The organism is Nocardia sp. NPDC056000, assembly GCF_042269265.1.
Taxonomy (GTDB): domain Bacteria; phylum Actinomycetota; class Actinomycetes; order Mycobacteriales; family Mycobacteriaceae; genus Nocardia.
The window spans coordinates 1-57,671 of record NZ_JBHJXS010000010.1; the positions used below are offsets into that span (position 1 = coordinate 1).

51 protein-coding genes (1 of these 51 running past the window's edge) are annotated in these 57,671 nt (G+C 67.5%); 25 read left to right on the forward strand and 26 right to left on the reverse strand.

Annotated elements, in window-relative coordinates; all coding sequences use genetic code 11:
* Nucleotides 1–46: 46 nt before the first annotated feature.
* Both ACFC4D_RS27495 and ACFC4D_RS27500 read right to left on the reverse strand, forming a co-directional pair.
* The gene (locus ACFC4D_RS27495) at nt 47–1,174 is read right to left on the reverse strand and encodes an acyl-CoA dehydrogenase family protein (RefSeq protein WP_376067841.1); all 1,128 of its coding nucleotides are present in this window, start codon (nt 1,172–1,174) and stop codon (nt 47–49) included.
* 9 nt (nt 1,175–1,183) lie between these two features.
* Nucleotides 1,184–2,353, reverse strand: coding sequence for an acyl-CoA dehydrogenase family protein (locus ACFC4D_RS27500; protein ID WP_376067843.1), 1,170 nt, complete (start codon nt 2,351–2,353; stop codon nt 1,184–1,186).
* A gap of 220 nt (nt 2,354–2,573) precedes the next feature.
* Here ACFC4D_RS27500 and ACFC4D_RS27505 point away from each other — a divergent pair, with 220 nt between their 5' ends.
* On the forward strand, nt 2,574–3,317 hold the full coding sequence (locus ACFC4D_RS27505; RefSeq protein WP_375965718.1) for a hypothetical protein: 744 nt from the start codon (nt 2,574–2,576) through the stop codon (nt 3,315–3,317).
* Nucleotides 3,318–3,449: 132 nt separating this feature from the next.
* Here ACFC4D_RS27505 and ACFC4D_RS27510 read toward each other — a convergent pair whose 3' ends face one another.
* Entirely contained in the window at nt 3,450–5,261 is a 1,812-nt protein-coding gene (locus ACFC4D_RS27510) for a DEAD/DEAH box helicase (RefSeq protein ID WP_375965716.1), read from the reverse strand.
* Nucleotides 5,262–5,533: 272 nt separating this feature from the next.
* Here ACFC4D_RS27510 and ACFC4D_RS27515 point away from each other — a divergent pair, with 272 nt between their 5' ends.
* Both ACFC4D_RS27515 and ACFC4D_RS27520 read left to right on the forward strand, forming a co-directional pair.
* Complete coding sequence (locus ACFC4D_RS27515; RefSeq protein ID WP_375966436.1) at nt 5,534–6,337, forward strand: carbon-nitrogen hydrolase family protein; 804 nt, start codon at nt 5,534–5,536, stop codon at nt 6,335–6,337.
* A gap of 88 nt (nt 6,338–6,425) precedes the next feature.
* Entirely contained in the window at nt 6,426–7,049 is a 624-nt protein-coding gene (locus tag ACFC4D_RS27520; RefSeq protein ID WP_376067844.1) for a phosphoribosyltransferase, read from the forward strand.
* A gap of 39 nt (nt 7,050–7,088) precedes the next feature.
* Here the strand turns inward: ACFC4D_RS27520 and ACFC4D_RS27525 are convergent, their stop codons facing one another.
* Together ACFC4D_RS27525 and ACFC4D_RS27530 are read right to left on the reverse strand one after the other, a co-directional pair.
* The gene (locus ACFC4D_RS27525) at nt 7,089–7,616 is read right to left on the reverse strand and encodes a gamma carbonic anhydrase family protein (protein ID WP_364639819.1); all 528 of its coding nucleotides are present in this window, start codon (nt 7,614–7,616) and stop codon (nt 7,089–7,091) included.
* An 84-nt stretch (nt 7,617–7,700) separates the two neighbouring features.
* Nucleotides 7,701–8,402: an alpha/beta hydrolase gene (locus tag ACFC4D_RS27530; RefSeq protein WP_376067846.1), complete on the reverse strand. Its 702-nt coding sequence runs from the start codon at nt 8,400–8,402 to the stop codon at nt 7,701–7,703.
* Between the two features lie 359 nt (nt 8,403–8,761).
* On the opposite strand from ACFC4D_RS27530, the gene ACFC4D_RS27535 reads away from it, so the two are divergent.
* Complete coding sequence (locus tag ACFC4D_RS27535) at nt 8,762–12,109, forward strand: AAA domain-containing protein (RefSeq protein ID WP_376067847.1); 3,348 nt, start codon at nt 8,762–8,764, stop codon at nt 12,107–12,109.
* Between the two features lie 13 nt (nt 12,110–12,122).
* On the opposite strand, the gene ACFC4D_RS27540 is transcribed toward ACFC4D_RS27535, so the two are convergent.
* Nucleotides 12,123–13,298 (reverse strand): amino acid deaminase/aldolase, encoded by a 1,176-nt coding sequence (locus ACFC4D_RS27540; RefSeq protein ID WP_375965706.1) that lies wholly within the window; start codon nt 13,296–13,298, stop codon nt 12,123–12,125.
* Between the two features lie 93 nt (nt 13,299–13,391).
* The gene (locus tag ACFC4D_RS27545; RefSeq protein WP_364639832.1) at nt 13,392–13,874 is read right to left on the reverse strand and encodes a TetR family transcriptional regulator; all 483 of its coding nucleotides are present in this window, start codon (nt 13,872–13,874) and stop codon (nt 13,392–13,394) included.
* Nucleotides 13,875–14,306: 432 nt separating this feature from the next.
* Between ACFC4D_RS27545 and ACFC4D_RS27550 the strand changes: the two genes are divergently transcribed.
* Entirely contained in the window at nt 14,307–15,041 is a 735-nt protein-coding gene (locus tag ACFC4D_RS27550; protein ID WP_375965703.1) for a tyrosine-protein phosphatase, read from the forward strand.
* Nucleotides 15,042–15,095: 54 nt separating this feature from the next.
* Here the strand turns inward: ACFC4D_RS27550 and ACFC4D_RS27555 are convergent, their stop codons facing one another.
* Complete coding sequence (locus ACFC4D_RS27555; RefSeq protein ID WP_375965700.1) at nt 15,096–16,334, reverse strand: class I adenylate-forming enzyme family protein; 1,239 nt, start codon at nt 16,332–16,334, stop codon at nt 15,096–15,098.
* A gap of 111 nt (nt 16,335–16,445) precedes the next feature.
* Complete coding sequence (locus tag ACFC4D_RS27560; RefSeq protein ID WP_376067849.1) at nt 16,446–17,240, reverse strand: enoyl-CoA hydratase/isomerase family protein; 795 nt, start codon at nt 17,238–17,240, stop codon at nt 16,446–16,448.
* Between the two features lie 99 nt (nt 17,241–17,339).
* Here ACFC4D_RS27560 and ACFC4D_RS27565 point away from each other — a divergent pair, with 99 nt between their 5' ends.
* Nucleotides 17,340–18,365 carry a glutathione S-transferase family protein gene (locus ACFC4D_RS27565; protein WP_376067850.1) on the forward strand — a complete coding sequence of 342 codons (1,026 nt, stop codon included), beginning with the start codon at nt 17,340–17,342 and terminating at the stop codon, nt 18,363–18,365.
* Between the two features lie 45 nt (nt 18,366–18,410).
* Here the strand turns inward: ACFC4D_RS27565 and ACFC4D_RS27570 are convergent, their stop codons facing one another.
* Nucleotides 18,411–18,848: a VOC family protein gene (locus ACFC4D_RS27570; protein ID WP_376067852.1), complete on the reverse strand. Its 438-nt coding sequence runs from the start codon at nt 18,846–18,848 to the stop codon at nt 18,411–18,413.
* 4 nt (nt 18,849–18,852) lie between these two features.
* Nucleotides 18,853–19,692, reverse strand: a complete 840-nt coding sequence (locus ACFC4D_RS27575) for a helix-turn-helix domain-containing protein (protein ID WP_376067854.1) — start codon at nt 19,690–19,692, stop codon at nt 18,853–18,855.
* A 246-nt stretch (nt 19,693–19,938) separates the two neighbouring features.
* Between ACFC4D_RS27575 and ACFC4D_RS27580 the strand changes: the two genes are divergently transcribed.
* From ACFC4D_RS27580 to ACFC4D_RS27590, 3 genes are all read left to right on the forward strand, one after another.
* A complete protein-coding gene (locus tag ACFC4D_RS27580; protein WP_376068232.1) occupies nt 19,939–20,655 on the forward strand; it encodes a hypothetical protein in 717 nt (238 codons plus the stop codon).
* Nucleotides 20,652–21,599 (forward strand): ATP-binding cassette domain-containing protein, encoded by a 948-nt coding sequence (locus tag ACFC4D_RS27585; RefSeq protein WP_375965687.1) that lies wholly within the window; start codon nt 20,652–20,654, stop codon nt 21,597–21,599. The genes ACFC4D_RS27580 and ACFC4D_RS27585 overlap by 4 nt, the downstream gene beginning before the upstream one ends.
* Before the next feature lie 142 nt (nt 21,600–21,741).
* A complete protein-coding gene (locus ACFC4D_RS27590; RefSeq protein ID WP_376067855.1) occupies nt 21,742–22,533 on the forward strand; it encodes an ABC transporter permease in 792 nt (263 codons plus the stop codon).
* A gap of 22 nt (nt 22,534–22,555) precedes the next feature.
* Here the strand turns inward: ACFC4D_RS27590 and ACFC4D_RS27595 are convergent, their stop codons facing one another.
* On the reverse strand, nt 22,556–23,095 hold the full coding sequence (locus ACFC4D_RS27595; protein ID WP_364639858.1) for a VOC family protein: 540 nt from the start codon (nt 23,093–23,095) through the stop codon (nt 22,556–22,558).
* A gap of 140 nt (nt 23,096–23,235) precedes the next feature.
* Between ACFC4D_RS27595 and ACFC4D_RS27600 the strand changes: the two genes are divergently transcribed.
* From ACFC4D_RS27600 to ACFC4D_RS27615, 4 genes are all read left to right on the forward strand, one after another.
* Nucleotides 23,236–27,039, forward strand: a complete 3,804-nt coding sequence (locus ACFC4D_RS27600; RefSeq protein WP_376067857.1) for an ABC transporter ATP-binding protein — start codon at nt 23,236–23,238, stop codon at nt 27,037–27,039.
* Between the two features lie 113 nt (nt 27,040–27,152).
* Nucleotides 27,153–30,986 carry a multifunctional oxoglutarate decarboxylase/oxoglutarate dehydrogenase thiamine pyrophosphate-binding subunit/dihydrolipoyllysine-residue succinyltransferase subunit gene (locus ACFC4D_RS27605; RefSeq protein WP_376067859.1) on the forward strand — a complete coding sequence of 1,278 codons (3,834 nt, stop codon included), beginning with the start codon at nt 27,153–27,155 and terminating at the stop codon, nt 30,984–30,986.
* A 120-nt stretch (nt 30,987–31,106) separates the two neighbouring features.
* The gene (locus tag ACFC4D_RS27610) at nt 31,107–31,532 is read left to right on the forward strand and encodes an SRPBCC family protein (protein ID WP_375965675.1); all 426 of its coding nucleotides are present in this window, start codon (nt 31,107–31,109) and stop codon (nt 31,530–31,532) included.
* Nucleotides 31,529–31,747 carry a hypothetical protein gene (locus tag ACFC4D_RS27615; RefSeq protein ID WP_376067861.1) on the forward strand — a complete coding sequence of 73 codons (219 nt, stop codon included), beginning with the start codon at nt 31,529–31,531 and terminating at the stop codon, nt 31,745–31,747. Before ACFC4D_RS27610 ends, ACFC4D_RS27615 begins: the two co-directional genes overlap by 4 nt.
* Nucleotides 31,748–31,754: 7 nt before the next feature.
* Here ACFC4D_RS27615 and ACFC4D_RS27620 read toward each other — a convergent pair whose 3' ends face one another.
* Nucleotides 31,755–32,771 (reverse strand): helix-turn-helix domain-containing protein, encoded by a 1,017-nt coding sequence (locus ACFC4D_RS27620; RefSeq protein ID WP_376067863.1) that lies wholly within the window; start codon nt 32,769–32,771, stop codon nt 31,755–31,757.
* Nucleotides 32,772–32,954: 183 nt separating this feature from the next.
* Here ACFC4D_RS27620 and ACFC4D_RS27625 point away from each other — a divergent pair, with 183 nt between their 5' ends.
* Both ACFC4D_RS27625 and ACFC4D_RS27630 read left to right on the forward strand, forming a co-directional pair.
* Nucleotides 32,955–33,659 (forward strand): PadR family transcriptional regulator, encoded by a 705-nt coding sequence (locus ACFC4D_RS27625; RefSeq protein WP_375965668.1) that lies wholly within the window; start codon nt 32,955–32,957, stop codon nt 33,657–33,659.
* A gap of 54 nt (nt 33,660–33,713) precedes the next feature.
* Nucleotides 33,714–35,192 (forward strand): DHA2 family efflux MFS transporter permease subunit, encoded by a 1,479-nt coding sequence (locus tag ACFC4D_RS27630; RefSeq protein WP_376067864.1) that lies wholly within the window; start codon nt 33,714–33,716, stop codon nt 35,190–35,192.
* Between the two features lie 27 nt (nt 35,193–35,219).
* Here the strand turns inward: ACFC4D_RS27630 and ACFC4D_RS27635 are convergent, their stop codons facing one another.
* The 6 genes from ACFC4D_RS27635 to ACFC4D_RS27660 all read right to left on the reverse strand — a co-directional run bounded on the left by ACFC4D_RS27635 (nt 35,220) and on the right by ACFC4D_RS27660 (nt 42,905).
* On the reverse strand, nt 35,220–35,840 hold the full coding sequence (locus tag ACFC4D_RS27635; RefSeq protein WP_375965662.1) for a Uma2 family endonuclease: 621 nt from the start codon (nt 35,838–35,840) through the stop codon (nt 35,220–35,222).
* Nucleotides 35,841–35,961: 121 nt separating this feature from the next.
* The gene (locus ACFC4D_RS27640) at nt 35,962–37,533 is read right to left on the reverse strand and encodes a molybdopterin-dependent oxidoreductase (RefSeq protein WP_376067866.1); all 1,572 of its coding nucleotides are present in this window, start codon (nt 37,531–37,533) and stop codon (nt 35,962–35,964) included.
* A gap of 143 nt (nt 37,534–37,676) precedes the next feature.
* The gene (locus ACFC4D_RS27645; protein ID WP_375965657.1) at nt 37,677–39,470 is read right to left on the reverse strand and encodes an AMP-dependent synthetase/ligase; all 1,794 of its coding nucleotides are present in this window, start codon (nt 39,468–39,470) and stop codon (nt 37,677–37,679) included.
* 124 nt (nt 39,471–39,594) lie between these two features.
* Nucleotides 39,595–40,509 carry an alpha/beta hydrolase gene (locus ACFC4D_RS27650; protein WP_375965654.1) on the reverse strand — a complete coding sequence of 305 codons (915 nt, stop codon included), beginning with the start codon at nt 40,507–40,509 and terminating at the stop codon, nt 39,595–39,597.
* Between the two features lie 10 nt (nt 40,510–40,519).
* Nucleotides 40,520–41,350 carry an SDR family NAD(P)-dependent oxidoreductase gene (locus ACFC4D_RS27655; protein ID WP_375965651.1) on the reverse strand — a complete coding sequence of 277 codons (831 nt, stop codon included), beginning with the start codon at nt 41,348–41,350 and terminating at the stop codon, nt 40,520–40,522.
* A 37-nt stretch (nt 41,351–41,387) separates the two neighbouring features.
* Entirely contained in the window at nt 41,388–42,905 is a 1,518-nt protein-coding gene (locus ACFC4D_RS27660) for a flavin-containing monooxygenase (RefSeq protein WP_376067868.1), read from the reverse strand.
* Between the two features lie 68 nt (nt 42,906–42,973).
* Between ACFC4D_RS27660 and ACFC4D_RS27665 the strand changes: the two genes are divergently transcribed.
* Nucleotides 42,974–43,615 carry a TetR/AcrR family transcriptional regulator gene (locus tag ACFC4D_RS27665; protein WP_364639897.1) on the forward strand — a complete coding sequence of 214 codons (642 nt, stop codon included), beginning with the start codon at nt 42,974–42,976 and terminating at the stop codon, nt 43,613–43,615.
* On the opposite strand, the gene ACFC4D_RS27670 is transcribed toward ACFC4D_RS27665, so the two are convergent.
* The 3 genes from ACFC4D_RS27670 to ACFC4D_RS27680 all read right to left on the reverse strand — a co-directional run bounded on the left by ACFC4D_RS27670 (nt 43,581) and on the right by ACFC4D_RS27680 (nt 45,663).
* Complete coding sequence (locus ACFC4D_RS27670) at nt 43,581–43,796, reverse strand: hypothetical protein (protein ID WP_364639900.1); 216 nt, start codon at nt 43,794–43,796, stop codon at nt 43,581–43,583. The genes ACFC4D_RS27665 and ACFC4D_RS27670 overlap by 35 nt on opposite strands.
* A gap of 105 nt (nt 43,797–43,901) precedes the next feature.
* Nucleotides 43,902–44,603: a Crp/Fnr family transcriptional regulator gene (locus tag ACFC4D_RS27675; RefSeq protein WP_376067870.1), complete on the reverse strand. Its 702-nt coding sequence runs from the start codon at nt 44,601–44,603 to the stop codon at nt 43,902–43,904.
* A gap of 127 nt (nt 44,604–44,730) precedes the next feature.
* Nucleotides 44,731–45,663 carry a glycine betaine ABC transporter substrate-binding protein gene (locus tag ACFC4D_RS27680; RefSeq protein WP_376067872.1) on the reverse strand — a complete coding sequence of 311 codons (933 nt, stop codon included), beginning with the start codon at nt 45,661–45,663 and terminating at the stop codon, nt 44,731–44,733.
* A gap of 310 nt (nt 45,664–45,973) precedes the next feature.
* On the opposite strand from ACFC4D_RS27680, the gene ACFC4D_RS27685 reads away from it, so the two are divergent.
* The 8 genes from ACFC4D_RS27685 to ACFC4D_RS27720 all read left to right on the forward strand — a co-directional run bounded on the left by ACFC4D_RS27685 (nt 45,974) and on the right by ACFC4D_RS27720 (nt 52,519).
* Nucleotides 45,974–46,867, forward strand: a complete 894-nt coding sequence (locus ACFC4D_RS27685) for an ABC transporter substrate-binding protein (RefSeq protein ID WP_375966433.1) — start codon at nt 45,974–45,976, stop codon at nt 46,865–46,867.
* 13 nt (nt 46,868–46,880) lie between these two features.
* Nucleotides 46,881–48,032: an ABC transporter ATP-binding protein gene (locus tag ACFC4D_RS27690; protein ID WP_376067874.1), complete on the forward strand. Its 1,152-nt coding sequence runs from the start codon at nt 46,881–46,883 to the stop codon at nt 48,030–48,032.
* Nucleotides 48,029–48,697 (forward strand): ABC transporter permease, encoded by a 669-nt coding sequence (locus ACFC4D_RS27695; RefSeq protein WP_375965633.1) that lies wholly within the window; start codon nt 48,029–48,031, stop codon nt 48,695–48,697. Before ACFC4D_RS27690 ends, ACFC4D_RS27695 begins: the two co-directional genes overlap by 4 nt.
* The gene (locus ACFC4D_RS27700) at nt 48,694–49,401 is read left to right on the forward strand and encodes an ABC transporter permease (RefSeq protein WP_376067876.1); all 708 of its coding nucleotides are present in this window, start codon (nt 48,694–48,696) and stop codon (nt 49,399–49,401) included. Before ACFC4D_RS27695 ends, ACFC4D_RS27700 begins: the two co-directional genes overlap by 4 nt.
* Nucleotides 49,402–49,492: 91 nt before the next feature.
* Nucleotides 49,493–49,915 (forward strand): CBS domain-containing protein, encoded by a 423-nt coding sequence (locus ACFC4D_RS27705; protein ID WP_364640497.1) that lies wholly within the window; start codon nt 49,493–49,495, stop codon nt 49,913–49,915.
* Between the two features lie 109 nt (nt 49,916–50,024).
* Nucleotides 50,025–50,696, forward strand: coding sequence for a response regulator transcription factor (locus ACFC4D_RS27710; RefSeq protein ID WP_376067877.1), 672 nt, complete (start codon nt 50,025–50,027; stop codon nt 50,694–50,696).
* Nucleotides 50,697–52,064, forward strand: a complete 1,368-nt coding sequence (locus ACFC4D_RS27715; protein WP_376067879.1) for an ATP-binding protein — start codon at nt 50,697–50,699, stop codon at nt 52,062–52,064.
* Nucleotides 52,065–52,192: 128 nt separating this feature from the next.
* Nucleotides 52,193–52,519 (forward strand): hemophore-related protein, encoded by a 327-nt coding sequence (locus ACFC4D_RS27720; RefSeq protein WP_376067881.1) that lies wholly within the window; start codon nt 52,193–52,195, stop codon nt 52,517–52,519.
* Between the two features lie 134 nt (nt 52,520–52,653).
* Here ACFC4D_RS27720 and ACFC4D_RS27725 read toward each other — a convergent pair whose 3' ends face one another.
* Both ACFC4D_RS27725 and ACFC4D_RS27730 read right to left on the reverse strand, forming a co-directional pair.
* Complete coding sequence (locus ACFC4D_RS27725) at nt 52,654–53,301, reverse strand: response regulator (protein WP_376067883.1); 648 nt, start codon at nt 53,299–53,301, stop codon at nt 52,654–52,656.
* Entirely contained in the window at nt 53,298–54,458 is a 1,161-nt protein-coding gene (locus tag ACFC4D_RS27730; protein WP_375965619.1) for a sensor histidine kinase, read from the reverse strand. Before ACFC4D_RS27730 ends, ACFC4D_RS27725 begins: the two co-directional genes overlap by 4 nt.
* Nucleotides 54,459–54,630: 172 nt before the next feature.
* Here ACFC4D_RS27730 and ACFC4D_RS27735 point away from each other — a divergent pair, with 172 nt between their 5' ends.
* Nucleotides 54,631–55,509, forward strand: coding sequence for a sterol desaturase family protein (locus ACFC4D_RS27735; RefSeq protein WP_376067884.1), 879 nt, complete (start codon nt 54,631–54,633; stop codon nt 55,507–55,509).
* A 55-nt stretch (nt 55,510–55,564) separates the two neighbouring features.
* Here the strand turns inward: ACFC4D_RS27735 and ACFC4D_RS27740 are convergent, their stop codons facing one another.
* Both ACFC4D_RS27740 and ACFC4D_RS27745 read right to left on the reverse strand, forming a co-directional pair.
* Nucleotides 55,565–56,785, reverse strand: coding sequence for an NADP-dependent malic enzyme (locus ACFC4D_RS27740; RefSeq protein ID WP_375965614.1), 1,221 nt, complete (start codon nt 56,783–56,785; stop codon nt 55,565–55,567).
* A 563-nt stretch (nt 56,786–57,348) separates the two neighbouring features.
* Nucleotides 57,349–57,671: the 3' portion of an FAD-binding protein gene (locus ACFC4D_RS27745; RefSeq protein ID WP_376067886.1), read on the reverse strand. The gene runs 1,330 nt beyond the window's last position; 323 of the gene's 1,653 nt are visible here — the last part of the coding sequence; its start codon lies off the right edge, out of view — the gene reads right to left on this strand; its stop codon occupies nt 57,349–57,351.

Sequence of the window (57,671 nt, forward strand, 5' to 3'; positions counted from 1 at the left end):
CAGCCGCATCAGTGCTGATGCGGGGCGCGAATTCGTTTGCGGTGAGCTAGAACTCGACCAGGGTGTAGTCGCCGACGCGGTCGGTGAGGACGCGCAGGTGTTCCAGATCGCCGCCCAGCGTGCGGGCGATGGCGGTCAGGCGAGCCACGTAGTGGCTGACCGGGTATTCGGTGGTGATGCCGATACCGCCGTGCATCTGGATCGCCTCCTGGCCGATGTGGCGAGCCGAACGGCCGACCTGGAGGCGGGCGCGGGAGGCGACCACCGGATCGGTGACATCGTCGGCCACGGCGGCGGTGGCGTACAGGCTCATACTGCGGGCCAGCTCCAGCGAGACGTACATATTGGCGGCACGCTGGCTCAGGGTCTGGAACTTGGAGAGCGTGACGCCGAATTGCTTACGGGTCTTGAGGTATTCGGTGGTCAGGCGCAGCGCCTCCTCCATCGCCCCGAGGGATTCGGCGCACAGTGCCGCCTGCGCCTGGGCGGTGGCCACCGCCACCGCCGCCTGGGCATCGGCATTGTCACCGAGCAGTTCGGCCCGGGCCGAGGAGAATTCCACCTGTGCGCCGCGACGGCCGTCGAAAGTGCGGAAGGGCTTGCGGGACACGCCTTCCGCATCGGCCGCCACCAGGAACAGGCCCAGGCCGCCGCCGGGGAGTTCGGCGCTGACCACCAGCTCGTCGGCGCAATCACCGTGCGGGACCGGGTTTTTGACACCCGTCAGCGCGTAGCCGTCACCTGACGGAACGGCGGCGGTGCCGAGTTCGGTTGCGGGCCAGCGGGTACCGGGCTCATCGTGCGCGAACGCCAGCAGCCTGGTGCCGCCGACCAGCTCGGGTAGCACCCGCTGCCGCTGCGCCTCGGTGCCCGCGGCGGCGATCAGCGTGCCGGGGATCAGCACCGCGTCGAGGATGGGCTCGGGCGCGAGACGGCGGCCGACCTCCTCGAGCACCACCATGACCTCGACCGGTCCCGCGCCGACGCCGCCGTCCTCCTCGCTGAAGGGCAGACCCAGCACGCCGAGTTCGGCGAGCTGACGCCAGACATCGCGATTCCAGCCGAGTTCGGTATCGGTGACCTTCAGGCGGGTTTCCGGATCGTAGGCCCGCGCGAGCAGATCGCGGACCGTATCGCGCAGCATGACCTGTTCATCGGTGAGTTCGAAATCCATGGCGGCAGCTCACAATCCGAGGATGGTGGAGGCGATGATGGTGCGCTGCACCTCGCTGGAACCTCCGTAGATGGTTGTCTTGCGGTAGTTCAGATAGCTCGGACCGGTGCGCTGCGCCCAATCCGGCGACGCGATGCCCTCGGTCTCGACCGGAAGCGCGTCCGGCCCGGCGATATCGAGCAGCAATTCCGTCGCGGCCTGCTGCAATTCGGAACCGCGCAGCTTGAGCACCGAGGAGGCCGGATTCGGCTTGCCGTCGGAAGGCTGGGAGACCACACGGGCCAGGGTGAGCTCCAGGGCCAGCAGCTCGTTCTCCAGTTCGGCGATGCGCGCCGCGAACACCGGATCCTCGAGCAGTGTGCCGCGACCCGATTTGATCTGCGCCGCATACTCTTTCGCGACACCCAGCTTGACCTTGGTGCGGCCGACGCCGGTGATGCCGGTGCGCTCGTTGCCGAGCAGGAACTTGGCGTAGGTCCAGCCCATGTTCTCCTCGCCGACCAGCTGATCGGCGGGCACCCGGACATTCTCGAAGAAGACCTCGTTCACCTCGTGATGCCCGTCGATCAATTTGATCGGGCGGATGGTCACGCCGGGGGTCTTCACATCGAAGAGCAGCATCGAGATGCCGGCCTGCTTCTTCACCGTCGGATCGGTGCGCACCAGGCAGAAGATCCAATCGGCGTACTGCGCGAGGGTGGTCCAGATCTTCTGGCCGTTGACGATGTAGGAATCACCGTCGCGCACCGCGGTGGTGCGCAGCGAGGCCAGGTCCGATCCGGCGTCCGGCTCGGAAAAGCCCTGGCACCACCAGATGTCGAGGTTCGCGGTCGGCGGGAGGAAGCGCTGCTTGAGCTCCTCGGAGCCGAACTGCGCGATCACGGGGCCGATCATCTGGGCATTGAAGGTGAGCGGTTCCACCACCGACGCGAGCTGCATCTCGTCTTCCCAGATGTGCAGCTGCATGGGGGTCCAGTCGCGGCCGCCCCAGGCGACCGGCCACTTGGGGACGGCGTAACCGTGCTGGTTGAGAATCCGGTGCGTGGTGACGATGTCATCGCGGGAGAGTTCGCGGCCGTACTTGACGCGGTCGCGGATCTCCGCCGGGATCTCGGTCCGGTAGAACTCGCGCAGTTCGTCCCGGAATTTCACCTCGTCGGGTGACAGGGCAAGTTTCATCGCATCTCCCAGCGTCGCTGTCGTATCGAGTTCGAACTTACCCCCCGGTAATAGCGGGCTTGTCGCCTGGATCACAACCGCGGGCCACTCGGCCCGGCGGTTCACAGCCGGAGCTGGTACGTTGCCGAGAAGATCAGGCACGTTCCCGCCCGCGTCACGCGGCGAAAGACGCTCGCCTGCCACCACATCCGGTATCCGAGAGTTCGCAGGAGCAGCACGAGTGAACGGCAGGACCCTTCCCCGGCGCGCCGCAGCGGTCGCCGCCATCGCCGCCACGGCGGTCCTCGGTGCGACCAGCACCGCCACCGCCGAGCCGAAAGTTCCGGGCGACACTCCGGTCGGCATCGCGGTCGCCCAGCTCACCCAGGCCGCGGGCACCGATCAGGACGCGCTGAACGCGGTCGCGTCCACCGCCAAGACCGCACAGCTGGTTGCCGCCGCCGGACTGAAGAACATCGGCTTCACACCGTTCGGATATCAGGCCCCGACCCTGGGCTGCGGCTTCAACCTGCCGTTCACCATGACCGCCGCGTCCGCGGTCTCCGGCCAGCCCGGTCCGGACAACGGCCTCTCGGGTCCTCCCGGAACCCTGCGCTTCCAGGCCGCGCCCGCCACCGTCGGCATGCCGCTCGCCTCCGGCCTGAACGTGGCCTGGCTCAATGTCGGCAACGGCCGCAGCGGTATCACGCCCCTGGACGAGCAGACCGAATACAACCTCCCGGCCCTGGCCAAGACCGTCGACACCGGCCCCGGCACCGTCGTCGCCTCGCTCTGGGGCAGCATCGACTACCCGGGCTCGCGCTGCCTGGTCCTGCCCACCGTCGGCCTCTTCACCGTCGCCGACTTCCCGGTCACCCCGCCCCCGGCGACCACGGATCCGGCCGCCCCCGCGACCACCCCGGCCGCACCCGCGGGCCCGGCCGACACCGGCAGCAGCGGCACCGGCTCCAGCGACGCCAACTGAAACACCCCGCAGAACAACAAATGCGCCCCGGCTCACAGCCTGGGCGCATTTTTGTCGGCGTCGTAACGCGCTCGCGCCCGGGCTCTTTCGCCGCGCCGGGCAGGCGGGCGAAAACAGCTGGGCGGGTGCGGTTTACGAGCGGGGCTTGCGGCGGGTGTCGGCCCGCTTGAACTCACGATCACTGGGACCGCGACGGGGCGCGCGGCTCATGGAGCGCTGACCCGGCGCACCGGAATCGAGCTGGAGCTGAATGAGCTGACCGCTGATCCTGGTGCGGCTCAACGCGTTCAGGGTCTCCTGCGACAGATCGGCGGGCAGTTCCACCAGGCTGTGATCCGGGCGGATCGAGATATGCCCGAAGTCGCTGCGGCGCAGGCCGCCCTCGTTGGCGATGGCGCCGACGATCGCGCCCGGTGCGACCTTGTGCCGCTTGCCGACCTCGATGCGGTAGGTGACCAGATCCGCACCGGTCTGGCGGTGCTGGCTCGGGCCGCCCTCGCGGGAACGACGCTCGCGGCGATCACCCTCGAAGGACGAACGCTCACCGCGATCGCCGCGCTCACGCCGGGGCGCGGGCTCGGGATCGGGCTCCATGAAGAAGTTGTTGCCGTCGTACGAGCCGATCGCCAGCGCGGCCGCGATATCCACCAGCGGGATATTGTGCTCGCGCTCGTAATCCTCGATCAGCTTGCGGAACAGCGGCAGATTCGCCGAGGAGAGATTCTCGGTGATGGTGTCGCCGAACTTCGCGACACGCTGCGCGTTCACGTCATCGACGCTGGGCAGCTGCATCTCGGTCAGCGGCTGGCGGGTGGCGCGCTCGATGGCATCGAGCAGGCGGCGCTCGCGCGGAGCCACGAACAGCAGCGCCTCACCCGAGCGGCCCGCGCGACCGGTACGGCCGATGCGGTGCACGTACGACTCGGTGTCGTGCGGAATGTCGTAGTTCACGACGTGCGAGATGCGATCCACGTCCAGACCGCGCGCGGCCACATCGGTGGCGACCAGAATATCGAGCTGGCCGTTCTTGAGCTGACCGATGGTGCGCTCACGCTGCGCCTGCGCGATATCGCCGTTGATGGCGGCGGCGGAATACCCACGCGCGCGCAGCTTTTCGGCCAATTCCTCGGTCGCCTGCTTGGTGCGCACGAAGATGATCATGGCCTCGAAGGATTCGACCTCGAGGATGCGGGTCAGCGCGTCCAGCTTGCGCTGGTACGACACCATCACATAGCGCTGACCGATATTGGTGTTGGTGGAGGTCTTGGTCTTGACCGTGATCTCCACCGGATCGTGCAGGTACTGCTTGGCGATCTTGCGGATCACCGGCGGCATGGTCGCCGAGAACAGCGCCACCTGCTTGGTGTCCGGGGTATCGCGCAGAATGCGCTCCACATCGTCCTGGAAGCCCATCTTCAGCATCTCGTCGGCCTCGTCGAGGACCAGATACTGCAACTGGGTCAGATCGAGCGTGCCGCGCTCCAGATGGTCGATGACACGACCCGGCGTGCCGACCACCACGTGCGCGCCCCGGCGCAGGCCGGACAGCTGCACGGCGTAGTTCTGACCGCCGTAGATGGGCAGCACGTTCAGACCCGGGATATGCGTGGCGTACCGGCCGAACGCCTCGGCAACCTGGATCGCGAGCTCACGCGTCGGCGCCAGCACCAGTGCCTTGGGCGACTTGCCGGTTACTTCCAACCCCATGAGGATCGGGATGGCGAACGCGGCGGTCTTACCGGTGCCGGTCTGCGCGAGACCCACCACGTCCGAACCGCTCAGCAGCGGGGGAATCGTCGCAGCCTGGATGGGCGACGGCGATTCGTAGCCGACATCGGCGATGGCCCGCAAAACGCGGTCATCGATACCGAGATCAGCGAAGGACGGGCCGTTCGCGTCCCTCTCGTCGTCAGTGGGAACGCTGTCGGCCGGTGAGGTACTCATTGACCAGGAGTTTACTGCCTTACCCTGGTCGGTCCGACCATAGGGTGAATAGGCTGGACCGTGTGCAACCGGACAACCCGCCCTCGGCCGTCGCCGCAGCCCCCCTCCCGTCGGCCTCCGGACTGGGTCACGCCGAACCAGCTCCGGTGCGCAACTACGTAACCGGCACGGTCACAACGCCGGAACCGAGCAGTTCGGGGGCGACGACCGTCGTCGTTCACGAACCCGAGCTCCAACCGCAACCGAGCGTCGGCGCGGCGGATGCCAGAGCCATTGACATAGCCGTGGTGCAGTTCGCACCCGGCACCGACACCGTGGCCAATCTCACCGCGTTGCGTGCCGAGGTACAGGCCGCCGCCGAGCTCGGAGCCCAGCTCGTGATCGCGCCCGAGTACTCGATGTACTCGGTGCTGCGGCTCGATGCGGGCGCGGTCGCGGCGGCGGAACCGCTCACCGGGCCGTTCGTGAACGGATTGCGCGGTATCGCAGCCGAATTCGGGGTGCACCTGGTCGCGGGCGTGCTGGAAGCGCCGGGTGGGGACCAGCCCGAAGGGCTCATCTACAACACGCTCGTGGCCGCCACGCCCAATGCGGAATTCGCGGCGGTGTACCGCAAGGTGCATCTGTATGACGCGTTCAAATCGCGGGAATCCGATGTGATCCTGCCCGGGCCGCTGGACCAGGATCCGACATTCACCATCGACGGCATCGTGTTCGGTATGCAGACCTGCTTCGACCTGCGGTTCCCCGAAGGGATTCGGCGCATCGCGGCGGCGGGGGCGCACGTGCTGGTGCTGCCCGCGCAGTGGATTCCCGGGCCGGGCAAGGTCGATCAGTGGACGACGCTGCTGCGGGCGCGGGCCATCGAGAACACCATCTACGTGGCCGCGTGTGATCAGGCCGCGCCCAATGGGTCGGGGGCGTCCATGATCATCGCGCCGACCGGTGCCGTGCTCGCCGAACTCGGCGATCAGCCCGGTATCGCGACCGCGCGGGTGGATCTGGATCACCTCGCCGAGGTCCGCACCACCAATCCGAGTCTGGCGCTGCGCCGCTTCACCATTCGCGGGGAGTAGTTCGGATTTCTTGCGGCGACAGCCCGGTTACTGACCGGATGTGCCAGAAAACCGGGGCGTCCCGGGGCGGCAACTAGACTGAACAGCAATGATGTATCCGGATCGGGGGACCGCCGGGCGAGCGCTGGGTGGGGTGCTCGGACACCTCCGCGCGGCGGATCCACTGATTCTGGGACTGCCCCGGGGCGGGGTACCGATCGCGGTCGGCATTCGCGCGGTGATCGGCGGGGATCTCGATGTGCTGCTGGTGCGCAAACTCGGCGTGCCCTGGCAGCCCGAACTCGCCATGGGGGCGATCGGCGAGGACGGGGTGCGGGTGCTCAATGCCGACGTCGTTCTGAACACCGGCGTCACACCCCGGCAGTTCGCCGAGGTCGAGGACCGGGAACGCGTCGAACTGGAACGGCGACGGCAGGTACTGCGCGCCGACCCTCCGATCCCGTTGAAGGACCGCACCGTGATCATCGCCGACGACGGCATGGCCACCGGCGCGACCGTCGCCGCCGCCTGCGAGATCGCCCGCCTGCACGAACCGCGCCGCGTCATCGTGGCGGTACCGGTGTCCTCCGCCGAAGCGCTGCACCGCATTCGGGCGCTCGCCGACGAAGTCATCTGCCCGCTGGTACCGCGCGAACTCGGCGGCGTCGGCGGCGTCTACCTCGACTTCCACCAGCTCGCCGACGACGAGGTCGTTCAGCTGCTCGCCGAATAACGTTGACGCCGTGGGAGATTCGGCGGGAGATCCGGTGGGTCAGTGAATCTCGGTGATGCCCTTGCGGTGTCGCTGCGCGAGTTCGGCGTAGTAGGACGGATTCACCTTCACCCAGAGTTCGGCGGGCGTGCCCGTGATCGGCTTGCGCACCTGCGCGGGCGATCCGGCGGCCAGCACCCCGTCCGGAATCTCCGCACCCGGCGGCACCAGCGAGTGCGCCGCGATCATGGTGCCGCTGCCGATCTTCGCCATATCCAGCACTGTGCTGCCATTGCCCACAATCGATTCCGCGCCCAGCGTGGCACCGTGGAACACCACCGCGTGCGCGATCGTGGACCCCGGACCGATCTCCACCGGCACATCCTCCGGCACGTGAATCACGGCGTTGTCCTGCACATTCGCCCGCTCGCGAATAATGATCGGCGCGAGATCGGCGCGCAGCACGGCCCCGTACCAAACCGACGCCCCCGCCTCGACCCGCACATCCCCGATCAATGTCGCGGTCGGCGCGATGAACGCCGTCGGATCAACCGTCGGCCGCTTACCCTCGAATTCATAAAGTGGCACCCCCGCACCGTAATCCCCCACCCTGCCCAACGGTTCGACATCACCGGCCACCCACCCGAACCACCACCGCGACGCCAGGTCGACTCAGCGAGCCGCGATCCTGCCGACCCAGTCCGCGATATCAGCGCTGACCTGCGCGTGCACGGGTTCGTGCAGCAGATCGTGCCCGGCGTCGGCGTATTCCCGGAACTCCGCTGCCACGGTCGCGGCCCATACTCGCACCGGTTCGATCGGCGTGCGCCGATCATCGACCCCGTGCACGAACAACACCGGAAGCCCTTCCGGCACAACCGGTCCCGGCGCGGCCCCTGATCGCGAGCCGCCACCGTCGGTCGTGGCGTTGCCGCGCGCGGTGGGAGTGTCCTTGCCCCGGGCGGACTTCGGGGGTTTGCCCTCCAGTACCGCGCGCGGCGTGCCGCAGAGAATCAGTCCGGCGAGCGCGGGCGCGGGTGGGCCGAGCACGGCCATAGCGGTGGCTGCCCCCAGGGAATGCCCCATGAGGAACAGCGGGAGGGAATCGGCCGGGGCTTGATCGAGGAATGCCCGTGCGTCAGCAGACAATTCGGGCAAAGTACCCGGCCATTCGGCATCGCCCTCGCTGAGTCCGTGGCCGGAGGTGTCCAGGGTCCACAGTTCGATGCGGGCGGGCTCCAGGGCGCGGGCGAAGCGGTGGTAATGGCCGCTGTGCTGTCCGGTGCCGGGCAACAGCACGATCCTTGCCGCGGGATCGGCGACCGGCCAGCGGCGGTAGTGCAGCCGACCGCGGCCACCCTCGAAATACGGCATCCGGCGATTCTCGCAAACGCTCGAAAGGTGGTCCGATTCGACCGGATCGGCGGGTCAGGGGCGTACATCGGGGGTCGGAGCGGGGCGGCGACACGCCGGAATGCCGGGTCAGGTTTCCAGGGGGCTGACGGGATGGGCGGGGGTGGGGTGACGACGGGCGGGTGTGAGTCGTGTTGTCCCGCAACGTGGCCCGGCAATCCGGTGAAATCGGCCGGGGGTCGGGCCGGGGAGCAGGGGTGCGCGGGGGCCACCTGGCGACGTGGGATCGGCTGTGGAGTCACTACGCTATGGCGCGACTCGGCACGTAATGGCGTGCGCGGGTCGCGGGTGTCGGGCGGAGAGACACAGGAGGGCCGCGATTGATTCTGTTCGGTGATCGTGTCGTGTGCAGCACCGGTGACCTGGTGTCGGCGGCGCGTTGTGAGTTCGCGCTGCTGCGCGGGCTCGACGCCGAACTGGGGCTGGTGACGTCGATCGGATATCCGGCGCCCGGTGTGCTGACGCATGCCTGGGATCGGGCGGTCGAACATCGGCTCGCGGATCTGCGGGACCGGTACGGGAACAGGGTGGTGCGCGTGCGCGTCCCCGGGGTCGAGCAGTGCGCGGACGGATCCGTCGACGCGGAGGCGGCGGTCGCGGCGCTGCGGGACGCGCATGAGCAGACGCTGGCGGCGCTGCGGGGGCAGGCCGAGGCGGTCGCCGGGGCGGTCGTGTTCGACGGGGAGTTCGCCACGCGCTGCGATTTCCTGGTGCACGACAGCGATCCGGAGACCTATGACTATCTGCCCGCGGCGGTGGTCGGGCGGAGCGGGCGGATTCCGGCGCTGCTGAGCCTGGCCGCCATGGCGGATGCGTTGCGGCGGTGCGGATTCCGGCCCGCCGCACGAGCCCGGCTATGGGTGGACGGTGTGGCCGGTACGCATTCGCTGGCCGATATCGCCGTCGTGCATCAGGCGCGCCGGGATCGGCTGCACCGGATTGTCGAGGCCAAGCTCGGGGAGCTACTGCCCGTGCAGTGGGGCGATCGCCGTTTCCTGGCCTGCGGCAACTGCCCGACCTGTACCGCCGAACTCGAATCCCGCCGCGATCTCCTGCTCGTGGCGGGTATGCGGCCCGCCACCCGGGCGCAACTCCGCGATGCCGGAATCACCACCGTGCAGCGGCTCGCCGCCGCCGATGCCACCGTCACCGGTGTACCCGGCCCGACCTTCAGCACCCTGCGCAGGCAGGCCGAACTGCAATTGGAGCGGGCGAGCACCGGCCATCCCGCGCACTCCCTCATCGATGCCGGGGCCCTGGCCGCACTGCCGAAACCCAGCCTCGGCGATCTGTTCGTCAGCCGCACCGCACCGGATCGGATCGAGGTGTGGTCGAACTGGTCCGCGGATCGCGTGCACACCTTCGTCATTCACACCGGCGACGATGTCTCGGCCACCGATACCGCTGCGGCACAGGATATTTCCCCCTGGCCCGATGACGCCGACGCCCTGCTGGACTTCCTCACCGAACGCCAGTGGGAGCATCCGGATCTGCGCATCCACCACTACCGCGGTGATCTGCGCCCACTGCTGAGCACGATCGGCGAACGCTATCCGGACGGCGAAGACGTTGTCGCCGAACTGCTTCCGGCCCTGGTCGACCTCTACCCGATCGTCCGCGCCGCCATGATCGTCGGCGAACGCTGCTACGACCTGCGCCAGCTCCCCCCGAATCAGGTCGGCGCCAGCGCTCCCCCGGCTCCCGGCGGGCTGGCCGGCAGTGGCCCCGAAGATGTTCGGCGACTGCGGGATTGGCTACTCGAGGTGGCGCGCGAGCACACTGTGACACCGGCCCGGCGGATGTCCTACGACTATTGGGAAACCGGTCCGGACGAGGTCGAGGCGGCGCTGCGTGAATTCGCCGAGACCGGCTATCGCGATGGCCGCGAACGCAGTTCGGCGCAGATCGCGGCCGCGTTCACCGCGGCGGCGGCGGGCTACTTCCGGCGTGAACGGCAACCGCTGCGCTGGGCGCATGACGATCGGCTGGATCATCCCGTGGAGGAGTGGGCCGAGACGCCCGGCGTCCTGGTCGCCGACTGGGGCACCGTGGACACCAAGTGGCACAGCACCGATCACCGGCCCATGCGCCGCTATCTGACCCTGACCGGCAGGCTCGGCACCGGCGACGCGCCGAAGCCGGGCACCCGGGTGCTGACCCTGTACGACCGCTCCGCACCCGGTCTGACCGCCCTGCCCGGTCAGCGCGCGGCCGCGCACGCGACCGTGCTGGGCTGTGCCCTGGACACCAATTTCGAGGATGTGGTGCGCGTCGTCGAACTGCTGCCGGACGGCTGCGAACCCTATGACGAACTGCCCACCGCCATCGCGCCCTGCCCGCCGGGCCGCAGCGAATACCTGGAGGAATCGCTCGAGGACATCGCACACCAGCTGCTGGTGACCCTGCCGGAGGTGCCGGACAACGCGGTGTTCGATCTGCTGTGCGGCCGCCCGCCCCGGCTGCGCGAGGGCAAACCGCTGCCCGAGGTCTTCGGCGATCACGCCGCCGCCGTCACCGCCGCCATCCTCGACCTGGAGGACTCCTATATCGCGGTGCAGGGCCCACCCGGCACCGGTAAGACCGCCACCACCGCGCGCGTGGTGGAAAGGCTTGTGACACGGTACAAATGGCGCGTCGGTGTGGTCGGCCGCACGCACGCCGTGGTCGAACACGTGCTGGACGCGGTGGTGCAGGTGGGCGTGCTGCCCGAACTGGTCGCCAAGGCCGAAGCGCAGTCGGTGGCCCCGGAATGGCTGCCCATCGACGCCGCCAAATATGAGCGCTTCCTCGACAATGCCGTCAATGGCGGTGTGGTGGGCGGACTTTCGACGGATTTCGCCGATCCGAGCCGTATCGCGCGGGATGGCCTGGACCTGCTGGTGATCGCCGACGCCGGGAAGTACCCGCTCGCCGATGCCGTCGCGGTGGCACTGTGCGCGCGAAATCTGCTGCTGGTGGGCGATCCCGCGCCCACCAGCGGGCACGGCATTCATCCGGAGCCGGTGCATGATTCGGTGCTGGGCCGCCTGGTCGGCGCGCATCGCACCCTGCCTTCGGCCTTCGGCTACTTCCTGGATCGCACCTGGCGCATGCATCCGCGCGTCTGCGGCCCGGTGTCGCGACTGCGCTACGACAATCGGCTGCGATCGAACGAAACCGTCACCCTGGCAAGGGAACTCGAGGGCATCGAGCCCGGCGTGCGAACCATCACCATCGAACATCACGGCAACAGCACCGAATCCGCCGAGGAGGCCCGCGAGATCGTGCGCCAGGTGCGCAATCTGCTCGGCCTGCCGTGGCAGACCGGCGCGGTCACCCGCCGCCTGCATCCGCACGACATCGTGGTGGTCGCGCCGTATCACGCCCAGGTGGCGCGCATTCGAACCCAGTTGTCCCGCGCCAGGATCGAGGATGTGCTGGTCGGCACGGCGGACCATTTCCAGGGCCGCGAGGCCGCGGTCGTGCTGGTCTCCATGGCCACCTCCGCACCCAAGGACGCCCCGCACGGCATCGGCGCGCTGGTGTCCAGACACTGGCTGACCAGCGCCATCTCCAGAGCCATGTGGGCGGCGATCATCGTCCGCTCACCGCTGCTCACCGAATACCTGCCGACCACGGCGGCCGAACTGTCCGATCTCGCCGCGGTCCTGCAACTCGACCGCGTCTGAACCGGATTCGGCGTCAGCCGAAGTTCTGGCCTTCGCCGCGGTAGCTCGGCACCTGGGTGCGCTCGCCGTCGGCGACGAGCTGCACCTGGTTGAAGCGTTCGAGGAGTTCGCCCGCCTTGGCGTGCCGGAACCAGACGCGATCACCGATGGCGAGGTGGTCCGCACCGGTGAGCGGGGTCTGCACCTCGCCCGCGCCTTCGGTGCCGATCAGGCTCAAACCCTTGGGCCACACCGGCTTCGGGACGCGAGTGGCCCCCGCCGGACCGGAGGCGATGTAGCCGCCGGAGAAGACGGTGGCGATGCCCTCGGCCGGATGCCGCAGCACCGGCATGGCGAAGTACATCGCCGGGCGCGGAGCCAGATTGCGGTAACCGTCGAAAAGCGTTGGCAGATACAGCCCAGAGCCCGCCGTCACCTCGGTGACATCGGGATCGGAGATGCTCACCTCGATCGAGCCGGTACCGCCGCTGTTGACGATCTCGAGCTCGCCGATCTCGGTGCGCACCGCCTCGACGACCTGCCGCCGGCGTCGCCCGATCTCGAAGGCCGACGCCTTCTTCACCAGTCGCACAGCGGGATTGGTGTCCGGCAGCCCGGCGATCTGCGCCTCGTAGGTCATCACGCCGACCACCCGGAACCCGCGCCGCCGCGCCGCACCGGCGACCCGGGCGGCGTGTTCGGGGGAATGAATGGGTGAGCGCCGCACGCCCAGGTGCAGCGGCCCGATGCGCAGCGAGGCATCCACATCGATGCACACCCGGGGCGCGACCTTATCGCTGCCGACTGCGGCGCGAATGAAGTCCAGCTGGTCGAGATCGTCGACCATGAGCGTGATCGCGTCCAGCAGCACCGGATCGGTGGCGAGTTTGGCCAGCGAGCCGCGATCGACGGTGGGATAGCCGAGCAGAATGTCCCGCGCGCCCAGTCCGGCCAGCCAAATGGCCTCGGCGAGCGAATAACCCATGATTCCGGCGAATCCGCCGGATGCGGTGAGGTCGCTGCCGAGCACCTCTTCGAGGACGGCGCGGCAGCGCACGGATTTACTCGCCACCCGGATCGGCACTCCGCGGGCGCGGCGTACCAGATCGGCGGCGTTGGCGCGCAGGGCGGCCAGGTCGACGGCGGCCAGGGGCGGGTCGAGCTCGGCGGTGGCCGCGTGCAGCCCCGCGATCGGCGACGGTTCGCTCACAGGTTCATTCGACCACGAAACTGGTCATGCGTCCAGCAATTCGGAAAGTCCGCGGGCGACGCCGCAGCGGCTCCTCAGGAAATACGCAGCGGATCAGAGGTCGAGCGCCTTGGTGGACAGGTACGACACCAGGTCATCGAGCACGACCAGCGATATCTCGTCATCGCAGTCGGCCAGCCAGCGCAACACCATGCCCTGGATCACCGCCACCAGATACGCGGAGATCGCGTCCACCGGCTCCAGCCACTGCGTACCGGACCGCTGCGCACACAGCTCCAGGAACGCGGTCACCTCCTGATCCAGGTCCCGGAACATGGCCGACGCCACCGGATCCGGCACACAGACCGATTGACCGCCCTCCCAGCGTCGGCGCAGTACCGCCAGCGTGCCCTCGTAGGCGCGTAACTGCCGGTCCGGCGAGGACTTCAGAATCGGCCAGAGGGTGCTCACCCCCGCGTGCAGCAGCACTCGCAGGGCACGGCTACCGGTGATGTCGAGCGAATCGGCGGCCTTTTCGATCGCCTCGGACATGGCCGATCGCAATCCGACCTGGACGATTTCTCCACTAGCGCTCAACGACGACTCCCTTTGGCGAAAAAGATTCGCGCATCTTGCTTGCGCGGCTCGCTCAACGGGTTTGCAGATCAGCACTGATCCCCGAGCAGGACCCCGGCGTACCCGTTCAACGGGTCTCAACGATACGTCGTTTTCTGGGTCGATGACCAGCTTTGATAGCCGGTTTCGTACCGGAAGATTGTTTCGTTACCTAATCGCTACTCGTCCGCGATCGAATGGGAATCGTCGAAATTCATCGATCGCCCGGTAAACCAGGCATTAGAACCGCTTGGTATTTTATGAAAGCTAGTACCGCTAAAGATAGCGAGTGTGCGCGAACCCACACGTCCGAACCCGCCACGCCCTCGCAACGCGCCGGTAGCGACACGAAATTCACGTCCACTAGCCGGATTCGACATCCTCCGTTCGGACGCCCACGGATAGCCTGGCCGAGTGACTTCAGCGCGCCACGACCCCCTCCTGATCAACGGCACCTTCAACTTCCGCGATGTGGGCGGCGCCCGCACCACCGCGGGCGCATCCGTGCGCGATGGAGTGCTGTTGCGTTCCGCCCAGCTCAGCCGCCTCGACGACCAGGGCCGCGACCGGCTGCTGGAACTCGGCGTCACCGATGTGCACGATCTGCGCGGCTTCGCCGAGATCGACCTGATCGGCCACGACGCCCTGCCCGAACAGGTCCGGCTGCACGTCACCCCCTTCGACCCGCGCATGGGTGAGACCCCGCCGCACGAGGCGCGCCGCAATGTCACCGCGGCCAATCACATGCTCGAGGTCTACCGGCTCTTCCCGGCCATGCCCGAGGCGCACAGCGCGATCAAGGCGCTGGCCGATTCGGTGCTCACCGGCACCGCCCTGGTGCACTGCGCCGCGGGCAAGGACCGCACCGGCTGGGCCGTGGCCACGCTGCTGCGCGCGGTCGAGGTCACCGAGGAGGACGTCTACGCCGACTACCTGCTCAGCAATGACGCGGTCCCGGTGCTGCGCGCCTACATGGCGGGCGATACCGATGAGGAACTCTCCGACGATCTGCTCGGCGTACGCCCCGAATACCTCGAATCGGGCACCAACACCATGAACGAGATGTACGGCGGCATCGACGGCTACCTCACCGAGGTCGGCATCGATACCGCGCAGCGCGACGCGCTGCGCACCCGCCTGGTCGGGTAAGCACCGCACACGACGCAGGGCCGCGACCGGCGAGGTCGCGGTCGACGCTGTCCGTTATTCGGCGAGGGAGCGGCGGACCAGGCCGTCCGGGTCGATGCTCACGTGGTTGCCGGTGTGGAACCACGCGCCGGTGAAACGGGATTCGGTGGTCTGCGGATCGTTCCAGTAGCGGGGGGCGACATTCGGGCCGCGGCAGAGGAGTTCGCCGTGGCCCGCTTCCGCGCGCGGACCCCAGAGCGCGAGTTCGGTTCCGCCGAAAGGGAATCCGAGGACATCGCGGGCGGCCGCGCCGTCATCGCGGGCCAGGCCGATACCGCTGGTTTCGGTGGCGCCCCAGACCGACCACTGGCGGGCCTCGGGGAAGATCTCACGTAGATCGGCCGCCACCGAATCCGAGGTGGAGTGGTCGGCGGCGGCGAGTTCGGCGCGGTGACCCGCGCTGCAGACCTGGCGCACCCGATCCAGGCGCAGGCCCGCAAGTTCGGGCAGTAGGCCCGCAAAGATTCTGGGGGTCGCGGAGACCATGTCTATTCGTTCCGCGACAAGCGTTTTCGCGATCACCGCCGGATCCGGGGCGAGCACCACGGTGCCGCCGACCGCGAAGGTGGGCAGCAACTGATCCACACAGCCGCTGGCGTGCGCGAGCGGCAGCAGCACCAGATTGCGCAGTCCTTCGCTCGGCAGATCGAGGGTGCCGACCACGGAACGGATTGCGGACAAAAGGTTTTCGTTGGTCAACTCCACACCGCGCGGTCCGATCTCGGCACCGGGACTGGTGTAGCAGAGCAGTGCCAGCTCACCGAGGGACGCACCGTCATCGATGAACGCCGCGCCGTCCGGCAGCGCCTCGCGGTAATTCGCCGCGCTGCCACCGCCGTCCAGAATGTAATCGGCATCGGCATCGCGAATCACGCGGTCCGCCAACGCATCCGGCAAACCGTCATGCACCAGCACCGGCACCGCGCCGGACAGCAACGCGCCCAGGAACGCCTGCACCCAGCGCGCGCCCACCGGCATTCGCACTGCGACCCGGTCCCCGTAACCGATTCCGTGCTCCTGCAATCCTCCTGCGATCCGGGAGGCGGAGTACCAGAGCTCCCGGTAGGTGAGGCGGGGGCCGCCGATCTCGACCACCGCCTCCCGCGCGGAGAAGTTGTGTACCTGCACATCCAGCAATTCCGTGAGCGCCGGGGTCAGGTTCCCGTAGCGCAGGATGCCATCGGCACCGCGCGCAACCGGGTTGTCGCACCAGGCATTTCGCGAGTGCGGGTATTCGACCAGTAACTGCGACATCCGTCCCTCCGAGCGCCTCGAGCCTGCAGGCACCAGTGACTATATGATGCACATCACATCCGTGGGCGGATTGTCGGCAAACGTAGTCGAGACGTCACGGCACGGAAACGACTAGCGCCCGGTGTACGTGGCCTTCCCCGGGCCGACGTCGAGGAAACTCTTGACCGCACCGCGCAGATCATCGGTGGCGAAGAGCTGGCCCGAGACCTGCGGCGTCACCGAATCCGCATGCGCCACACCGCCGGAACGCCAGGCGCCGATGATCTCCTTGGTCGCCGCGTGCGCGCGCGTCGGGCCGTCGGCGAGCCGCGCCAGCAGTGCGCGGGCGGCGGTGTCGACATCCTCGTGCACCGCGTTGACCACACCCCAGTCCGCCATCGTCGGCGCGTCGTAGAGATCGCCGGTCATCACGAATTCGCGGGCGCGACCCGAACCGGCGCGCTCGGCCAGCCGCTGCGGGCCACCCATCGACGGGGTCAGGCCGACCACCGTCTCCACCAGACCGAACTTGGCCTTGGGCGCGGCCAGAATGATGTCGCAGGCCAGCGCGATCTCGAAGGCCGCGGTCAGGGTCAGGCCGTGCGCGGAGAAGATCACCGGGCACGGCAGCGCCTCCAGCGGATGGATGATGCGCGCGAACAGCGTCTGCCACAGCTGCGCGCCCTCGGCCATCGAAAGTCCGTCGAACACATGCACGTCCACACCGCCGGACACCAGCTTGCCCTCGGCGCGCAACAGCACCGCGCGCGGAGTATCGGTGGCGAGTTCCCCGATATCGTCGGCGAGCGAGTCCAGCAGGGCCTGGTCGAAAAGATTCAGCGGCGGATGCGCGATGGTGATGATCGCGGCCTGCGCGCCGCCCTCGGTGACGATGCGTTCCAGACGGGTGGGCTTCGAGTCGGTCATGAACTGAATGTATGCGCAGTCACATCCCCGGGATAGATCGGATCCGCAGCGCGTCGCGGAGCACCGCCGCCCGCACCGCCGATCTGGAAGACTGATCCGGTGACCACCTCGGAAGCCGAAAACGGCGCGTACGTCGAGCCGGGCGAGTTCAAACGCGATACCAACTACATCACCACGCGGATCACCGCGGACGGACGCGACGGCTACCCCGTCGAACCCGGACGGTATCGGCTGGTCGCGGCGCGGGCCTGCCCGTGGGCCAATCGCACGCTCATCGTGCGACGGCTGCTCGGACTGGAATCCGTACTGTCCCTCGGCCTTTGCGGGCCCACGCATGACAAGCGCAGCTGGACCTTCGATCTGGATCCGGGCGAGGTGGATCCGGTGCTCGGCATCCATTTCCTGCGCGACGCGTATCTGGCCCGCTTCCCCGACTACCCGCGCGGTATCACCGTGCCCGCCATCGCGGAGGTCGCGACCGGGCAGATCGTCACCAACGACTACGCGCAGATCACCCTCGACTTCTCCACCGAATGGACCGAATACCACCGGCCCGGTGCGCCCCAGCTCTATCCCCAGGAGCTGCGCGCGGAGATCGACACCGTCAACAAGCGGGTGTACACCGAGGTCAACAATGGCGTCTACCGCTGCGGATTCGCGGGCGACCAGGCCGCCTACGACGCCGCCTACGACCGGTTGTTCACCGCGCTCGACTGGCTCGAGGAACGCCTCACCGGTCAGCGATACCTGGTGGGCGACACCATCACCGAAGCCGATGTGCGACTGTTCACCACGCTCGCGCGGTTCGATCCGGTGTATCACGGGCATTTCAAATGCAATCGGCAGAAGCTCACCGAATTCGAGGCGCTCTGGGCGTACGCCCGGGATCTGTATCAGACCCCGGGATTCGGTGACACCACCGACTTCACCCAGATCAAGCAGCACTACTACATCGTGCACACAGACATCAATCCCACCAAGATCGTTCCAGACGGCCCGGACCTGGCCAACTGGCTGACCCCGCACGGCCGGGAAGCGTTGGGCGGCAACCCCTTCGGCAAAGGCACGCCGCCCGAGCCGCCGCTCCCCGCCGAGCGGGTGCCCGCCGGGCACCAGCCCGCCTGACACCGCACGACAGTGTTCCGGCCACCCCGCGCGGCCGGAACCGGGTCAGCGGGTTTCGCCGCCGTAGGTGCCGAAGCTCCAGTACACGCCCTCGGGATCACGGCACACGAAACCCCGTGACTCGTAACCCTCTTCGTCGCGAAGTTCGCGGGTGATATTCGCGCCCGCGGCCTTCGCCCGGGCATAGATGGCATCGGGATCGGGCACCACGATGTAGATCGAGCCGACCCCGGGCGGCTGGCAATCCAGGGCCATCCCCTCGCGGGACGAACCGAGCATGATCGCGCCGCCGCCGGCGGGCCAGGCCAGTTCGGCGTGCGCGACGATATCGCCGTCATTGTGGCGGGCGACGGTCTCGAAACCGAAGGCCCGCTCGAGGAAGTCGATCGCGGCCGTGGCGTCGCGGTAGACCAGGGTCGGCCACACCAGAACGGTGCCGGTCGGCGCTGCGATGGAAGCTGCTGATGTCGTCGTTTCGGTCATGACCTCAGCCTGCTATCCCGGCGGGCTGCTGGTCTTGGACGAATGGGAACTCCTCGCGCTCACGCCACACCGACGGCGGCAGCCCGGCGAGTTCGCGCCACTCGCGGGCCATATGCGCCTGGTCGTAGTAGCCGGAGCGGATCGCGACCTCGGCCAGACCCGGCGGTTCCGGCAGGCGCAGCATGGCGTGCGAACGCTCGAACCGGGCGATGCGGGCGAGATCCTTCGGGCTCACGCCGAGTTCGGCACTGCATCGATTGCCGAGATGCCTTCGGCTCCAGCCGATCTCATCGGCCACCGCCGCCACCCGCACCGCCGGATCCGGCCCGGCCAGCAGGTCCCAGGCCTGCGCCAGCTCCGGATCCCACCGCACTGGGCGCACGCGGCGCAGCAGGATCTCATCCAGGATCTCGAAACGGCGCGGCCATTGCGCGGTGCCCGCGAGCCGCTCCCGCAGTTCCCGCGCGGTCGGCCCGAACACCTCGGACAGATCCACGATCCAGGAGCCCAGCGCCGAGACCGGCATGCCGAACAGGGCGCGACAGCCCAGCGGGGTCAGAGCCAGCTGCACGCCGTGCTGATAACCGTTGTGCGCGATCAGACATGGCCGGGTGGTGAGGCCGCTGGCCAGCATCTCCCAGGTTCCGCCCGGCTGATCCGGATGTGAGGAGACCGGCACCTCGATCGGCTCGTCGATGGTGATGATCACCGTCAGCACCGATGCGGGCATCCCGATGTGCGTGCCCGGATCGAACCCATGCAACAGGTAGCCCTCGTATCCGAGGACGTAAGGGCGCAATCGCGGATCCGGGATTCCGCTCGCGCCTTCCGACACACCCGCCACGAAGCCCACGATATGCCGCGTGTCCGACAGGGGTAAGGAGTGATCCGGCGACCTTCGGGAGAACTCCCGGAACTGGCCCCGCTCACACCGCATGTCCGGTGCGAAAACGGCTATGTCTCCAGGTGACCGGTGAAAGTCTCGTCGAGGCGGAGCCGCGCTGAGACGGAACCGGCTGGTCTCGCGGATCGTTGAGCCGGTGCAATAGAGTTTCGGTCGGAGGACCGCGCGAATGTTAGGGGTATGGCGATGTTCAAGGCCGGGCTCGAGAAGACAGTCGTCTCGCTGCTCGACAATGGGGCGCAGGTCCAGGCCCCCGCTGTCGCGAAGTATGTCGGGAAGCTGCGTGATGGCCACCCGGGCGAATCCCCCGCGCAGATCATTGCCCGGATCGAGAAGCTGTACCTGACCGCCGTCACCGGCAGCGGTACCGCCGTCGGCGCGACGGCCGCCGTGCCGGGCGTCGGCACCATGGCCTCGATCGCGGCCATGAGCGCGGAGACCGCGTTCTTCCTCGAAGCCTCCGCGGTCTACACCCTCGCCGTCGCGGCCGTGCACGGCGTCGCGCCCGATGACAAGGAACGCCGCCGCGCCCTGGTGCTGGCCGTCGTCATGGGCGAGAGCGGTATGGAGATCGTGCAGAAGAGCGTCGGCAGCTCCGCCAAGAACTGGGGCACGCTCATGGCCGGGAAGATCCCCGGCATCAGCGGTATGAACGACACCCTGCTCAAGCGATTCGTCATGCAGTTCCTCGCCAAGCGCACCGCGCTCATGGCGGGCAAGGTGATTCCGGCCGGAATCGGCGCGGCCATCGGCGGTTTCGGTAACCGCGCGCTCGGGCACGGCATTATCTACAACTCGCGCAAGGCTTTCGGCGCACCGCCCGCGGTCTGGCCGCAGCCGCTGGTCATCGACGCCGATCCGTTCCCGGCCGTGGAATCCGCACCCCGGACCAAGCAGCAGTGAGCCCGGCGCGACCGCTCGCCTTCGCCGCGGCCGGGCTGAGCAAGAGCTTCGGCACCGTCACCGCCGTCGACGATGTGAGTTTCGTGGTGCCCGCGGGCAAGGTCGCGACGCTCACGGGCCCGCCCGGCGCGGGCAAGACCACCGTGCTGCGCCTGCTGCTCGGCCAGCTGACCCCGGACTCCGGTACCGCCGAACTCGGTGGTCCGGCCGCCGCACCACGCGGAAAGCAGGTGCTGGGCGCGGTGCAATCCCCGCGCGGACTGCATCCGGCCCGCACCGTGCGCGGGCAGTTGAGCGTATTCGCCGCGGCCGCGGGTGTTTCCGGTGAGCGGATCGACGAAGTGCTGGCGCTGACCCGCCTGGACACCCTCGCGCAGGAGTTCACGCGTGCCCTGCCGCCCGGGGCGCACACCCGCCTCGCGCTGGCGATCGCCCTGCTCGGCAATCCGCCGCTGCTGCTGCTCGACGATCCCTTCGACGGGCTCGACGGGGCCGAAACCGCCTGGCTCAGCGAATATCTGCGCGCACACGCCCGGCGCGGCGGCACCGTCCTGCTCACCTCCCGCACCCTGAGCGCGGTACTGCCGGTCGCCGATGAGCTGATCGTGCTGGACCGCGGCAAGATCACCTATCAGGGCAGCCCGGCGCGCCTGCGCCGCAATCACCCCGATCGCCTGCTGGTGCGCGCCACCAGCCCGATCGCCCTGGCAACTGCCCTGGCCGCGGCGGGCTTCACCGACGCCGTCATGCGCCCCGACGGCCGCCTCGCCGTCGCCGAAGCCTCACTCGCCCAACTGGAATCGGCCGCCTCCCAGGCCCGCGTCCAGCTCACCGAGATCACCCCGGAACACATCCATCCCGATCAGGTGCTGGCCGCCCTGGCCCACACCGCCCCCGCGGCCCAGCCCTACCCGGCCCCCACCATGTACGGAATGCCGCGTTGACCGCAGCGCGCGCGAACGCCCCGCGCGCTTCCGAATCGGACGCCGCGGCCGCTGCGGCCGAACGCGTTCATGACGCTGTGGCGGGATCGCCGATGATCGGCCGGACCCGTCCGGCCGGTGGCCAGCTACGAGAGGATTTTCGATGATTCTGGATGTCGTGCCGGATTCCGTACTGCGGGCGGCGGATTCGGAGTTTCGGAAGATCACCTCCCTGCGGGTGAACCGGCGGGTGGCCGGGGTGCTGGTGGGGTACGGAGTGGTGGCGTTCGCGATCATGGGGCTGAGCTTCGAACCGGCGGATGCGGCGGTGCGGGATCGGTTCCTGTTCACGACCGGGTCCGCCATCGCGCCCGGACTGGCGTTGCTCGCGGCGGTGGTGCTGGCCGCGGTGCTCGGGGCGGTGGCCTCGGGTGATGAGTATCGACTCGGGTCACTGGGGTTGAGCGCGCTGTTCACACCGGACCGCAATCTGCTGTTCGGCGCGAAACTCGGTGTGACGGCCGCGGTTTCACTGGTCGTCACGCTGGGGCTGGAAGTGCTCGGCGGTGCGGCGCTACTGCTGTTCGGGCGGGATCGGGTGCCGCTCACCGCGAATCTGCTGGCCATCTTCGGCGGCGTCGCCTTCGCGGTGATCTGCTGGTCGATTATCGGTGCGGCACTGGGCTTTCTGCTGCGGACGCCGGTGCAGGCGATCGCGGCCATGATCGCGGTGGCGGTGATCGAGCCGCTGGTGTGGATCACCGCGCGGGCCGTCGGCTTCGGCGGGCTGGCGAATATCCTGCCGATCTCGGCGACCGTCGGTGCGATGACCAATGGGGCCTACGCCAAGGGCGCGTTCATCGCGCCCACCCCGGCCGCCATCGCGGTGCTGCTGATCTGGACCGGCGGCGCGGCCGCGGCGGCATGGTGGTTCTTCACCCGCCGCGACCTGTGAGACCCGTTCCGGCAGTACGGATTCAGTCGGTGCCGCGGTCGGCGAACAGGCGACGCCACACCTCGTGATCGGTGCGCGGACCGCCCGGGGTGTCCGCACCGTACTTCGCGATGAGAGCGGGTAGATCCAGCGGTGAGGTGGGCGCGGCCATGGTGGTGAGTTCCTCCTCGACGGCGGAATCCGGTACCAGCCAGCACACTTCGAATTCGATACCGTCCGGATCGGCGGCGTAGAGCGCCTTGGTGGAGCCGTGATCCGAAGCTCCGTTCAATGCGCCCGCGGCCGACAGCACACCCTTGACGCGCTGCAATTCGGCGAGCGTGTCCACCTCCCAGGCCAGGTGGTACAGCCCCACCCGCCCGGTGCGATGCGCGACCGATGGATCCGGCGACTGGAACAGGCCGAGATCATGATCGTTGGCCGAACCCGCCGCCTGTAGGAACGCCGCACCCGGGAACCCGCCTGGCAGCCGGCGGAAGCCGAGCACCTCTTCGTAGAAGGCCACCGACCGCTCCAACTCGGCGACGAACAGGACGGCGTGATTGAGACGCTGAATCGGCATGAATCCAGCGGACCACGCCATCGCGCCCCCGCACAAGCGCGAGTCCGACTTCGCGCACCGACACGCCCGCGACCCCGGGATTGTCGGTGGCCGGGAACAAACTGGGGGGAGGGCCGTCGTTACGGCACTAGGTGAGCGTGATGAAGGTGGATGAGGCCGGGGTGGAGAAAAACGGGGTGAACCAGGCTCGAACGGGCGCGACGACGGCGCGCGGGAATGCGGCCGCCACGGGAGCGCCCGAAAACGCGGCTGTCGGAGCGGCGGCCGGTCCCGGGTGGCTGCGCCGTCTCTGGGAGCGCTGCCGTCAACATCCGTGGCTGCTCGCGGGCATCGCCGGCGCGGTGCTGATCGGCGCGGCGGTCGAGGTCACCGGGCCGCTGCTGGCCAAGCGCGCGCTCGACGGAGCCACCGCCGGGAACACCGGCATCATCACCGCCATGGCCGGGCTGCTGGCGCTGCTGGCCGTCGGCCGCTTCCTGTCCTCCTTCGGCCGCCGCATGGCCGCCGGGCAGCTCGCGCTCGATGTGCAGCACGAATTGCGCGTGGATCTGCTTGCGGCGCTTCAGCGTTTGGACGGTCCCGGTCAGGACGCGCTGCGCACCGGGCAGGTGGTGTCCCGCTCCATCAGCGATCTGACCCTGGTGCAGGGCCTGCTCGCCATGGGTCCGTGGTCCTCGCTCGCGGTACTGCAATTCGTGCTCGCCGCGGGTGTCATGCTGTGGCTGTCCCCGCCGCTGGCGCTCACCGCGCTGCTGGTGGTGCCGGTGCTCGCGCTGGTCGTCTATCGCGTCCGCCCGCGGCTGTACGCCGCCACCTGGTCGGCGCAGCAGCGCGGTTCGGATCTGGCCCAGCATGTCGAGGAGACCATCACCGGCGTGCGCGTGGTGAAGGGCTTCGGGCAGGAAGCCCGCATGGTGGATCTGCTGGAACGGCACGGCCGCAAGCTCTATGCCGAACGCATGCGCGCCGCCCGCATCGACGCCAAATTCGGGCCGACGCTGTCCTCGGTGCCGCAGGCCGGGCTGGTGGCGGTCATCGCCGCGGGCGGTGTGCTGGCATTGCACGGCGCGATCGGGCTGGGCACCCTGCTGGCCTTCACCGCCTACCTGTCCACCATGACCAATGCCACCCGCACCATCTCCATGGTGGTGGTGATGGCACAGCTCACCCGCGCCGCCGCCGAACGCGTGCACCAGGTCATCGACAGTGCGCCCGAACGCACCGATCCGGAACATCCGGTGGCACTGCCCGCCGGGCCGCTCGGTATCGAGATCTCCGGTCTCACCTTCGGATTCGATCCGAAGCGGCCCATCCTGGACGATTTCGATCTGACCGTGGCCCCCGGTGAGACGGTGGCCATCATCGGTCCGGCGGGTTCGGGCAAATCCACGCTGTCGCTGCTGCTCCCCCGCTTCTACACCCCGAATTCCGGCCGGATCTCGCTGTACGGCAACGATTCCCACGCCGATATCGCCGAACTGCGCGCCACCGAACTGCGCGATGCCGTCGGCGTGGTCTTCGACGAGGCCTTCCTGCTGTCGGACACCATCTCCGCGAATATCGCGCTGGGCCGCCCCGAGGCGACCGAGGACGAAATCCACACGGCCGCAGTTCAGGCCGCCGCAGACGAATTCATTCGGGCCCTGCCCAAGGGCTACGACACCGTGGTCGGCGAGCGCGGCCTCACCCTGTCCGGCGGTCAGCGCCAGCGCATCGCGCTGGCCCGCGCCCTGCTGGCGAACCCGCGCATCCTCATCCTGGACGACGCCACCTCCGCCGTGGACGCCCTCACCGAGGCCGCCATCTTCGCCGCGCTGCCCACCGATTCCGGGCGTACCACCCTCATCCTCGCGCACCGCGAATCCACCCTCGCCCACGCCGACCGCATCATCCGCCTGCCCGCTCCGGGCGGGGAGACCACACCCGGACCGGCGATCGCGACGCCCGCGCGCACCGGACTGGAAGCCGACGCCGGGCTGGATCCCGATACGCCGCAAGAGGTTCGGAAATCGCTGGCGCAACTGCCCGCCGCGAACGAGCTGCCCGAGCTCGATCCGGCCGAGCTGCGCGAGCCGGATACCGAATTCCGGTTGAGCAAAGCCATGCGGCCGGTGCGCTGGCTGGTCATCGCCGCGGTACTGCTGCTGGCGGTGGATGCGATTGTCGGCGTGGGCTTTCCGTCGATCGTGCGGTACGCCATCGACTCCGGCGTGACCAACCATGACGGTGCGGCACTGGCCAAGGCCGCCGTCATCGGGGCGGTGCTGGCGGGCGTCGGCTGGCTGGCCGCCTCGACCGCGCTGGTGTGGGGTTCCCGCGCGGGTGAGCGGGTGCTGTACGGCCTGCGGGTGCGCAGTTACGCGCATCTACAACGGCTCGGACTGGACTATTACGAGCGCGAGCTGTCCGGCAAGATCCTGACCCGCATGACCACCGATATCGACGCGCTCTCCACCTTCCTGCAAACCGGGGTGCCCGATGCGCTGGTGAGCGTGCTCATGGTGCTCGGCATCGCGGTGGCACTGCTGGTCATCAATGTGCAACTGGCGCTGGTGGTTTTCCTGTCGCTGCCGCCATTGCTGTTGGCCACCTGGTGGTTCCGCCGGGTCTCCGATGCCGCGTACACCGAATCGCGTGAGCACGCCGCCACCGTGAACGGCGATTTCGCCGAGAATGTCGCGGGTTTGCGTGCGGTGCAGGCGAATCGGCATGAGCGGCGCTCGGCCGAGCGCTTCACCGGCTATTCGCACCGCTATCGCGTGAGCCGGATGCGGGCGCAGCGCGCCATCGCGCTGTTCTTCGCGTTCGTCGGCGCATGGGCCGATCTGGCGTTGGCCGCGGTCGTGTTCATGGGTGCGCGCGAGGTCGCGAACGGCGTCACCACCGCGGGCACGCTGGTGGCGTTCGTGCTGTACCTGGAGCTGCTGTTCGGCCCGATCCATCAGCTCTCCCAACTCTTCGACGGTTATCAGCAGGCGCGAGTCGGATTGCGCCGCATCGGAGAACTGCTGCGCACCCCGTCTTCCATCGCCGCCGATCCCGCCGACGCGGTCGCCGTGCCCGGCCGCCTGCGCGGTGAGGTGGTCTTCGACGATGTGCGCTTCCGCTATCCGGGCACCGATACCCCGGCGCTGGACGGTGTCACGCTGCGCATTCCGCCGGGCACCAGCCTCGCGCTCGTGGGTGCGACGGGCGCGGGGAAATCGACCATCGTGAAACTGCTGGCGCGGTTGTACGACATGCCCTATGACGGAAATCACGATCGACGGCACGGTGATATATCCGGCTCGATAGCCGATTCCTATGGGACACATCGCATTACCGCCGAAAGCGGCACGATCAGCGTGGATGGCGTCGATATTCGCGACTATCGGCTCACCGACTATCGATCGCGGCTGGGCGTCGTTCCTCAGGAAGCTCACCTGTTCACCGGCGACATCGCCAGCAACATTGCATTCGGCAAACCTTTTGCGAATTCAGCGGAGATCGAGGCGGCCGCCGCGGCGGTCGGCGCACTGGACACCATCAACGCGCTACCGCTGAAAATGCGCCAGCCGGTGGGCGAACGCGGCCGTGGACTCTCGGCCGGACAGCGTCAGCTGATCGCACTGGCCCGCGCCGAACTGGTACAGCCGGATCTGCTGCTGCTGGATGAGGCCACCGCGGTACTGGATCCGGCGGCCGAGGCATCGGTGCTGGTAGCAAGCGAATCGGTCACGCAGGGCCGGACCGCGGTGATCGTCGCGCACCGCCTCGCGACCGCCGCGCAGGCCGATCTGATCGCCGTGGTGGCCCAGGGCAAGATCACCGAAATCGGCACTCATGAAGAACTGCTATCAACACACGGCGGGTACTCCCGCCTCTGGGCTGCGGCACAGGCCACCGAAGGAATATTCTCAGTTGAGGACGAGTCGTCACTAAGGAACGTGTCCGCTCGGTGGTAGTCCATGCCCATGGGCTTACAGGGGTGGGCATATCCTCAGAGGGGGCGCGTCGGCGCGCATCCGCCGATTACCCGTGCCGGGCACGTCACAAACGTCGCAGCGCGAAGAACGAAATGAGGCGAACACCTGCTGTGAGCAGCTCAACAGACCAGTTCGGACAGAACCAGTGGCTTGTCGACGAGATGTACCAAAAGTACAAGCAAGACCCGTCGTCGGTCGATGAGAGCTGGCACGAGTTCCTCGCCGATTACTCGCCGGAGTCCACTCCCGGCGATACCGGCAACAGCCAGCCGGCCACCCCGGCGACAGCTGCGGTAGCTCCCCCTGTCACCCCGCCCGCGGCCCCCGCCGCACCGAAGGCCACGCCGAGCGTCGCACCGTCCACGAACAGCGTGCCGACTTCGGTCGCGAACAATGCGCCCGCCGCCAATCCGGCCCCCGCGGCGCTGGCCACCCCCGCGCCCGCCGCGGCCGCGGTGCGCACCCCGCAGACCACCCCGGCTCCGGCCTCCAACGCCGCCCCCACCACGGGCGCGCCCAAGGCCGCGACCGCCGATGAGACCAAGATCCTGCGCGGACCGGCGGCGGCCGTCGTCAAGAACATGTCGTCGTCGCTGGCCATCCCCACCGCCACCAGCGTCCGGGCCTTCCCGGCCAAACTGATGATCGACAACCGGGTGGTCATCAACAACCACCTCGCGCGTACCCGCGGCGGCAAGATCTCCTTCACCCATCTGCTCGGCTACGCGATCGTGCAGGCGGTCAAGGCGTTCCCGAATATGAACCGGCACTTCGCCGAGATCGACGGCAAGCCGAACGCGGTCACCCCCGCGCACACCAATCTCGGCCTGGCCATCGACCTTCCGGGCAAGGACGGCAACCGTTCGCTGGTTGTCGCGGCCATCAAGAACACCGAGACCATGACCTTCGCGCAGTTCCACAGCGCGTACGAGGACATCGTGCGCCGCGCGCGCGACGGCAAGCTCACCGCCGACGACTTCTCCGGCGTCACCATCTCGCTCACCAACCCGGGCACCATCGGCACCAATCATTCGGTGCCGCGGCTCATGCAGGGTCAGGGCGCGATCGTGGGCGCGGGCGCGATGGAGTACCCGGCCGAATTCCAGGGCATGAGCGATGAGCAGCTCGCCGAAATCGGTATCGGCAAGCTCATGACGCTGACCTCGACCTACGATCACCGCATCATTCAGGGCGCGGAGTCCGGCGATTTCCTGCGGACCATCCACAACCTGCTGATCTCGGACGAGTTCTACGACGATATCCACCACGGCCTGGGCGTGCCCTACGAGCCGATCCGGTGGCGCAAGGACATCAAGGAACGCGGTATCGACAAGTCGACCCGCGTTCAGGAGATGATCGCGGCGTATCGCAACCGCGGTCACCTGATGGCCGACACCGACCCGCTGCGGCTGGTGAAGGACAAGTTCCGTTCGCATCCGGATCTGGATGTCACCCAGCACGGCCTGACCCTGTGGGATCTGGATCGCGAATTCAATGTCGCGGGCTTCCACGGCCAGGAGCGCATGAAGCTGCGCGATGTGCTGTCCATCCTGCGTGACGCGTACTGCCGCCACGTCGGTGTGGAGTACACCCACATCCTGGATCCCGAACAGCTGCAATGGATTCAGGACCGGGTCGAGCAGAAGCACGCCAAGCCGACCGTCGCCGAGCAGAAGTACATCATGTCCCGGCTCAACGCGGCCGAGGCGTTCGAGACCTTCCTCGCGACCAAATACGTTGGCCAGAAGCGCTTCTCGCTCGAAGGCGCGGAATCCGTCATCCCGATGATGGACGGCGTCATCGATCAGTGCGCCGAGTACGCCCTCGACGAGGTCGTCATCGGTATGCCGCACCGCGGCCGCCTGAACGTGCTCGCGAATATCGTCGGCAAGCCCTACTCGAAGATCTTCACCGAGTTCGAGGGCAATATGAACCCGGCCGCCACGCACGGCTCCGGCGATGTGAAGTACCACCTGGGCGCGCGCGGCACCTACATCCAGATGTTCGGCGATAACGACATCGAGGTCTCGCTGACGGCCAACCCGTCGCACCTCGAGGCCGTCGACCCGGTGCTGGAAGGTCTGGTTCGCGCCAAACAGGATCTGCTCACCAAGGAAGACCTGGTCACCAAGGGCGAAGAGGCGCGCAGCTTCTCCGTCGTGCCGCTCATGCTGCACGGTGACGCGGCCTTCGCCGGTCAGGGTGTCGTCGCCGAGACGCTGAACCTGTCCGGTCTGCGCGGTTACCGCACCGGCGGCACCGTGCACATCGTGGTCAACAACCAGATCGGCTTCACCACCGCGCCCGAGTACTCGCGTTCGACCGAATACTCCACGGACATCGCGAAGTTCATCGGCGCGCCGATCTTCCACGTGAACGGCGATGACCCGGAAGCCTGTGTGTGGGTTGCGAAGCTGGCCGTCGACTACCGCCAGCGGTTCAACCGCGACGTGGTCATCGACATGATCTGCTACCGCCGCCGCGGCCACAACGAGGGCGACGACCCCTCGATGACGCAGCCGAACATGTACGACGCCATCGACACCAAGCGCTCGGTCCGCAAGGCCTACACCGAGAGCCTGATCGGCCGTGGCGATATCTCCATGAAGGAAGCCGAAGACGCCCTGCGCGATTACCAGGGGCAGCTGGAGCGGATCTTCAACGAGGTGCGCGAGCTGGAGAAGTACGTTCCGGAGCCGTCCGAATCGGTCGAGGACGAGCAGCAGATGCCGACCACGCTGGTCACCGCGGTCGACAAGACCGTGCTGCAGCGCATCGGCGACGCGTTCGTGAACGCGCCCGAGGGCTTCAATGTGCATCCGCGCGTCAAGCCGGTCATGGAGAAGCGCCGCGAGATGGCGTACGAGGGCAAGATCGACTGGGCGATGGCCGAATTGCTGGCCTTCGGTTCGCTCATCGACGAGGGCAAGGCCGTTCGCCTGACGGGTCAGGATTCGCGTCGCGGCACCTTCTCGCAGCGGCATTCGGTGATCATCGACCGTAAGACCGGTGGCGAGTACACCCCGCTGCACAACATCGGGTCGAAGAATCCGGGTTGGTTCGCGGTGCACGATTCGGCACTGTCCGAATACGCCGCCGTCGGTTTCGAATACGGCTACTCGCTCGGCAACACCGACGCACTGGTGTTGTGGGAGGCGCAGTTCGGTGACTTCGTCAACGGCGCGCAGACCATCATCGACGAGTTCATCTCCTCCGGTGAGGCCAAGTGGGGCCAGCTGTCGGAGGTCGTGCTGCTGCTGCCGCACGGTCACGAGGGCCAGGGTCCGGACCACACCTCCGGTCGTATCGAGCGCTTCCTGCAGCTGTGCGCCGAGGGTTCGATGACGGTGGCGGTTCCCTCCACCCCGTCGAACTACTTCCACCTGCTGCGCCGGCACGCGCTCGACGGCATCCGCCGTCCGCTGGTGGTCTTCACCCCGAAGTCCATGCTGCGCAACAAGGCCGTGGTCTCCGAGGTCGAGGACTTCACCGACAACAAGTTCCGTTCGGTGCTCGAGGAGCCCACCTACGAGAGCGGCGACGGTGATCGTTCGAAGGTCAAGCGCGTCCTGCTGACCTCCGGCAAGATCTACTACGAGCTGGTCGCGGAGAAGAACAAGAACAAGCGCGACGACGTGGCCATCGTGCGCGTCGAACAGCTCTACCCGATCCCGAAGTTCCGCCTGAACGAGGCGCTGGAGGGTTACCCCAACGCCACCGATCTGGTGTGGGTCCAGGAAGAACCGGCCAACCAGGGCGCATGGCCCTTCTTCGGCCTGAACCTCCCGGAGATCCTGCCCGCCCGCTTCGCCAAGCTGCGTCGCATCTCGCGGCGCGCCATGTCGGCCCCGTCCTCGGGTTCGTCGAAGGTGCACGCGGTGGAGCAGGCCGAGATCATCGGCGAGGCGTTCGCACCGACCGTCTAGCACAACCGTTTTCACGTTCCGGGCCGGATTCTCACGGGAATCCGGCCCGGCGCCGTTTGTCCCCTAGCTGGCGCGTTGCATCCCGTTCGGTGCGAATGTGCTGGTCATAGGCTCGGATGCATGAAATCGATCAGTACCGATATTCAGATCGACGCCACACCGGAGCAGGTGTGGGCGGTGTTCAGTGACTTCGAGAGTTACAGCGAGTGGAATCCGTTCATCCGGGAGGCCAAGGGGACGCTCGCGGTCGGTGAGCGGCTGGAGATGCGGATGTATCCGGTGACGGGGCGGCCCATGGGTTTCAAGCCCCGGGTGCTGGTGGCCGAGCATGCGAAGGCGGTCACCTGGAAGGGAATCGTGGTGGTGCCGGGGCTTTTCGACGGCACGCACAAGTTCACGATGGAGGCGCGGGACGGCGGGACGCGGTTCGTGCAGGCGGAGGAGTTCGGCGGGGTGCTGGCTCCCTTCATGAGCGGCACCATCGCGAGCACCATCGAGAGTTTCGAACTGTCGAACGAGGCGCTGAAGAAGCGGGTGGAGCGATGACCACGGTCCAGCCATCGGTGCACACGATCGTGCTGAAGAGCCTGCTGCACAACGGAATCGTGCATCGCGCGCTCGCGCTGGCGGTGGCGACGATCGTGCTGATCGCCGTTCATCATCCGACCTGGGTGCCGTACGCGGTGAGCCTGTACGCCATCTGGAACGCCGCCGCCGTCACCCTGAACGCGGCGAAGGCGGCGCGGGCCGCGAAGTCGTGAGGTGCGCTCAGGCGGCGCGCCGGAAGGCGTCCGGGGTCTGCCCGGTCCAGCGCTGGAAGGCGCGCCGCAGGGTGCGATGATCGGTGTAGCCGAGTCGTCCGGCGATGGATTGCAGCGAGAGATCGGTCTCGCGCAGCAACCGGGTGGCACGCTCGAATCGCACCGCCTCCAACTCCTCTCGCCATGTCGTCTCGTGTTCGGCCAGCCGGCGTTGCAGGGTGCGCGGGCTCATGGCCAGCCGGTGCGCGACCTCCTCCAGCGAGGTGCCGCGGCCGTGGCTGTCCGCCAGCGCCTCCCCGATCGCACCGCGGAAGCTCTCGCGCCAATCCGGCGCGGGCCGCGCGCTGTCGATGATCGAGCGCGCGTACATCCGCATGACGCGCTGCAGCTCGGGATCGAAAGGTCTTGTGGCGGGCTCGGATTCGGCGTCGAGGAAGGTGATTCGATTCCCGCCCTGGCCGAAGTGGATGTTCCCGGTCCCGAACACCTCGTCGAGATGTCCGTGCCGCCGCGGCGCGGTATGCGCGAAATCCACTCGTACGGGCCGTAATCCGTCTCCGCGCGCATCTCGCGCACGGCGCAGTATCAATCCGAGCGCGTACTCGTTGATGGTGTTGTCCACCTCGGTGCCGGTGGAGAGATTGTCGTGCTGCACCGTCAGCCGAGAACCGTCCTCCACCACCGAGATTCGCGCCACCGGATCGCAGATGACGCTCAGATACTCCCCCGCGTCCGCGAAACCCGCCGCGAGCGTCGGCGCTCCGGTCACCAGGTAGTCCCACACGTGCAATCGCCCCCGGTCCGCGGCCGCGATGGCGCGCGCACCCCCGCCCACCGGATCGGCCGCCGCGATCAGCTCCCACACCCGCAGTAGCGATGAGGTCGGAAACCGCGTCAGATCATCGTCCACCGCGGGTCCGGTCACCCCCTCGATGAAGGCCAGCTCATGCTCGGCAACCCCGGACTCCCGCGCCACCCCCACCAGCAACCGCATCACATGCGATGCCACCGAATCCCTGACCACCGCGTCAGCCTACCGAGCGGCCTGTTTCCCGTCCTGCCCCGAAAGTGACTGGCGCGGTGCGCCATCCGGACCCACCCGTGCGCTGTCCGGACCAACTGTGCGCCAGGGCACAGTGGGTTGTGCCCGCCATGTTCCACGTCGTATATTCCACGTGGAATATTTGGAGCGGAACAGGAGGCCGATATGACCGGCAAGCAGGCGAGTGCGACGCTGACGCCTTTGGCGATCGCGGTGCTCGCGCTGCTGGAAGAGAAGCCGATGCATCCGTACGAGATGTATCAACTCCTGATGACCCGGCACGAGGACGAGCTGGTGAAGATCAAACCCGGCTCGCTCTATCACACGGTGGCGCGGTTGGCGGAGCAGGAATTGGTGGTGGCCGAAGGCACCGATCGGGCCGGTAATCGCCCGGAACGGACCACCTATCGGATCAATCCGGCGGGCCGGGACAGCCTGCGCACGCGCATCACGGAAATCCTTCGCACTCCGGTGAAGGAGTACCCGATTTTTCCGCTCGCCATGGCCGAGGCGCACAATTTGCCAGTGCACGATGTGATCGCACTACTGCGCGAACGCGTCACCTGGCTGGACGGGCGAGTCGCCGAGTTCGAGGCGCTGCAGGACTGGATCCGTTCGCGGCGGGTGCCGCGGCGGTACTGGATGGTCATCGAGTTCCTGCACGCCACGAATCTCACCGAGGTCGGCTGGCTGCGCAAGACGATCGCCGAACTGGAGTCCGGCGAACTGCCGTGGTCCGATTTCGACCCGGAGACCGGCGAACGCATCCCGAGCTGCGATGACGATGACGACGATCGGCTCGGCGCGGACTGGGGCGCGGGCCTGAGTCAGGCGGATCTGGCTGCCGTCCGAAAGGGCGTGGTCCCCTGACAAACCGCGGAAACCGTTCCCCCACAAAGACTTTCATCTCTAGATAGGAATCCCATGTCCACTCAACGCAATCCGTGGCTGGCGCTATACGCGCTGGTTGTCGGGTTCTTCATGATCCTGCTGGACATGACCATCGTCGCGGTGGCCAATCCGGCGATCAAAGAGGACCTGAACGCCGATATCAACAAGGTCATCTGGGTCACCTCGGCCTATCTGCTGGCCTACGCGGTACCGCTGCTGGTGACCGGGCGACTCGGAGATCGCTTCGGCCCCAAGAACATCTACCTGATCGGCCTGACGGTCTTCACCCTCGCCTCGCTGTGGTGCGCCATGTCGACGAGCATCGAGATGCTCATCGCGGCCCGCGCGGTGCAGGGTCTGGGCGCGGCACTGATGACCCCGCAGACGATGGCGGTCATCACCCGCACCTTCCCGCCGGACAAGCGCGGTGCGGCCATGGGTCTGTGGGGCGGCGTCGCCGGTCTGGCGACCCTGGTCGGCCCGATCCTGGGCGGTGTGCTGGTGGACTGGCAGGGCTGGCAGTGGATCTTCTACGTGAACGTGCCGATCGGCATCATCGCGTTCGTGCTGGCGGCCTGGCTGGTGCCCGCGCTGGAGACCCACGAGCACAAGTTCGACTTCGTCGGCGTGGCACTGTCCGCGGTCGGCATGTTCCTGCTGGTGTTCGGCATCCAGGAGGGCGGCACCCGGGACTGGGACGCGCTGATCTGGCTGATGATCGGCGGCGGCATCGTGGTGCTCGGCCTGTTCGTGGTCAATCAGGCGCGCAATACCGGTGAACCGCTGGTGCCGATGAGCCTGTTCAAGGATCGCAACTTCTCGCTGTCCAGCCTGGCGATCGCGGCCATGGGCGCGTCGATCACCGCGACGTTCGTGCCGTTCTACTTCTTCCTCCAGCAGGTGCACGGCATGTCGCCGACCAAGTCGGCGCTGGTGCTGGCCCCGATGGCGATTCTGACCGGTGTGTTCGCGCCGATCATCGGCAAGATCTCGGATCGGATGCCGCCGCGCATTCTGCCGACCATCGGTTTCGCGGTGTTCGCGGCGACCATCTTCGGTTTCTCCGCGCTGATGAAGCCGGATACCTCGATCCCACTGTTCCTGGTCATCGGCGGTATCGCCGGTATCGCCAATGCCTGCATCTGGGCGCCGCTGGCCACCACGGCCACGCACAACCTGCCGATTCAGCAGGCCGGTGCGGGCGCGGGCGTGTACAACACCACCCGTCAGGTGGGTTCGGTGCTGGGCTCGGCGGCCATCGCGGCGCTGATGTCCTCGCGGCTGTCGGCGCAGCATCTGCCCGGCGGTCCGGTGATGGAGGGCGGCGGCAGCGGTGGCGGCAAGATTCCGCCGGAGGTGCTGGACAAGATCAGCACCGCGCTCAGCCAGTCCATGATTCTGCCGGGCTGCATCCTGTTGATCGGCGTGGTGGCGTCCGCGCTGTTCGTCGGCCACGGCAAGAGTGATCACCGGCAGGCCCCGGCTCCGGAGAAGGTCGATATCGCGGGCTGAATCAGCCTGTGCGACAGGGGATCCGCATCAATAGACGAGCCCGTACAACCGGGTCCAGTCGATGCGGATCTCTATCGGCATATCTATCAGCGTCTCACCGCCGGTGGGCGTGAGCCGCCGGTGCGGGCGGTAGTGCCCGAGCACCAGCACGTGGGTCTGGATCGCGGTCACATGATCGCGGTCCAGATACACCAGCCAGAACCACGGAATGCCAGCGAGCGCGTACTCGGCCTGTTTGTCGGCGGTGTCCACGCGTTCGGTCAGCGGTGACACCACCTCGATCGCGAGTTTCACGCGCGGTGCGGGAAGCACCCCGGAAACCGTTGGGGCGCAGGTGAAGAGCGCGACGTCCGGGCGGCGCAGCGTGACCCGCGGCAGTTCCCAGAGCAGTACGTCCTTATCGGTGCCGACGTAGAGCGGACCGTCGCTGTACTGCCCCATATGCGAGATGGCGGCGACCTCGAGCATGGCGGCGAGGCGCCGGGCGGCATTGCGATGCGGCTGCGGGGCCGGATCGGCGCGCACCACATCACCGTTCACCACTTCGACGATGCGGCAGAAGTCGCGGGGTAGCTGCTTCCAGACATCGAGGGTGATCGGTTCGGGCTGCAGGTTTTCCGCCCGCGCCCACTCCAGCACTCCGGTCATATGGCGCTCCTTGATCGGGCGTCGAACGGCCTGGGCGATCGTAAACCGTGGGCGCGGGCAAAACGGCCGTTCGGCATTTTCGCCACTCCGACACTCCGAATAACCGGTGGTTTGCGGTATTTCAGCCGATGCGCACGAACCGCGACGCGTAACCGGTCGCGCCGTCGGGGACCTCACCGGCTTGATCGGAGGTCTGCACGACGCCCGCACCGTCGGTGCTGCGCGCCCAGATGGTGTGCGGGCCGGAGGTGGCGTCCCAGTCGAAAGCCCATTGCCGCCAGGTGTCTATCGACGGTTCGGCGGCGAGCCGCGCGGGCTGCCATGCACCCTGGTCTATGCGGACTTCCACGGCATTGATGCCGCGATGCTGCGCCCAGGCGACGCCCGCCACCGTCACCTTGCCCGCCGCCAGTTTGCCGCCGGCCGGGGTGTCGATGCGGGTTCCGGTCTTGATCGGGCCGCGTTCGGACCAGCCGCGCCGGGTCCAATACGCCTGTGCGCGATCGAATCTGGTGATCTCGATATCGGTCACCCATTTGGTCGCCGAGACATAGCCGTACAGGCCCGGCACCACCATGCGCACCGGATAGCCGTGCGCGGTGGGCAGCGGTTCGCCGTTCATGCCGACCGCGAGCATGGCATCGCGGCCGTCGGTGAGCGCGGCCAGCGGACTGCCCGCGGTGAAGCCGTCGATACTGCGGGACAACACCATATCGGCGTCCGGATGCGGACCCGCTTCCGCGAGAATCTCATCCAGCCGATAGCCGAGCCAGCTGGCATTGCCGATGAGATCGCCACCGACGGGATTGGAGACGCAGGTGAGCGTCACCAGTTTCTCGATGGCCTGCCGGGAGCCGAGATCGGCGTAGTTGAGCCGGATTTCGCGATCCACCATGCCGTGGATGCGCAGTGACCAATCGTCCTTGCTGACCTGCGGGACGGTCAGCGCGGTATCGATGCGGTAGAAATCGCTGTTCGGCGTGAGATACGAAGACAGGCCCGGGATTCGGAGATCGGCGGCCGGATCGACCGCCACCTGCGGTCCCGACGGCGGCGGCAATTGCACCTCCGCCCGCTCCCCCGAGACGTCCCGTTTCCGCAGTCCGAGAACGCGTCCCACCAGACCGGCCGCGGCACCGGAGGCCAATGCGATGCCGATCCCGCGCATGACCAGTCGGCGCTCCACCGCTACATCCGGATCCGCTTCCGCGGCGGCGGTTTCCGAGGCATCGGCGGGTGGCATCGCGGCCGCGTTCGCCGCATCGAGATCCTCGATGCGGCGAATCAGGCTGCGCAGCAACGCGATTCCGGCCCACGCACCCAGTAGCGCGGGCAGTGCCCAGGTCCAGGACGAGTCCGCGCGGGTGACCGCGGCAACGATCGCCAACAGCCCGAAGGCCGCGAAGAGAATCGATCCGATCGGGCGCTTCACCCGCTCGGCGAGTCCGGCCAACCCGGCCACCAGCACCGCGACCGCGCCCATCGAAATGAACAGCACCAGTTTGTCTTTGGTGCCGAAGGTGCCGATCACCCACTCGCGCACCCCATCCGGGGTGTGATCGACGATCAGCGATCCGATCGCCTGCAATGGCGTGCTGTCCGGACTGATCAGCACCGCGATGATCTCGGCAACCCCGAGGGTCACCGCGGCGGCGGCTACGCCGCCGGCAATTCGAAGTTCACGACCGGCCACGAATTCGACCCTACTGCGGGATCGGGCCACCGCACCGGCCACAGAAATGACATTCCGATGACGCCGGAACTCCCCCGGTCAGCGGTATGAAAAAGGCGCTGCCCCGGAAGAATCCGGTGGCAGCGCCCTGTCCGAACGAAGATCTAGGAGTAGATCGCCTCTACATCCTTGGCGTATTCCTTCATGACCACGTTGCGCTTGAGCGAGAGCTTCGGGGTGAGCTCGCCGCCCTCCTGGGTCCAGTCCACCGGCAGGATGCGGATCTTCTTGATCGCCTCGGCATGCGACACCAGCTTATTGGTGGCGGCCACGGCCTCGTTGATCTCCGCTACCAGCGCCGGGTTCTCGATCAGGTGCTCGATGGTGGTCTCGGGCGGAATGTTGTTGCGCTCGCGCCACTTCGGCAGCGTTTCCTGATCCAGGGTGATGAGCGCGCCGATGAACGGCTGCCCGTCGCCGACCACCATGACCTGGCTGATCAGCGGGTGCTGGCGCAGCGAATCCTCGAGCATGGCCGGAGAGACGTTCTTACCGCCCGCGGTGACCAGGATTTCCTTCTTGCGGCCGACGATGGAGATGAACCCCTTCTCATCGATCGCGCCCAGGTCACCGGTCTTGAACCAGCCGTCGGCGTCGAACGCGTCGGCGGAGGCGTCCGGGTTGTTCCAGTAGCCGGAGAATACGACCGGTCCGCGGATGAGCAGTTCGCCGTCCTCGGCGACCTTCGCGCCGTGGCCCGGCAGCGGCTGGCCGACGGTGCCGACCTTGATGTTCTTGGGGGTGTTGACGCTGACGGCCGCGGTGGACTCGGTCAGGCCGTAGCCCTCGTAGATGGTGACGCCCGCGCCGCGGAAGTAGTGGCCCAGGCGCGCGCCGAGGGGTCCGCCGCCGGAGACCGCGGAACCGCACTGCCCGCCCATGGCCTCGCGCAGCTTGGCGAACACCAGCTTGTCCAGCACGGTGTGCTTGAGCTTGAGCACCAGGCCGGGGCCGCCGGTCTCCAGCGATTTGCTGTAGTCGATGGCCACTTCGGTGGCGTAGTCGAAGATCTTGCCCTTGCCGCCGTCGTGCGCCTTCTGCTTCGCGCCGTTGAACACCTTCTCGAATACGCGCGGTACCGAGAGGATGAAGTTCGGCTTGTACGCGCCGAACTGGTCGACCAGCGTGGACCAGTCGGAGCTGTGCGCGACGGTGACGCCCGCGTCGAACGCGGCCAGCGCCACGGCCCGCGCGAAGACGTGCGCGAGCGGCAGGAACAGCAGCGACTTCTGGCCGGGGCGCAGGAACTCGCTCATGGCGGAGCGGTCGGCGGCCGATTCGGCGTACAGGTTGGCATGCGAGAGCATGACGCCCTTGGGCCGTCCGGTGGTGCCGGAGGTGTAGATGAGGGTCGCGGGCGAGGCGGCCTTGACCTGGGCGCGGCGCTCGTGCACGACGCTGTCGTCGAGTTCGGCACCGCGCGTGGTCAGTTCGGCGATGGCGCCGCCCTCGATCTGCAGCACCTCGCGCAGATCACCGAGTCCGCCTTCGATTTCGGCGATGGTGGCGCGCTGCTTCTCGTTCTGCACGACGATCGCCTTGGTGGCGGAGTCGGACAGGATCCAGCGGATCTGCTCGGCCGAGGAGCTGTCGAAGATGGCGACGGTGCAGCCGCCGGCCGCCCAGATGGCGAAGTCCAGCACGACCCACTCGTAGGAGGTGGCGGCCATGATGGCCACCCGGTCTCCGAGTTCGATTCCGGAGGCGACCAAGCCCTTGGCCACACCCGTGACGGCCTTGGCGAACTCGACCGCCGTGACGTCGTTCCAGCCGCCCTTACCATCCGGAGTGTTGAAGACGACCAGGTCCGGGGTCTTCTCCGCATGCCGGAACGCACCGTCCGACATATTGGCGCTCTCGGGGATGGTGTAGGTAGCCGGGACTTCGAACTCTCGCATCGCTGCCCTTCCACAGTGGGTTTACTCGCGGGTAATTTACGCCACGCTTACATGTCACACCCGGCAGCCCGCCCGAACCTGTTCTATCGAACCGTTCGAACGGGCTTCACAAACCGTGCCACCACTATCCTATGGAACGGGTTTGCGCAGGTCGAAGGGCCTGGCGCAGGAACTCGCCGAGTTCCCGGGTAATGGCCTCGGCGGGCGCCACCAGGGACGCCTGCAATTGGGACACGTGCCAGAGACCCTCGGTCTCGGTGAACCGGGTCTCCACGCCCGCCGCGCGCAGTTTCGCGGTGAGCCGGGTGCACTGGTCGTGCAGCAGCTCGGATTTATCGGCCTGCACATAGGTGGGCGGCAGCCCGTGCAGATCGGCGAGCAGCGGCGCGTAACCGGTGTCGAGGCCGTCACCGGCACCCAGATAGGCGGCGGCACAGGCCCGCGACCACGGCTTGTTGATGACCAGATCCCGGGTGCGCTCGGGGATCTCGTTGGGATCGCCCCACGGCGCGATGAGCCCGAGCGCGGCCGGGGCCAGTCCGTGCTTATCGCGCAATCGGATCGCCAGCGCCAGCGCGAGCCCGCCACCGGCCGAATCCCCGCCCACCGCAATGCGTTCGGGCTTGTAGCCGAAGGCGATCAGCTCCAGGAACGCCGCCTCGGCATCGTCCAGAGCCGCCGGGAACGGATGCTCCGGGGCCAGGCGATAGTCGAGAACCTGTACGGGACAACCGGTTTCACGCGCCAGATAACCGGCGAGCGCCCGATGCGTGGCGGGCGAGCCGACCGTGTAACCGCCGCCGTGCAGATACAGCACGGTGGCGCTGTCGGTGGCCGGGCCGAGCGTGACCCGCTCGGCCGGACGACCACCCAGGCGCACCTTCTCGTAATGCGTACCGCGCGGCGCCCGTTGCAACGGCGCGCCCAGATCCATCAGGGCGCGCTGCACCGAGAAGGGCAGCGTCTTGTTCAGCATGACCCGGAACACCGGATGCAGGACCGCACGCGCGAGCGGCAACGGCAGATTCAGCTGTGGCATAACCAATTCCCTACGGCAGGAAGCGCTTCTGTACAACGGCGGAGATGCGCTGGTAGTACGAGCCGGTGCTGCGCACGAACAGATCCAGCAGTTTTGCCTCCCAGCCGATCAGCACGCGGCCGTGTCCGCGGGCCACGCCCTCGGTGATGGTCTGCGCGGCCATGGCGGGGGTGTGCATGGCGAGCTTCTTGTCGAACAGGGTCGCCAGGTTCTGCTGGTTCAGGCCCTCGGAGACCGTCGCGTTGCGGGCGACGGCGGTCTGGATGCCGCCGGGGTGCACGCAGGTGACCTTGACCGGCTTACCGCTCATGATCATTTCCTGGCGCAGCGCCTCGGTGAAACCGCGCACCGCGAACTTGGCGGCGTTGTAGGCGCTCTGGCCGGGCACGGCGATGAGGCCGAACAGACTGGAGATGTTCACCACGTGACCCGAACCGGATTCGATCAGGTACGGCAGGAATGCCTTGGTGCCGTTGACGACTCCGTAGAAGTCGACGTCCATGATGCGGTCGATGTCCTTGAACGCGGTGTCCAGCACATCGCCGTGGTGCGCGATTCCGGCATTGTTGTAGATCTGGTTGACCTTGCCGAAATGCTTCTTGACCTCATCGGCGTAGACCAGCACGGCCTCGCGCTCAGCCACGTTGAGTCGATCGGATTTGATCTCCACACCGAACTTCTCGCACAGCCGCACGGTTTCGGCCAGGCCCTCGGTGTCGATATCGGACAGCGCGAGTTTCGCGCCGCGGCGGGCCAGGTTCTCCGCCAGGGCGCGCCCGATGCCGGATCCGGCGCCGGTGATCACACAGACCTTGTCCTTGAAGTAAGCATCGTTGCTCACGGTTACCACTTTCGGTTGGTTCGGGCGCTGCCGGAGATCAGGCGGCGGTCCGGGCGGAAGATGAAGTCTCGTAGGCGGATACGTCGAACTTCTGGAGCAGGCTCCGGAAGCGGAAGGTGAAGTCCGGCCAGAGCGTGGTGTTGTTGCCGTGCTTGTCCATGTACCAGGAGGCGCAGCCGCCGGTGCTCCAGACCGCGCCGCTCAGCTTCTGCTGCAGTTCGGCGTTGTATTCGTCCTGCACATCCTTGCGCACCTCGATGGTGCGCACACCCAGGCGGTCGATGGTGGCCACGGCATCGGCGATGTAGTTGATCTGCGATTCGATCATGAACACCATCGAGGTGTGGCCAAGGCCGACGTTCGGGCCGAGCATGAAGAACATATTCGGGTAGTTGTGGATCGCCGAACCCTTGTAGCCCTGCTGGCCGATGCTCTCGAAGACCTCGGCCAGGGTGCGGCCGTCGCGACCCGAAATGGTGTCGTAGGCAGGGGAATCGGTGACGTGGAAGCCGGTGGCCACCACGATGGCGTCCACTTCGCGCTCCATGCCGTCCTTGGTGACGACCGACCCGGAGCGGATCTCCTGGATGCCGTCGGTGACGACGTCGACATTGTCACGGCCCAGCGCCGGGTAGTACTCGTTCGAGATGAGCATGCGCTTGCAGCCGATGCGGAAGTTCGGCGTGACCTTCTTGCGCAGCTCCGGATCCTTGACCTCGATGCGCAGCTTGGCGCGCGCCACGGTCTCCAGGATCTTCATGGCGGGCGGGAACTTGGCCAGGCCGACCACCTGGGTCTCGCGCGCGGCGTAGATGGCGGCGCGGGACAGCGCCTGCGCGCCCGGAATGTATTTGAAGGCAAGCTTTTCCGGCAGCAGGTAGGGCCGGTCCGCGCGCGGCAGCAGCCACGGGGCGGTGCGCTGGTACAGGTCCAGGTGCGCGACCTGCTTGGCGATCGACGGCACGATCTGGATGGCGGAGGCGCCGGTGCCGATGACGGCGACGCGCTTACCGGTCAGATCGGCATTGTGATCCCAGCGCGCGGAGTGGAAGATCTCGCCCTGGAAGTCGTTGATGCCCTTGATATCCGGCAGGTTCGGCTCGCACAGCGCGCCGACCGCGGAGACCAGGATATCGGCGGTGAAATCGCCCTGCGAGGTCTGGATCTCCCAGCGGGCGGTGTCATTGTTCCACTGCGCGCCGGTCATATCGCAGTTGAACAGGTGCTTGTCGCGCACGTCGTACTTATCGGCGACGGACTTGATGTAGCCCTGGATCTCCGGCTGCTTGGAGAACGAGCGGGACCAGTCCGGGTTCAGCGCGAAGGAGTACGAGTACAGGTGCGAGGGCACATCGCAGGCCGCGCCCGGGTAGGTGTTGTCGCGCCAGGTGCCGCCGACATCATTGCCGCGCTCGAGCACGAGATAGTCGGTGCGACCCTGCTGACTCAGCCGAATGGCCAGGCCCAGGCCGGAAAACCCGCTGCCCACGATGATGATGTGGGAATGCCGGGCGGCCCGGTTGTCGACAGCTTTGTCTGTAACCTTGCGACTCATGTACATCAGCGTAGGGTCTTATTGAGTAGGAGTCAATAGTATTGACTCACGTTCAGTAAGATTTCGCCATGACCCGAGGAGCCAAGGTGAGCAAGCCGGACGCGGGTGCCAAACGCACCCGGCTCAGCCCCGACGATCGACGCCTGCAACTCATCACCCTGGGCGCGAACATGCTGCGCGAACGGTCCCTGGAGGAGGTGTCGGTCAGCGAGATCGCAGAACAGGCCGGCATCTCGCGCGGCCTGCTGTTCCACTACTTCCCCACCCTGGGCGATTTCCACCTGGCGATCATCGCCTACGCCAACGCGGAACTGCTGGAACGCACCACCCCCAATCCCGCGCTGCCGCTGGCGGAGATGCTGCGCGATTCGGTCGAACGCTATGTCGCGTACGTGGAGGAGAACCGCACCCCCTACCAGGCCCTGCTGCGCGGACCCATCAGCGCCAGCCCGGAACTGGTCGCCATGGTGAACGCGCACCGGCTCGCCCAGGTCGAGCGCATCCTCGCCGAATCCCCCATCCCCGTGGAGGATTCGGATATGCCGCGCCTGACCCTGGCGGTCCGGGGCTGGATCGCCTTCGTCGAGGAAACCACCCTGACCTGGCTCCGCGAGGCCCCCATCACCCGCGAGGCGCTGATCGACCTGCTGGTCGAATCACTGCCCGCGCTGGCGCTCAACTCCACGCTCGCCGCCGCCCTGCTCGAGTGACGGCCAGCTCGGTCACGGGCGCGATGACCCGGGTATCGATTGCGCGCGAGGCTGTTTCGGGCCAGTAGCCGGTGACCGCGGTCGCCATGAGCGCCGCCGCGAGCGGGCTGTGCGCGCGGCTCAGGGTCAGAAACAGCCGTTCGGCGGGATTCCAGTCGTATTCGGGTTCCAGTGTCGACATCGGTGCCCTCCCATATCTCGTGTATCACCAGGCCACGAGAGTGCCACCGGACGAACCCGCCCCGCGCCTGAAAAATCCGGCCGCGGAGTAGATTTCAGAGAATTTTCACTCCAGCTCCGCGTAGTTCCGCAAACCTTCGAGATCACGCACCACGACATGCCTGTTGCGCAGGCAGACCAGACCCTTGAGCTGCATTCGCTTCATCGCCAGCCCGACCGCGTCCTCCCCCGCGCCGATGAGATTCCCGAGCTCCTCATAGGAGAGCCGCACGGTGATCTCCACACCGGATTCGCTGGGGCGGCCGTAGGATTCGGCGAATTCCACCAGTAATCGGGCCAGACAGCGCCGCACCGGCCAGCCGCCGAAATCCAGCCGCCGCTGATCCGACCACGCCAGCCGATCGGCCAGCGTGCGGCACAGCGTCTGCCAGCCGTCCGGATGCTCATTGAGAAACGACAGGAACATATTTCCCGGAATGCAGTGCGCGATCGTCGCCGTGCAGACGGTCGCGGTGGCCGAGCGCACCGAATTCGGTGTCAGCGCGCCCAATTCCCCGATCACATCGCCGCTCACCCGAATGGCGAACAGCGTCCCGGCGTCCGCGGTGATCTTCACGCACGCCGATACGCTCGTATCGTGCGAGCGCAGCACGTACACGGTGTTCCCCGGATCCCCCTGCCGCATCAGCAATGTCCCCGGTTTGCAGTACCGCTCATGCCCCAGCCCGAGCAACTCCCGCCGCGAGCGCGGACTCAACCGCGCCAGCAACGTGTTCTCCGGCCACGGCCAAGCATCCAAATCGACCATCGAATCCAAATCCGCCTAGTTGGAATCGTCCCCGAAACTCAACGGTAAGCGAGCTTTCCGGGAACGGAACCGCAACTCACATCACAATCGGCGATACCTGCGGCGGATTCGGCGGCCCGATCCGGATTCAGAGCGCGTGCGCGTCCAGCCAGGTGCGGGCCAGGTCCGCGGGGACCGCGCCGTTATCGCGGATCCGGCGGAGCATATCGGCGAGGTCGACGGTGGTGAGTTCGCCTGCGACATAGTTGAGTTTGCGGAGCTGGGTCGATGTCAAGGCGGCCTTACGGATCACCGGGACCACCATGGCGGAGCGGAAGGCGTAGGCCGGGTCGGCCAGCGCGGTCAGGTCCGCACCGCCGCCGGGGAGGTAGGACGGCGGGCCGGACAGCACCGCCAGCTGGATCTCACCGCTGGACAGGGCTTTTCGAGCGTCCTCGGCGGTGGGGAAGGTGACCGGGTGCGCGACGGCACAGCCGTAGACCGCTTCCAGGGGAGCGAGCACATCGCGCTGCGGATCCAGCGGCGCGCGCATCGGATCCAGCGCGGGGCCGGTGGCGATGCCGACGGTCAGCTCGGGACAGCGCGGGGCCAGCTCCTTCAGCGACGACGGGTAGACCTCGGTGCGGGTGGCATCGGCCACGACGACCGGGCGCAGATCGGTGCCGTCGGCCGGATCGCCGACCGTGAGCCCTTCGGGCAGAGCGGCATTGAGCGCTTTGACCACATCGTCGGGCTTGTTCGCCGTTGAGGTGGAATCGAGCGCGGTGAGCAGATCACCGGTCACATCGGCGACCGCTACGACGGTGCCCGCGTCGAGCGCGGCGAGCTGACCCGGGCGCGCGCCCAGCCCGCGGTGCACGGCGGTGCGCGCGCCGGTGCGCCCGAGTGCGTTCGCATAGATCTCGGCGAGCAGACCCGACTGCGCCGAATCACCCGCGCCGATGGTCAGCGCGGGCGCGTCGTCGGTACCGCACGCGAGGGTTGCCAGTGCCACCGTGACCGCCAGCGCGGTGGACAGCAGGGCTCGCCGGGGGGCGCGGGAATCCGTTCTGCCGAACATTCGCAACAGTCTGCCGCGCGCCGGGCGCGAACTCCGGATCGGGTGGCCCCGAGCGTGTCTCACCAGCCGATATCGGAAATCGTGCCACGGCACACGAAGAAACCAACCCGAGGTAGGCAACGTTCGCGCGGCAAACCGGGCAGTATGAACACTCAGGTTGGTTCCCCCGACGCGATCCGCACGGGGAATCCGAATGGCCTCGCTCGGAAGGACAACAGTGCATTCGCTAATCTCCACGCGCGCCGGCGGCAGGCGCACAGCCCGCACCGTGCTACGTATCCTCGCCGCGGCCGTCGCGCTCGCAGCGGCCATGGCCGCCTCCGCCTGCGGCGGCGACTCCAATCCACTCGGCGGCAAGAGCGACTGCGGGGGCGGCACCGATACCCTCACCGTCGGCTCGGCCAACTTCCCGGAATCCGAAACCGTCGCGGACGTGTATGCGGAAGCATTGCGCGCCAACGGTTTCCAGATCACCACCAAGCTGAATATCGGCAGCCGCGAGGCGTACGTGCCCGCGCTGCGCGAATGCGCGATCAGCCTGATCCCCGACTACACCGGCAACCTGCTGCAGTACCTGGACAAATCGTCCACGGCCACCGCGCCCGCCGATGTGAACACCGCGCTCACCAAGGCGCTCGGCACCGAGCTCGGTATCGCAACCCCCGCTCCCGGTGAGGATTCCGACGCCGTCGTGGTCACCGGCGCCACCGCCGAACGCTGGAATCTCAAGTCCATCGGCGATCTCGCCCCGCATTCGTCCGAGGTCAGCTTCGCCGCGCCCGCCGAATTCGCCGAGCGCCCAGGCGGTCTCCCCGGCCTGAAGAAGGTCTACAACCTCGATATCGCGCCCGCCAAGTTCCAGGCCATCGCCGACGGCGGCGGCCCGGCCACGGTGCGCGCACTCACCGACGGTCAGGTGACCGCCGCCGACATCTTCACCACCTCGCCGTCCATCGCCGCCAATAACCTGGTGGTACTTGCCGATCCGCTGCACAACTTCGCCGCACAGAACGTGGTGCCGCTGTTCAACACCGCCAAGAAGAGCGACAAGCTGATCGCCGTCCTCGATGCCGTCTCGGCCAAACTCACCACCGCCGAACTGATCGGGCTCAATACCGCGGTCTCCGGCAGCGCCAAAACCGAACCCGCCGCGGCCGCCAAGGCGTGGGTGCAGGCGCAGGGGCTGAACAAGCCGATCGGCTGATAGGGGAAATACGGTGTCCGACATCGAATTCAGCGGGGTCAGCAAGACCTACCCGGGCGGGACAGTTGCCGTCCACGATTTCGACCTGCGCATCGAATCGGGGTCGTTCACCGTATTCGTCGGTCCCTCCGGCGGCGGCAAGACCACCGCCATGCGGATGATCAACCGCATGATCAGTCCCACCACCGGCACCATAACCGTTGCCGGACAGGATGTTTCGACGATCAACCCGGTACAGCTGCGGCTCGGCATCGGATACGTCATCCAGAACGCCGGACTGCTGCCGCACCGCACCGTGCTCGACAATGTGGCCACCGTCCCGGTGCTGCGCGGCGCTTCCCGCCGCGCGGCCCGCAAGGCGGCGCTCGAGGTACTGGACCGGGTCGGCCTGGATCGGGAACTGGCGCAACGCTATCCGGCACAGCTGTCCGGCGGTCAGCAGCAGCGTGTCGGCGTGGCCCGGGCGCTGGCGGCCGATCCGCCCATTCTGCTGATGGATGAACCGTTCAGCGCCGTCGACCCGGTCGTACGCACCGAGCTCCAGGCCGAGATGCGGCGACTGCAAGCCGAACTGCACAAGACCATCGTCTTCGTCACGCACGATATCGACGAGGCCATCCGACTCGGTGACCGCGTCGCCGTCTTCGGCGCGGGCGGACGACTACAGCAGTACGACGAACCGCAGCGCGTACTCTCGCAGCCCGCAACGGATTTCGTCGCCGGCTTCGTCGGGCGCGATCGCGGTTATCGGGAACTGTCGTTCCGCAGCGCCGCCGCCGTACCGCTGCGCGAACTCGCCACCATCACCCCCGAGGAAGTCACCGGGGTGCGCCTGAGCAAGGGCGAATGGCGGCTCGTCATCGATCCCGAACGGCGTCCGCTCGGCTGGATCGACACCACCGGCGTCGAGGCCGTGCGCGCCGGACAGCCGCTGGAGCACAATATGGCGGCGGGCGGCTCGCTCTACCCGCCGGACGGCGATCTGCGCCAGGCGCTGGACGCCGCCATCTCCTCTCCCTCGGAAATCGGTGTGGCGGTGCAGGATTCCGGCGCGGTGCGCGGGGCCATCCTGGCCGCGGATGTGCTGGAACAACTCTCGAACCAGCGCGCCGCCGAAGACGCCGAACGCAATCGCGCGTTCTTCGAGGAGGAGGCGGCCAAGTGAGGTATCTCCTCGACAATTTCGCGGAGATCGCCGGATTCGCCCGCACCCACCTGTATCTGGCGCTGCTGCCGCTGCTCATCGGACTGCTCATCGCGATACCGGCCGGGGCGCTCGCGCACCGGGCACGCTGGCTGCGCCGCGTCACCACCACCGCGGCGGGCATCGCCTATACGATTCCGTCGCTGGCGCTGTTCGTGATCCTGCCGCCGCTGATCGGCATCTCGGTCATCGATCCGCTGAATGTGGTTATCGCACTGACCATCTACTCGGTAGCACTGCTGGTGACCGCGGTGCCCGCCGCCCTGGATTCGGTGCCCGCCGAAGTCCTCGACGCCGCCGACGCCATCGGCTACACCCGGCTGCGCCGCACCCTCACCGTCGACTTCCCGCTCGCCCTACCGGTTTTCGTGGCCAACCTGCGCGTGGTCGCGGTCACCAATATCTCCATGGTGACCGTCGGCGCGCTGATCGGCGTCGGCGGACTCGGCAAACTCTTCACCCAGGGCTATCAGCGCGACTATCCCGATGAGATCGTCGCGGGCATCATCGTGGTGCTGGTGCTGGCGCTGGTCATGGATCGACTGCTGTATGTGCTCGGCCGACTCGCCACCCCGTGGCTGCGCACCGGCGGACGCATCCGCCGCGCGAAAGGCATTGCGGCATGAACCTTTTCCTCGACGCCTGGCATTACCTGAGCACCGGCTCGAACTGGTCCGGTCCCACCGGCATCGGTAAGCGCATCGCCGAACACCTCTGGTACAGCCTGCTCGCGGTCGGCCTGTCGGTGGCCGTCGCACTGCCCATCGGGCTGGTGGTCGGGCACACCCGGCGCGGATCGGCGCTGATCGTCGGCTTCGCCAATGCCATGCGCGCCCTGCCGACCCTGGGCCTGCTCACCTTCGTGGTGCTGCTGCTCGGTCTCGGACTGTTTCCGCCGATTCTCGCACTGCTCACCGTCGGCATTCCGCCGCTGCTGGCGGGCACCTACGCCGGAATCGCGAATGTCGACCCGGTCGTGGTCGACGCCTCACGGGCCATGGGCATGACCGAACGCCAGGTGCTGTTCCGGGTGGAATTGCCCAACGCGCTGCCGGTCCTGCTCACCGGGCTGCGCGCGGCCACCCTGCAGGTGGTCGCGACCGCCACCATCGCCGCCTATGTGAACCTGGGCGGACTGGGCCGCTACATCTTCGACGGCATCGGGCTCTACAAATACGATCGCGTACTCGTCGGCGCGATTCTGGTGGCGACGCTCGCGCTGGCCCTGGACGCGGTGCTGGCCTTCGCGGTGTGGCTGTCGGCTCCCGGCACCGGCCGATTGCGCCGCACGCCACCGCCCGTCGCGGCGGCCGCACAACCGATCAGCTGACCGGTCGCGCATTGACCTCCGGTGTGACTCGAGACACGATGGCAGATGGCCCGAAGCACCATCCACTCTTCAGGAGGTCTGCGTGAAAGCCATGAAAGCCCGCGACATCATGCACCGCACGGCGGAATGCATTCCGGCGGACGAAACCCTCGACCGCGCCGCGCAAATGATGCGCAATATGGATGTCGGCGCACTCCCCATCTGCAATAACGACCGCTTGATCGGCATGCTCACCGATCGTGACATCGTCGTCCGCTGCATTGCCGAGGGCCACGACCCCTCCCGGGTCCGCGCCGGTGACCTCGCCCAGGGCACACCCCGCTGGGTCGACGCCGACACCGACGTCTCCGCGGTGCTCGACATGATGGAACAGAATCAGATCAAGCGGCTGCCCGTCATCGACGTCGCCAACGGCAAACGCCTCATCGGCATGATCTGCGAATCCGACCTCGCCAAGAACGTCACCGATAAGCAGCTCGCGGAATTCGTGGCCGCGGTCTCCATCCCGCACTAGTGCGCGGAGGGGGTGCGCACGGCGGTGGAATCCCGTGGAATCCCGCCATGAGTACCCCCTCGATCGCCATCGCCAGCTGATTCACAGGGAGCGGCCGGAGAATGTGCCCGTGCAACCGGGACGAATTCTTGTGGTCGAGGACGCCGAAGCCATCCGCGCGGCCGTCGCGGCGGGACTGCGCGCCGCCGGGCATGACGTGCTCGGGCGAGCGGACGGAGCACTGCTGGAACAGGATCTGGCGCAGTTCCGGCCCGATGTGGTCGTGCTCGATGTGATGTTGCCCGGGCGGGACGGGTTCGCGCTACTGGAAGTGGTGCGGGCGCGATCGGCGTCCGGGGTGCTCATGCTGACCGCGCGCGACGGCGTCGAGGATCGGGTGCGCGGACTGCGCGCCGGATCGGACGACTACGTGGTGAAACCGTTCGAGCTGGCCGAGGTGGTGGCGCGGGTGGACGCGCTGCTGCGGCGTATGGGCCGGGCGCGGACCCGGATCACCGTGGGGGATCTCGTCGTCGACGTCGACTCCGGCAGTGTGCGGCGCGCGGACATTCCGGTGGCGCTCACGGCGACCGAATTCAAACTGCTCACCTATCTGGCCGGGAATCGGGATCGCGTGGTGACCAAGACCCAGATCCTCACGGCCGTATGGGGTTACGACAATTACGACCCCAATCTGGTCGAGGTGAATGTGAGCGCGGTACGCCGCAAACTCGAGGAACACGGGGATCGGCTGCTGCACACCGTGCGCGGGCTCGGGTACACGCTGCGGGTGGGCGAATAGGTGCGCACGGTATCGCTGCGCAGGCGGGTAACCCTCACCACCGCAATCGTTTCCGGTGTGGTGCTGGTGGCGGTGGCGTTCACGGTGCACGCGCTGTTCGGGCTGGTGGTGAATCGCAGCGAGAACACGGTGCTCACCGATCGCGTGCAGTTGGCGAAACAGCTGTCGCAGGAGGGGGTTTCGCCCGACGATCTGATCGCGCGGGTGGACACCCGGTCGGTGCGGGCGCGGCTGGTGCTGCCCGACGGGCGCGGATTCGGCAGCCTCACTCGCAAGAACGCCGAGGACAGCGCGGTGAAAACGCGCATCGTCAAACTCACCGGCGGGCAGTTGGACGGCGGCCGCCTCACCCTGCAAATCGACACCCCGCTGCTGTCCCGCGTACAGGACCGCCTCGGCATCCTGCTGAGCCTGGCCACGGCGGGGGCCATCGCCGTCATCGCCGCCGGGCTCTGGTTCGGCGTGCCGCGCGCCCTCGCACCACTGGACGCCATGACCCGGCTGGCCCGCGAAATCGCCCGCGGCCAATTCGGCCGCCGCCTGAACCCGTCCCGCACCGATACCGAATTGGGGCGCACCGCAGCGGCTTTCGACGAAATGCTGGACACCCTCGAAGGCGCACTGCACGCCACCACCGCCGCCGAAGCCCGCGCCCGGGCCTCCGAACAGCGTATTCGCACCTTCGTCGGAGATGCCGCCCATGAACTCCGCACGCCCGTCTCCGGCATTCGCGCCCTCGCCGAAGCGGTCATCCAGCATCCGGCCGACGCCGATCCGGAAGAGCTTCAGCGCATGCATCTGCTCCTGGTGCGCGAAGCCGTCCGCGCGGGCCGCCTCATCGACGATCTGCTCGATCTGGCGCGCATCGACGCCGGATTACAACTCCACCGCGTCCCCACCGATCTGCACGCCCTGACCGCGACCCAACTCGATCGCATGCGAATCCTGCACCCGGACACAACCTTCCGACTCGAAGGCGCTCCGGTGACGGTGACGGCCGACCCCGAACGCATCACCCAGATCCTGGCGAACCTGCTGAACAACGCCTGCCAGGCCATGAACGACGCATCGGGACCGACCGATCGGCAGTACCTCCCCACCGTGCGGATTCGCCTGTGCGCCACAGGCAAATTCGCCGAACTGGCTGTGATCGACACCGGCCCCGGCATTCCTCAGAACGACCGCGAACGCGTCTTCGATCGCCTGGTCCGCCTCGACGCCGCTCGCGACCACCGCACCGACGGCTCCGGCCTCGGCCTGCCCATCGCCCGCGGCCTGGCCCGCGCCCACGGCGGCGACCTGACCTGCGAACCGCCCCCTCCCGACCGCTCCGGTGCGGTCTTCCTGCTCCGTCTCCCCCGCGACTGAGCCCAGCGGGCTCTGGGCCGTTGACGGGTGGAGCTGAAGATCGGCTGAAGATGGGGCCGGGATTCAGGGGATCTTCAGGTGGCGGGGGCAGATTCGGTGGAGACCGATTCCCTCAGGTAGGAGTGAGTATGAAGCGCAGCATTGCCGCCGTCGTCGCCGGTGCGGCCGGATTCGCCGCCATCGCGCTGGCGGTGCCGGGCGTGGCCGCGGCCGACGGCCCCGATTGCAGCCCGGCGGCATTGAGCGCGGCCCGCGCCGACGCGAAAGGCAAAGTGCAGGCGTACCTTTCGAGCCATCCGGACGCGGCCGCCGAATTCGCCAAGATCAAGACCCTGCCCAAGAATCAGCGCCGCGCCGAAATGAAGGCGTACGCCTCCTCACACCCGCAGGACGCCCAGGCCATCAAGGACGCCCGCCAGGCCGTACGCGACTACCGCGCCAACTGCCACAAATAATCCACGGCCCGTCAGCGCCGCCCGCCGGACCATCCCTCGCCGGTCCGGCGCATATGCCGCGACTGCCCTCGCGACACGACGCCGACGGAACCGACCGGCGGACACCGACTTCCACGGTGTCCGCCGGTTTCGTGTCAGCCGCGCACCAGGCCGGTGCGGTAGGCATAGACCACCGCGTGAATGCGGTCGCGGACACCGAGTTTGGCGAGGACGCGGGAGACGTGGGTCTTGACGGTCTCCTCGCCCACGCCCAATTCGGCGGCGATCTCGTAATTGCTGCGGGCGGCGGCCACCAGGAGCAGGACTTCGCGTTCGCGGGCGGTGAGCTGGGCAAGTTCCGGGGGTTCGGCGGGCGGGGCCAGTTCGGTGGCGAAACGCGTTGCGAGCCTGCGGGTCATGGAGGGGTCGATGACCGCGTCACCGCGCACCGCCACGCGAATGGCTGCCACCAGGTCTTCGGGCGGCAGGCTCTTCAGTAGAAAGCCGCTGGCCCCGGCGGCCAAAGCTCGGGACAGGCTGGCTTCGCTGTCATAAGTGGTGAGCACCAGCACACGCGTACCGCCCGCTGCCACAATGGCTTCCGTGGCCGCCAGGCCGTCGAGTTTCGGCATGCGCACATCGAGGATCGCCACCTCCGGCCGCAGCCGGGCCGCCGCCTCGATCGCGGCGCGACCGTCCGCCACCTCGGCCACGCATTCCAGATCGTCCTGCGCGTCCACCACGGCCCGCAGCCCGGACCGGAACATGGTGTGATCGTCCGCGATCAGCACCCTTACGCTCATGCCGCTCCAATCGGTACCGAAACCACGATGTCCCAACGACTTCCGGTGCGATCCGGCCCCGATACCACGGTGCCGCCGAACAATTCGACACGCCGCCGGATGCCGTCCAGACCCCGGCGCACTCCCTCGGGAACCTGCGGCACCGTGGCGATGGGATTGGTCTCGCGAACCTCCACCCGCGTCGGCCGATAGCCGATCTCCAGTCGCGCGGGCGCGCGGCCGTGCCGCAGCGCGTTGGTGAGCATCTCCTGCACCACCCGGTACAGCATCACGTCCAATGAGCCGGGCAGCACCGGCGGCTCGCCCGAAATCTCCACGTGCACTTCGAGTCCCGCCGAGCGTACCCGCTCCAGCAGATCCTCGATATCGGCGAGTCCGGGCTGGCGCTGTCCGTCATCGTCATGCCCGTGCAGCAGATCCAATTGCCGCCGCAGATCCACCATGGCCGACCGGCTGCTCGACTCGACCGCCGTCAGCGATTTGGTAGCCCCGTCGGAATCGGTGCGGGACAGTGCTATTCGCGCCACCCCGGCATGAATTCCGATGGCGCTCACATGATGGGAGATGACATCGTGCAGATCCCGGGCGATGGCGGCCCGCTCCTCGGACAGCGCACGCTCCAGCGCCGCCCGCTGCTCCTGCTCCCGCAACCGCTCCCGCTGCTCCAATTCCGCGATATAGGCCCCGCGCGCCACCGTATTGCGTCCCACCAACCACGGCACATACCCCGCGACAATGGTCACGATGAGCAGCTTCCAATCCCGAGAGTCATTGCCGCCCACCAGAATATGCGCCAGCGCCGCGCCACCCGCCAGCATGGCGACCGTCAGGTAGGAGGTCGCACCGGTCAGCCACGCCCCCGCCCGATACCCCGCCACCAGGAACCCCACATCGGGTATCCGGGCGTGCAACGCGTAATGCTGGACGAACGCCCCGATCCCCAGTTTCACCAGCACCTGCGCGAACGCCGCGTACGCCGCCGTGGACGGTGGGGCCGCCAGCGCAAGATCCGCGATCACGATCCCCACCGCCAGCAGCGCCGCCATACCGGGCGCGGCCCCGAACGCACCGCACACCACCAGCTGCATGCTGTCCACTACCGCCGCGACCACCGCCACCAGCAGCGACTGGCGCGCCAGCGACCTGCTCACATCCACCGCGCACCACCTCCGTCGTCATCTCGGGCATTGTGCGCGACGGTACCCCCGAGACCCCCGATCCCCCGTGTGGGGGACGTGAAATCCCCCGTCGGCGCGACGATTCGGCGCGCCGGGCTGATTAGCGTCGAGATATGCCCGCCGAGCAGGAACTTCCCGTGCAGGAGTCCATATGAGTCCAGACCTGTTCATCTACGCCGTACCGGCATTCCTGCTGCTGATGCTGGTGGAATGGATTGCCGATCGGCGCGATCCGGATCGCCCCGCGAACGGCATGTCCGGCCGGGACCGGGCCTCCAACATCGCCACGTACACCATCGGCCGCTTCGTGAAACCGTTTGTGGCGCAGTTGATTCCGTTCTCCACGGTGGTGCTGGTCGCGCACTTCACCCCGCTGCACCTGTCCCCGGGTGATTGGTGGGTGTGGGTGCTGGGCCTGATCGTGACGGATTTCTGCTACTACTGGGCGCATCGCGCCGACCATCGCGTGCGGCTGCTGTGGACCTCGCACAGCGTGCATCACTCCAGCCGGTTCTTCAATCTCTCCACCGCCATCCGGCTGCCGTGGGCGCATCCGATCGCGGCGCAGCTGCGCGGTATGTGCTGGATTCCGGCCGCGGCCCTGGGCTTCCCGGTGTGGATGATCTTCCTGCTCCAGACCATCGGCCTGCTGTACCAGTTCCCGATCCACACCCAGCGCATCGGCACCATGTGGCGGCCGATCGAATTCCTGTTCAACACCCCGGCGCACCATCGCGTCCACCACGGCTCCAACCAGCCGTACCTGGACACGAATTACGGTGGCGTCCTCATCATCTGGGATCGCATGTTCGGCAGTTTCGCGGCCGAGTCCGAGCCCATCGCCTACGGCCTCACCAAGAACATCGGCACCGACAATCCGATCAAGGTGAACTACGCCGAACTCATGAACCTGGTTCGCGACGTCCGCACCGCCCGCACCTGGAAGGGCCGCGTCGCCTACATCTTCGGCCCGCCCGGCTGGACCGAATCCCCCACCGAACAACCCGTGAAAGAAGCCGTCCCCGTCTAACAGTTCGGCCCCCGCACCGGAAAGGTGCGGGGGCCGAATCGTTTACGGCTGCTGCCTACGCGACACCCTCGGCGCGCGCTGCCGCACCCACGGCCGCGGCGACGGCCGGGGCCACGCGCGGATCCAGCGGGCTGGGGATGATCCGATCCACGGCCAGCTCATCCGCGACCACCGCGAAGATGGCATCGGCGGCGGCCACCTTCATACCCTCGGTGATGCGGCGCGCGCCCACATCCAGCGCGCCCTTGAAGACGCCCGGGAACGCGAGCACATTGTTGATCTGGTTCGGGAAGTCCGAACGACCGGTCGCCACGATGGCGGCGTACTTGGCGGCCACATCCGGGTGGATCTCCGGATCCGGGTTCGACATGGCGAACACGATGGACTCGGGTGCCATCGAAGCGATGAGCTCCTCGGCGACGGTGCCCGCGGACAGCCCCAGGAACACATCGGACCCGGCGAGCGCCTCGGCCGGACCACCGGTGATATTGCGCGGGTTGGTGCGCTCGGCCAGTTCGGCCTTCACATCGTTGAGGTCGCCGCGGTCCCGGCTCACGATGCCCTTGGAGTCGAGCACCACGATGTCCGAGACACCGGCGGCCAGCAGGATATTGGTGCACGCCACACCGGCCGCGCCCGCACCGGACACGACCACCTTGAGAGCGGACATATCGCGACCCTGCACCGCGGCAGCGCCCTTGAGGGCGGCCAGCACCACAATGGCGGTGCCGTGCTGATCGTCATGCATGACGGGGCAATCCAGCGCCTCGATAACGCGCTTCTCGATTTCGAAGCAGCGCGGGGCCGAGATGTCCTCGAGATTGACCGCGCCGAAGCTCGGGCGCAGCAGAATCAGCGTTTCGACGATCTTGTCGACATCTTTGGTGTCGAGCACGATCGGAATGGAATCCAGACCGGCGAACTTCTTGAACAGGGCCGCCTTGCCCTCCATCACCGGCAGCGAGGCGCGCGGGCCGATATCGCCCAGGCCCAGCACCGCGGTGCCGTCCGAGACGACCACGACCAGGCGCTCGGCCCAGGTGTAGGTCTTGGCGAGGGATTCGTCGGCGTGGATGCCACGGCAGACCTGCGCCACACCGGGGGTGTAGGCGATCGAGAGGTCGCGCTGGGTCTCCAGCGGCGCGGTGAGTTCGACCGAGAGCTTGCCGCCCAGGTGGCCCGCGAAAATCTCTTCCGTGGTGATGTCGGAAAGGTTCGCAGTATTGGTCGCGGGGTTTGCCGTGGGGGCATTCACTGCTTCAGTCACGGATGACACGATTTCACTCCATCTCGGTGCGGACTCAACCGTTTGACGGTTACCGTTCGGTAATAGGTAATGGGGGTTTCGATACTCGTTTTTCGGGCGCGTCGGCCATCACCGCGGGCCACTTCGAAAACCTTGCCACCACATCGTGGCAATGGGCACAAAGTATTACCGATCGCGGGAAGCGTGTCTGCGGACAGACAACACGGCGCTGCACAGATCGTCGAGCTGGAACCGGACGGGTGGTCCGGGCGATATCGCCGGGGTGATCAGAGTCAACCCGCGCGTCGCGGACCGTAATCACCGAGTGGCCCCGGACCGGGCGGTGGCTGCGGCCGGGGGTCGTCACATTCTGCCAGTAGCGTCGACGACGCGCCAAATCGCCCCCGGCCCATCGCGCGCGTTCACCATCAACGAAGCCTAGGTGAGCCGAATCACCCGCAGGTTAAGGGAAACTCGCACGTCCGGCCGCGACTGCGGAGAACTGTCACAACCCGATACCACCCGCCGCCGTGAGCTGTCGCGCCCGATTGGCAGCGGCGCGGTGAGATCGAGCCCGAACCGAGCCTTGCGAATCAGGACGCCTCGGGCGCGGCGCTTTCCACGGGTCCGCGCATGGTGCGCGGCGCGGCGGTGCGCTCGGGCCGCACCCAGACGCTGTCGAGACCGCCGGTGAGCAGGCGGACGCGCCAATCATCGGTCCCGCCCGGATGATCCGTGCGGCGGTGCATACCGCGGGTTTCGGTGCGGGCCAGCGCGCTGTATTTGGTCCAGCGCGCCACCGCCAGCAGGGCCGCGGCCTGGCGGGCGTGCAGCCTGGTCGCGCCCTTGCCGCCGAGGTCGTATTCGACCCCTGGCCACATACCGTCGAGTTCGCCGATGCTGTCCCGCAGACTCC

Excerpts from the sequence above, each read along its gene's own strand:
- ACFC4D_RS27495 (WP_376067841.1), bottom strand. The coding sequence starts at position 1,174 with ATGGATTTCGAACTCACCGATGAACAGGTCATGCTGCGCGATACGGTC.
- ACFC4D_RS27500 (WP_376067843.1), bottom strand. The coding sequence starts at position 2,353 with ATGAAACTTGCCCTGTCACCCGACGAGGTGAAATTCCGGGACGAACTG.
- ACFC4D_RS27510 (WP_375965716.1), bottom strand. The coding sequence starts at position 5,261 with ATGAGTACCTCACCGGCCGACAGCGTTCCCACTGACGACGAGAGGGAC.
- ACFC4D_RS27520 (WP_376067844.1), top strand. The coding sequence starts at position 6,426 with ATGATGTATCCGGATCGGGGGACCGCCGGGCGAGCGCTGGGTGGGGTG.
- ACFC4D_RS27530 (WP_376067846.1), bottom strand. The coding sequence starts at position 8,402 with ATGCCGTATTTCGAGGGTGGCCGCGGTCGGCTGCACTACCGCCGCTGG.
- ACFC4D_RS27555 (WP_375965700.1), bottom strand. The coding sequence starts at position 16,334 with ATGTCGCAGTTACTGGTCGAATACCCGCACTCGCGAAATGCCTGGTGC.
- ACFC4D_RS27560 (WP_376067849.1), bottom strand. The coding sequence starts at position 17,240 with ATGACCGACTCGAAGCCCACCCGTCTGGAACGCATCGTCACCGAGGGC.
- ACFC4D_RS27570 (WP_376067852.1), bottom strand. The coding sequence starts at position 18,848 with ATGACCGAAACGACGACATCAGCAGCTTCCATCGCAGCGCCGACCGGC.
- ACFC4D_RS27580 (WP_376068232.1), top strand. The coding sequence starts at position 19,939 with ATGTTCAAGGCCGGGCTCGAGAAGACAGTCGTCTCGCTGCTCGACAAT.
- ACFC4D_RS27590 (WP_376067855.1), top strand. The coding sequence starts at position 21,742 with ATGATTCTGGATGTCGTGCCGGATTCCGTACTGCGGGCGGCGGATTCG.
- ACFC4D_RS27595 (WP_364639858.1), bottom strand. The coding sequence starts at position 23,095 with ATGCCGATTCAGCGTCTCAATCACGCCGTCCTGTTCGTCGCCGAGTTG.
- ACFC4D_RS27600 (WP_376067857.1), top strand. The coding sequence starts at position 23,236 with ATGAAGGTGGATGAGGCCGGGGTGGAGAAAAACGGGGTGAACCAGGCT.
- ACFC4D_RS27605 (WP_376067859.1), top strand. The coding sequence starts at position 27,153 with ATGAGGCGAACACCTGCTGTGAGCAGCTCAACAGACCAGTTCGGACAG.
- ACFC4D_RS27610 (WP_375965675.1), top strand. The coding sequence starts at position 31,107 with ATGAAATCGATCAGTACCGATATTCAGATCGACGCCACACCGGAGCAG.
- ACFC4D_RS27615 (WP_376067861.1), top strand. The coding sequence starts at position 31,529 with ATGACCACGGTCCAGCCATCGGTGCACACGATCGTGCTGAAGAGCCTG.
- ACFC4D_RS27625 (WP_375965668.1), top strand. The coding sequence starts at position 32,955 with ATGACCGGCAAGCAGGCGAGTGCGACGCTGACGCCTTTGGCGATCGCG.
- ACFC4D_RS27630 (WP_376067864.1), top strand. The coding sequence starts at position 33,714 with ATGTCCACTCAACGCAATCCGTGGCTGGCGCTATACGCGCTGGTTGTC.
- ACFC4D_RS27635 (WP_375965662.1), bottom strand. The coding sequence starts at position 35,840 with ATGACCGGAGTGCTGGAGTGGGCGCGGGCGGAAAACCTGCAGCCCGAA.
- ACFC4D_RS27645 (WP_375965657.1), bottom strand. The coding sequence starts at position 39,470 with ATGCGAGAGTTCGAAGTCCCGGCTACCTACACCATCCCCGAGAGCGCC.
- ACFC4D_RS27650 (WP_375965654.1), bottom strand. The coding sequence starts at position 40,509 with ATGCCACAGCTGAATCTGCCGTTGCCGCTCGCGCGTGCGGTCCTGCAT.
- ACFC4D_RS27660 (WP_376067868.1), bottom strand. The coding sequence starts at position 42,905 with ATGAGTCGCAAGGTTACAGACAAAGCTGTCGACAACCGGGCCGCCCGG.
- ACFC4D_RS27665 (WP_364639897.1), top strand. The coding sequence starts at position 42,974 with ATGACCCGAGGAGCCAAGGTGAGCAAGCCGGACGCGGGTGCCAAACGC.
- ACFC4D_RS27670 (WP_364639900.1), bottom strand. The coding sequence starts at position 43,796 with ATGTCGACACTGGAACCCGAATACGACTGGAATCCCGCCGAACGGCTG.
- ACFC4D_RS27675 (WP_376067870.1), bottom strand. The coding sequence starts at position 44,603 with ATGGTCGATTTGGATGCTTGGCCGTGGCCGGAGAACACGTTGCTGGCG.
- ACFC4D_RS27680 (WP_376067872.1), bottom strand. The coding sequence starts at position 45,663 with ATGTTCGGCAGAACGGATTCCCGCGCCCCCCGGCGAGCCCTGCTGTCC.
- ACFC4D_RS27685 (WP_375966433.1), top strand. The coding sequence starts at position 45,974 with ATGGCCGCCTCCGCCTGCGGCGGCGACTCCAATCCACTCGGCGGCAAG.
- ACFC4D_RS27700 (WP_376067876.1), top strand. The coding sequence starts at position 48,694 with ATGAACCTTTTCCTCGACGCCTGGCATTACCTGAGCACCGGCTCGAAC.
- ACFC4D_RS27705 (WP_364640497.1), top strand. The coding sequence starts at position 49,493 with ATGAAAGCCCGCGACATCATGCACCGCACGGCGGAATGCATTCCGGCG.
- ACFC4D_RS27720 (WP_376067881.1), top strand. The coding sequence starts at position 52,193 with ATGAAGCGCAGCATTGCCGCCGTCGTCGCCGGTGCGGCCGGATTCGCC.
- ACFC4D_RS27725 (WP_376067883.1), bottom strand. The coding sequence starts at position 53,301 with ATGAGCGTAAGGGTGCTGATCGCGGACGATCACACCATGTTCCGGTCC.
- ACFC4D_RS27735 (WP_376067884.1), top strand. The coding sequence starts at position 54,631 with ATGAGTCCAGACCTGTTCATCTACGCCGTACCGGCATTCCTGCTGCTG.